48 protein-coding genes and 2 pseudogenes (2 of these 50 only partly in view) are annotated in these 57,671 nt (G+C 53.6%); 15 read left to right on the forward strand and 35 right to left on the reverse strand.

Annotation, left to right across the window (positions count from 1 at the left end):
- The 10 genes from ACE3MN_RS14780 to ACE3MN_RS14825 form a co-directional block, all read left to right on the forward strand.
- Positions 1–316 carry the 3' end of a MerR family transcriptional regulator gene (locus tag ACE3MN_RS14780; protein ID WP_375364085.1) on the forward strand. 413 nt of this gene lie to the left of the window's left edge, so 316 of the gene's 729 nt are visible here — the last part of the coding sequence; the start codon falls outside the window, past its left edge; its stop codon occupies positions 314–316.
- Positions 317–580: 264 nt separating this feature from the next.
- Positions 581–1,015, forward strand: a complete 435-nt coding sequence (locus tag ACE3MN_RS14785) for a nuclear transport factor 2 family protein (RefSeq protein ID WP_024358379.1) — start codon at positions 581–583, stop codon at positions 1,013–1,015.
- Positions 1,012–1,731 (forward strand): SDR family NAD(P)-dependent oxidoreductase, encoded by a 720-nt coding sequence (locus ACE3MN_RS14790; RefSeq protein ID WP_064342559.1) that lies wholly within the window; start codon positions 1,012–1,014, stop codon positions 1,729–1,731. Before ACE3MN_RS14785 ends, ACE3MN_RS14790 begins: the two co-directional genes overlap by 4 nt.
- Positions 1,728–2,987, forward strand: coding sequence for an NAD(P)/FAD-dependent oxidoreductase (locus ACE3MN_RS14795; protein ID WP_064410607.1), 1,260 nt, complete (start codon positions 1,728–1,730; stop codon positions 2,985–2,987). The genes ACE3MN_RS14790 and ACE3MN_RS14795 overlap by 4 nt, the downstream gene beginning before the upstream one ends.
- A 1-nt stretch (position 2,988) precedes the next feature.
- On the forward strand, positions 2,989–3,711 hold the full coding sequence (locus tag ACE3MN_RS14800) for a DUF1365 domain-containing protein (protein ID WP_024358382.1): 723 nt from the start codon (positions 2,989–2,991) through the stop codon (positions 3,709–3,711).
- Positions 3,708–4,928: an SAM-dependent methyltransferase gene (locus ACE3MN_RS14805; RefSeq protein ID WP_024358383.1), complete on the forward strand. Its 1,221-nt coding sequence runs from the start codon at positions 3,708–3,710 to the stop codon at positions 4,926–4,928. The genes ACE3MN_RS14800 and ACE3MN_RS14805 overlap by 4 nt, the downstream gene beginning before the upstream one ends.
- The gene (locus tag ACE3MN_RS14810) at positions 4,925–5,410 is read left to right on the forward strand and encodes a DUF2878 domain-containing protein (protein WP_024358384.1); all 486 of its coding nucleotides are present in this window, start codon (positions 4,925–4,927) and stop codon (positions 5,408–5,410) included. The genes ACE3MN_RS14805 and ACE3MN_RS14810 overlap by 4 nt, the downstream gene beginning before the upstream one ends.
- A complete protein-coding gene (locus ACE3MN_RS14815; protein ID WP_049131433.1) occupies positions 5,407–5,931 on the forward strand; it encodes a hypothetical protein in 525 nt (174 codons plus the stop codon). The genes ACE3MN_RS14810 and ACE3MN_RS14815 overlap by 4 nt, the downstream gene beginning before the upstream one ends.
- On the forward strand, positions 5,928–6,461 hold the full coding sequence (locus ACE3MN_RS14820; RefSeq protein WP_004139263.1) for a DUF3833 domain-containing protein: 534 nt from the start codon (positions 5,928–5,930) through the stop codon (positions 6,459–6,461). The genes ACE3MN_RS14815 and ACE3MN_RS14820 overlap by 4 nt, the downstream gene beginning before the upstream one ends.
- A 14-nt stretch (positions 6,462–6,475) precedes the next feature.
- Positions 6,476–7,435, forward strand: a complete 960-nt coding sequence (locus ACE3MN_RS14825) for a YbgA family protein (RefSeq protein ID WP_049131434.1) — start codon at positions 6,476–6,478, stop codon at positions 7,433–7,435.
- A gap of 65 nt (positions 7,436–7,500) precedes the next feature.
- On the opposite strand, the gene ACE3MN_RS14830 is transcribed toward ACE3MN_RS14825, so the two are convergent.
- Both ACE3MN_RS14830 and ACE3MN_RS14835 read right to left on the reverse strand, forming a co-directional pair.
- The gene (locus tag ACE3MN_RS14830) at positions 7,501–8,883 is read right to left on the reverse strand and encodes a carbohydrate porin (RefSeq protein WP_031446334.1); all 1,383 of its coding nucleotides are present in this window, start codon (positions 8,881–8,883) and stop codon (positions 7,501–7,503) included.
- Between the two features lie 256 nt (positions 8,884–9,139).
- Positions 9,140–9,334 carry a hypothetical protein gene (locus tag ACE3MN_RS14835; RefSeq protein ID WP_142385544.1) on the reverse strand — a complete coding sequence of 65 codons (195 nt, stop codon included), beginning with the start codon at positions 9,332–9,334 and terminating at the stop codon, positions 9,140–9,142.
- A 439-nt stretch (positions 9,335–9,773) separates the two neighbouring features.
- Here ACE3MN_RS14835 and ACE3MN_RS14840 point away from each other — a divergent pair, with 439 nt between their 5' ends.
- Both ACE3MN_RS14840 and ACE3MN_RS14845 read left to right on the forward strand, forming a co-directional pair.
- On the forward strand, positions 9,774–11,213 hold the full coding sequence (locus ACE3MN_RS14840) for an MFS transporter (RefSeq protein ID WP_162685345.1): 1,440 nt from the start codon (positions 9,774–9,776) through the stop codon (positions 11,211–11,213).
- 57 nt (positions 11,214–11,270) lie between these two features.
- Positions 11,271–12,950: a glycoside hydrolase family 43 protein gene (locus ACE3MN_RS14845; RefSeq protein WP_102650176.1), complete on the forward strand. Its 1,680-nt coding sequence runs from the start codon at positions 11,271–11,273 to the stop codon at positions 12,948–12,950.
- A 156-nt stretch (positions 12,951–13,106) separates the two neighbouring features.
- On the opposite strand, the gene ACE3MN_RS14850 is transcribed toward ACE3MN_RS14845, so the two are convergent.
- The 30 genes and pseudogenes from ACE3MN_RS14850 to ACE3MN_RS14995 form a co-directional block, all read right to left on the reverse strand.
- Positions 13,107–14,447 carry a VasL domain-containing protein gene (locus ACE3MN_RS14850; RefSeq protein WP_064342551.1) on the reverse strand — a complete coding sequence of 447 codons (1,341 nt, stop codon included), beginning with the start codon at positions 14,445–14,447 and terminating at the stop codon, positions 13,107–13,109.
- A gap of 23 nt (positions 14,448–14,470) precedes the next feature.
- On the reverse strand, positions 14,471–14,920 hold the full coding sequence (tssE, locus tag ACE3MN_RS14855; protein ID WP_102650175.1) for a type VI secretion system baseplate subunit TssE: 450 nt from the start codon (positions 14,918–14,920) through the stop codon (positions 14,471–14,473).
- Between the two features lie 480 nt (positions 14,921–15,400).
- A complete protein-coding gene (locus ACE3MN_RS14860) occupies positions 15,401–15,760 on the reverse strand; it encodes a hypothetical protein (RefSeq protein ID WP_102650174.1) in 360 nt (119 codons plus the stop codon).
- Between the two features lie 180 nt (positions 15,761–15,940).
- Positions 15,941–16,240 carry a hypothetical protein gene (locus ACE3MN_RS14865; protein ID WP_257999608.1) on the reverse strand — a complete coding sequence of 100 codons (300 nt, stop codon included), beginning with the start codon at positions 16,238–16,240 and terminating at the stop codon, positions 15,941–15,943.
- Between the two features lie 76 nt (positions 16,241–16,316).
- Positions 16,317–17,284 (reverse strand): annotated as a pseudogene (locus ACE3MN_RS14870) (DUF6402 family protein).
- 19 nt (positions 17,285–17,303) lie between these two features.
- A pseudogene (locus ACE3MN_RS14875) lies at positions 17,304–18,191 on the reverse strand (DUF2345 domain-containing protein); the annotation flags it as partial.
- Positions 18,192–18,298: 107 nt separating this feature from the next.
- On the reverse strand, positions 18,299–19,504 hold the full coding sequence (locus ACE3MN_RS14880) for a T6SS immunity protein Tli4 family protein (RefSeq protein ID WP_064411777.1): 1,206 nt from the start codon (positions 19,502–19,504) through the stop codon (positions 18,299–18,301).
- Positions 19,501–21,936, reverse strand: a complete 2,436-nt coding sequence (locus ACE3MN_RS14885) for a phospholipase D-like domain-containing protein (RefSeq protein WP_289468477.1) — start codon at positions 21,934–21,936, stop codon at positions 19,501–19,503. The genes ACE3MN_RS14880 and ACE3MN_RS14885 overlap by 4 nt, the downstream gene beginning before the upstream one ends.
- A gap of 1 nt (position 21,937) precedes the next feature.
- Positions 21,938–24,670 (reverse strand): type VI secretion system Vgr family protein, encoded by a 2,733-nt coding sequence (locus ACE3MN_RS14890; RefSeq protein ID WP_102650171.1) that lies wholly within the window; start codon positions 24,668–24,670, stop codon positions 21,938–21,940.
- A gap of 4 nt (positions 24,671–24,674) precedes the next feature.
- Complete coding sequence (gene tssJ, locus ACE3MN_RS14895; RefSeq protein ID WP_049130571.1) at positions 24,675–25,199, reverse strand: type VI secretion system lipoprotein TssJ; 525 nt, start codon at positions 25,197–25,199, stop codon at positions 24,675–24,677.
- A gap of 35 nt (positions 25,200–25,234) precedes the next feature.
- Complete coding sequence (tssG, locus tag ACE3MN_RS14900; RefSeq protein WP_098067293.1) at positions 25,235–26,317, reverse strand: type VI secretion system baseplate subunit TssG; 1,083 nt, start codon at positions 26,315–26,317, stop codon at positions 25,235–25,237.
- A complete protein-coding gene (tssF, locus tag ACE3MN_RS14905) occupies positions 26,281–28,050 on the reverse strand; it encodes a type VI secretion system baseplate subunit TssF (protein WP_082236747.1) in 1,770 nt (589 codons plus the stop codon). Before tssF ends, tssG begins: the two co-directional genes overlap by 37 nt.
- Before the next feature lie 33 nt (positions 28,051–28,083).
- Complete coding sequence (tssA, locus tag ACE3MN_RS14910; RefSeq protein WP_098067291.1) at positions 28,084–29,691, reverse strand: type VI secretion system protein TssA; 1,608 nt, start codon at positions 29,689–29,691, stop codon at positions 28,084–28,086.
- A gap of 204 nt (positions 29,692–29,895) precedes the next feature.
- Positions 29,896–30,444, reverse strand: coding sequence for a hypothetical protein (locus ACE3MN_RS14915; protein ID WP_142385543.1), 549 nt, complete (start codon positions 30,442–30,444; stop codon positions 29,896–29,898).
- A gap of 198 nt (positions 30,445–30,642) precedes the next feature.
- On the reverse strand, positions 30,643–34,011 hold the full coding sequence (locus ACE3MN_RS14920) for an ImcF-related family protein (protein ID WP_102650169.1): 3,369 nt from the start codon (positions 34,009–34,011) through the stop codon (positions 30,643–30,645).
- Positions 34,004–35,212: a hypothetical protein gene (locus tag ACE3MN_RS14925; protein ID WP_102650168.1), complete on the reverse strand. Its 1,209-nt coding sequence runs from the start codon at positions 35,210–35,212 to the stop codon at positions 34,004–34,006. The genes ACE3MN_RS14920 and ACE3MN_RS14925 overlap by 8 nt, the downstream gene beginning before the upstream one ends.
- Positions 35,213–35,214: 2 nt before the next feature.
- A complete protein-coding gene (locus ACE3MN_RS14930) occupies positions 35,215–35,478 on the reverse strand; it encodes a PAAR domain-containing protein (protein ID WP_075210835.1) in 264 nt (87 codons plus the stop codon).
- Positions 35,479–35,537: 59 nt separating this feature from the next.
- A complete protein-coding gene (locus ACE3MN_RS14935; RefSeq protein WP_139157162.1) occupies positions 35,538–35,972 on the reverse strand; it encodes a hypothetical protein in 435 nt (144 codons plus the stop codon).
- Positions 35,973–35,974: 2 nt separating this feature from the next.
- Positions 35,975–38,713, reverse strand: a complete 2,739-nt coding sequence (locus ACE3MN_RS14940) for a hypothetical protein (protein WP_224357254.1) — start codon at positions 38,711–38,713, stop codon at positions 35,975–35,977.
- 12 nt (positions 38,714–38,725) lie between these two features.
- On the reverse strand, positions 38,726–39,208 hold the full coding sequence (locus ACE3MN_RS14945; RefSeq protein ID WP_102650167.1) for a DUF3828 domain-containing protein: 483 nt from the start codon (positions 39,206–39,208) through the stop codon (positions 38,726–38,728).
- Positions 39,209–39,238: 30 nt separating this feature from the next.
- A complete protein-coding gene (locus ACE3MN_RS14950; RefSeq protein ID WP_375364086.1) occupies positions 39,239–41,596 on the reverse strand; it encodes a type VI secretion system Vgr family protein in 2,358 nt (785 codons plus the stop codon).
- A 35-nt stretch (positions 41,597–41,631) separates the two neighbouring features.
- The gene (locus ACE3MN_RS14955; protein ID WP_160183604.1) at positions 41,632–42,453 is read right to left on the reverse strand and encodes a lysozyme inhibitor LprI family protein; all 822 of its coding nucleotides are present in this window, start codon (positions 42,451–42,453) and stop codon (positions 41,632–41,634) included.
- A 66-nt stretch (positions 42,454–42,519) separates the two neighbouring features.
- The gene (gene tssH, locus ACE3MN_RS14960) at positions 42,520–45,180 is read right to left on the reverse strand and encodes a type VI secretion system ATPase TssH (protein ID WP_102650165.1); all 2,661 of its coding nucleotides are present in this window, start codon (positions 45,178–45,180) and stop codon (positions 42,520–42,522) included.
- A 165-nt stretch (positions 45,181–45,345) separates the two neighbouring features.
- Positions 45,346–45,837 carry an Hcp family type VI secretion system effector gene (locus ACE3MN_RS14965; RefSeq protein ID WP_049130593.1) on the reverse strand — a complete coding sequence of 164 codons (492 nt, stop codon included), beginning with the start codon at positions 45,835–45,837 and terminating at the stop codon, positions 45,346–45,348.
- A 2-nt stretch (positions 45,838–45,839) separates the two neighbouring features.
- A complete protein-coding gene (locus ACE3MN_RS14970) occupies positions 45,840–47,519 on the reverse strand; it encodes an OmpA family protein (protein WP_049130594.1) in 1,680 nt (559 codons plus the stop codon).
- Positions 47,519–48,208, reverse strand: coding sequence for a type VI secretion system protein TssL, short form (gene tssL / locus ACE3MN_RS14975; protein ID WP_049130595.1), 690 nt, complete (start codon positions 48,206–48,208; stop codon positions 47,519–47,521). The genes ACE3MN_RS14970 and tssL overlap by 1 nt, the downstream gene beginning before the upstream one ends.
- The gene (tssK, locus tag ACE3MN_RS14980; RefSeq protein ID WP_049130596.1) at positions 48,205–49,554 is read right to left on the reverse strand and encodes a type VI secretion system baseplate subunit TssK; all 1,350 of its coding nucleotides are present in this window, start codon (positions 49,552–49,554) and stop codon (positions 48,205–48,207) included. The genes tssL and tssK overlap by 4 nt, the downstream gene beginning before the upstream one ends.
- Positions 49,555–49,571: 17 nt before the next feature.
- The gene (gene tssC / locus ACE3MN_RS14985; protein ID WP_049130609.1) at positions 49,572–51,107 is read right to left on the reverse strand and encodes a type VI secretion system contractile sheath large subunit; all 1,536 of its coding nucleotides are present in this window, start codon (positions 51,105–51,107) and stop codon (positions 49,572–49,574) included.
- A 40-nt stretch (positions 51,108–51,147) separates the two neighbouring features.
- Positions 51,148–51,639, reverse strand: coding sequence for a type VI secretion system contractile sheath small subunit (tssB, locus tag ACE3MN_RS14990; protein ID WP_049130610.1), 492 nt, complete (start codon positions 51,637–51,639; stop codon positions 51,148–51,150).
- A gap of 576 nt (positions 51,640–52,215) precedes the next feature.
- The gene (locus tag ACE3MN_RS14995; RefSeq protein ID WP_158414303.1) at positions 52,216–52,365 is read right to left on the reverse strand and encodes a hypothetical protein; all 150 of its coding nucleotides are present in this window, start codon (positions 52,363–52,365) and stop codon (positions 52,216–52,218) included.
- Between the two features lie 91 nt (positions 52,366–52,456).
- On the opposite strand from ACE3MN_RS14995, the gene ACE3MN_RS15000 reads away from it, so the two are divergent.
- Positions 52,457–53,020, forward strand: a complete 564-nt coding sequence (locus ACE3MN_RS15000) for a DJ-1/PfpI family protein (protein WP_064362856.1) — start codon at positions 52,457–52,459, stop codon at positions 53,018–53,020.
- A gap of 92 nt (positions 53,021–53,112) precedes the next feature.
- On the opposite strand, the gene ACE3MN_RS15005 is transcribed toward ACE3MN_RS15000, so the two are convergent.
- Complete coding sequence (locus tag ACE3MN_RS15005; protein WP_024360667.1) at positions 53,113–54,729, reverse strand: ABC transporter substrate-binding protein; 1,617 nt, start codon at positions 54,727–54,729, stop codon at positions 53,113–53,115.
- Between the two features lie 188 nt (positions 54,730–54,917).
- Between ACE3MN_RS15005 and mpaA the strand changes: the two genes are divergently transcribed.
- Positions 54,918–55,631: a murein tripeptide amidase MpaA gene (gene mpaA, locus ACE3MN_RS15010; protein WP_004139281.1), complete on the forward strand. Its 714-nt coding sequence runs from the start codon at positions 54,918–54,920 to the stop codon at positions 55,629–55,631.
- Here the strand turns inward: mpaA and ycjG are convergent.
- Positions 55,622–56,587, reverse strand: coding sequence for an L-Ala-D/L-Glu epimerase (gene ycjG / locus ACE3MN_RS15015; RefSeq protein ID WP_004139282.1), 966 nt, complete (start codon positions 56,585–56,587; stop codon positions 55,622–55,624). The genes mpaA and ycjG overlap by 10 nt on opposite strands.
- 101 nt (positions 56,588–56,688) lie before the next feature.
- Here ycjG and tpx point away from each other — a divergent pair, with 101 nt between their 5' ends.
- Positions 56,689–57,195, forward strand: a complete 507-nt coding sequence (gene tpx, locus ACE3MN_RS15020) for a thiol peroxidase (RefSeq protein WP_375364087.1) — start codon at positions 56,689–56,691, stop codon at positions 57,193–57,195.
- 44 nt (positions 57,196–57,239) lie between these two features.
- Here the strand turns inward: tpx and ACE3MN_RS15025 are convergent, their stop codons facing one another.
- Positions 57,240–57,671: the 3' portion of an AbrB family transcriptional regulator gene (locus ACE3MN_RS15025; RefSeq protein ID WP_180971304.1), read on the reverse strand. The gene runs 624 nt beyond the window's last position; 432 of the gene's 1,056 nt are visible here — the last part of the coding sequence; its start codon lies off the right edge, out of view — the gene reads right to left on this strand; its stop codon occupies positions 57,240–57,242.

Here is a 57,671-nt window from a genome sequence, read left to right on the forward strand (position 1 = left end):
CGAAATCCTCGACGGTATCATCATCGCCTACACCTCCTTCTGCCTCGAAGGGGACAAAAAGGCGCCCGGCGATAACTATTTGATCACCGGCTGGCACCTAACAGACGCCTGCGAAATCTGGCTTGAAGCGCTCAAACGCACCGGACAGGGCCACCGCATCGACGTCCTTCCGGCGCCCCCCGCAACCCTGGCGCCGGAGATCCTGCCGGAGCGCAAATGGCTGCTGGTGACGACCGGTAAACTCTCTCCTGCTCGCCAGAAGCAGGTCGAACGCTGGCAGCAGCAGGTGGTCTCTCTGGAGATTGTCGCGCTGTAATTTAGTGCACCGCGGCTAACACGTCCTTCGTCATATCCCCCGTAAACCGATCCTCTGTACGTAAAATGCGCCCCCCTGTCCGCGTAAGGCGCGGCGGACATACCCTTTCGCCTCTCGCTAAAGCCTCAAAACCTGCGCTGCAAAGATAAAAATAACCATCTGATTTTTAATAAAAATAAAAAATATTCCAACCAAAACTTGGACAAATATTATTAATTGTGTAAGTTTTAAATACGCTATGTTGATTCACTCGGGATGTGAGCCATGAGTCCTTCGCCCTCCGTTCTCAGTCGTTTTACTGAGTACTACGCCATGCTGGATACCCAGCCGCCCTCGGCGCTGGCCGCGCTCTATCATGCGAATGCCGTACTGATCGATCCGTTTGGCCAGCATCGGGGGCTGTCCGCGATCCAGGGGTATTTTTCCCATCTGTTAGCCAACGTGGCGCGGTGCCGTTTCGACATCGATACGCCGGTCTGCAACGCTCAGCGGTTTGCCGTCGCCTGGACCATGCACTGGTCGCATCCGCGCCTGGACGGCGGGAAGGCGTTAGAACTTGCGGGCTGCTCGATGGTTACGGTTGAAGAGGAGCGGATTATTCACCAGCGCGACTACTACGACGCCGGGGAGATGCTGTACGAACATCTTCCCCTGCTGGGCTGGGCGGTACGCGGCGTCAAGCGGAGGGTGCGGACATGATGACGGTGCTTATCACCGGCGCCAGCTCCGGGATTGGCGCCGGACTCGCCAAATCCTTCGCCGCGGACGGCCACCCCGTCATCGCCTGCGGTCGCGATCCGTCGCGTCTGGCAGCGCTACAGCGGCACAGCCCCAACATCAGCCTCCGCTCATTTGATATGACGGACAGGGAGGCCTGTCGCCAGGCGCTCGCGGAGTGCCGGGCCGATCTGATCATTCTCTGCGCCGGGACCTGCGAATACCTCGACCACGGAACGGTAGATGCCGCGCTGGTGGAACGAACGATCGCCACCAACTTTCTCGGGCCGGTGAACTGCCTGGAGGCGCTTCAGCCGCAGCTGTCTGTCGGCAATCGCGTGGTGCTGGTAAGTTCAATGGCGCACTGGCTGCCCTTTCCTCGCGCCGAGGCGTATGGCGCCTCCAAAGCGGCGTTAACCTGGTTTGCCAACAGCCTGCGCCTGGACTGGGAGCCGAAAGGCATTGCCATCACGGTGGTCTCGCCGGGATTCGTCGATACCCCGCTGACGCGCAAAAACGATTTTTCCATGCCCGGCCAGGTGAGCGTGGAGCACGCGGTAAAGGCGATTCGCCGCGGTCTGGCGAAAGGTAAAAATCATATCGTCTTCCCGACAGGCTTTGGCATGCTCCTGCGCCTGCTGGCAGGGCTTCCCGAAGGTCTGCAACGCCTACTGTTGCGCAGGATGGTACGCTCATGAATATCGCGATTATTGGCAGCGGCATTGCCGGTCTGACCTGCGCCTGGCGCCTTGCCGGACAACACCAGGTCACCCTGTTCGAAGCGGCATCCACGCCGGGGGGACACACCGCCACGGTGGATATCGCCACGCCGCAGGGCACATGGGCCATCGATACCGGGTTCATCGTTTACAACGATCGCACCTATCCGCGCTTTATGGAGCTGCTCAGCGAGCTGGGACTCAGCGGTCAAAAAACGCAAATGAGCTTCTCGGTACACAACCCGCAGAGCGGGCTGGAGTATAACGGCCACAGCCTGAGCTCGCTTTTCGCCCAGCGGCGCAACCTGGTAAAGCCGGCCTTCTGGGGATTGCTGACGGAGATCGTCCGCTTTAATCGTCAGGCGAAACAGGCTCTGGCGGGGGCGTTCGACCCGGGCGCCACGCTACAGACCTTCCTTGAGCGGCACCGCTTTAGCCCCTTTTTCGCTCGCCATTACATTCTGCCGATGGGCGCCGCTATCTGGTCTTCATCGCTGCAGGAGATGCGCCGCTTCCCGCTGGCGCTGTTTCTGCGCTTTTTTGAAAACCACGGCCTGCTCGATATCCGCCAGCGTCCGCAATGGTACGTGGTGCCCGGCGGCTCGCGCGAATACGTGCGCGCCCTGCTGGCTCAGCGTGGCGATCGCCTGCGCCTTCGCCTCAATGCGCCGGTGCAAAACGTTATCCGTCGCCAGGAGGGCGTCACGCTCCAGCTGGCATCGGGGGAGCAGCATTTCGATCAGGCGATCTTCGCCTGCCACTCGGCCCAGGCGCTGGCCATGCTGGCGGACCCGACCTCCGCCGAACGCGAGATTCTGGGAGATATCGGCTGGCAGCAAAATGAAGTGGTCCTGCATAGCGATCCCCGCTGGCTGCCGACGCGCAAGCGCGCCTGGGCCAGCTGGAACTATCGCCTGAGCGAGCAGGATCAGGCCAGCGCCTGCGTCACCTATAACATGAATATTCTTCAGGGCCTGCCCGCCGACGCCCCACTGTTCTGCGTCACCCTCAATCCGCCAACGCCGGTGGACCCGCGCTTCGTCTGGAAGCGCATGGTCTATGAACATCCGCTGTTTAATCCGCAAAGCTGGTCCGCCCAGATGCGCCGCGAGGAGATTAACGGCCGCCAGCGGAGCTGGTTCTGCGGCGCGTACTGGTATAACGGTTTTCATGAAGATGGCGTGCGCAGCGCCCTCGATGTGGTCAACGGCATCGCGGCGGCGGAGAACTTCTGAAATGAACAGCTGCCTCTATGAGGGCGTATTACGCCACCGCCGTCTCCAGCCGAAGGCGCACCACTTTCGCTATCGCATCTTTATGGCCTGGCTCGACCTGGACGAACTGGATGCGCTCGCGGCCGTCGGCATCCGCCGCAATCGGTTTGCCGCCGCCGCCTTTTACGATGCGGATTATCCGCTGGGCACGCCGTTAAAACAGCAGGTTCTGAACCGCCTGGAAAGCCTGACCGGCTGCCGCCCGGAGGGCCGCGTCATGCTGCTGACCCAGCTGCGCTACCTGGGCTTTCATTTTAATCCGGTCAACTTTTACTACTGCTATGACGGCGCCGGCGCCCTGCGCTGGGTGCTGGCCGAAGTACGCAACACGCCGTGGAATGAGCGTCATTACTACGCGGTAGACGGTCAACGGGCGCGCCCGCTGGCGAAAGCGTTTCACGTCTCCCCGTTTAACCCGATGGACATGGTCTACTGCTGGCGCTTTAACAGCCCGGGTAAAACGCTGCACATGCATATTGAGAACCATCAGACCGCCAAAATCTTCGACGCCACGCTGGCCCTGAGCCGCGTGCCTTTGACGCGCGCCAGCCTGCGCGGGCTGCTGCTGCGCATTCCGTTGATGACGCTGAAAACCGTCCTCGCGATCTACTGGCAGGCGCTGCGGCTGTGGCTCAAGCGCGTGCCGCTGTATAACCATCCTGTCAGCAGGAGTGAACGCTCATGACCGATCCCGTCTTTGCGCTTGAACCCGATATTCCGCGCAATGTGCGTATCGCGCGCTGGTTGCTCTTTCGTCTGTTGAGCGGCATTCGCGAAGGTTCGCTCACCGTGCGCGAAGGGGCGCAGACCTTTCATTTTGGCGACCCCGCCGCCGCGCTGCGCGCCGAGGCGCGGGTGCTTTCCGCGGACGTCTACTGGCGCTTATTGACCGGCGGCAGCCTCGCTGCCGCGGAGGCGTGGATGGACGGCGACTGGGAGAGCCAGCAGTTGACGCAGCTGCTGCAGATCCTGGCGCGTAATGGCCAGGTGCTGGGACGACTGGAGCGCGGCTTCCGCCTGCTCGGCAAACCCGTGGCGCGGCTACGCCACTGGACGCGCCGCAACTCGCGCGCGCAGGCGCGGGAGAACATTGCCGCCCATTACGATTTGGGTAACGACTTTTACGCCCACTTTCTTGACGACGAACTGCTCTACTCCAGCGCGCTGTTTACCGACGACGGCCAGGATCTGACCCAGGCTCAGCGGGCCAAAATGGCGCGCCTGTGCGATCGCCTGGCGCTTACGCCCGGCGATCGTCTGCTGGAGATTGGCACCGGCTGGGGAGCGATGGCCGAATACGCCGCCCGCCACTACGGCTGCCGGGTCACCACCACCACCCTGTCACAGGAACAGTTCCAGTGGGCCAAAGCGCGAATTGCCCGCGCCGGGCTGGAGGATCGCGTCGAGGTGCTGCTCTGCGATTACCGCGATCTCACCGGCCAGTATGACAAGCTGCTGTCGGTGGAGATGATTGAAGCCGTGGGACAGCGCTATCTGCCGGCTTTCTTTCGCACCTGCCAGGCGCGCCTGCGTCCGGGGGGAAGAATGGCGATCCAGGCCATCACCATCCAGGATCAGCGCTATCGCGATTACAGCAAAAGCGTCGATTTTATTCAGCGCTACATCTTCCCCGGCGGCTTTCTGCCCAGCATCACCGTAATGAACGAACTGATGACGCGGCATACCGATTTTGTGGTGCGCGATCTGTTTGATATGGGACCGGACTACGCCCGCACCCTGGCCCACTGGCGCCAGCGTTTTACCCACGCCTGGCAGGACATTGAGAAGCTCGGCTTTGATGACCGCTTCCGCCGCATGTGGCTCTACTACTTCGGCTACTGCGAAGCCGGGTTTAACGCCCGCACCATCAGCGTTGTACAGCTCACCGCGGAGCGGGTATGAATCGCCCGGCGTCGCTCCTGCTGACGGCCATCGCGTTCGACCTCTACTGGACGCTGGTGGTGCTGTTTCGCGAGCGCGGTCTGTTCATCTGGCTGGCGCTGGCAATCCTCTGCTGGCTACGGCTACCGCCAGAATACCGTGCGTCTGCGCTGCTGCTGGCCGCCGCGGGCTGCGGGCTGGATACGATCTGGGCGCTATCGGGGCTGGTCGATTTTAACGGCGATACCCTGCTGCCCCTGTGGATGGCCGCGCTGTGGCTGATGTTCGCCGTCGTCTGGATCCGCCTGATCTGTGCCGCGACGTTGCCAGGATGGCTGCTGGCCCTGGCGGCGGCCTTTGGCGGCCCGACGGCATACCTGCTCGGCGCCTATCTGGGAGCGATGACTTTGCTGGCGCCGACGGCGGCTGTCTTCGGCGCGATGGCCTGCGGCTGGCTGGCAATGATGCTCGTGTTCCATATGGTGATGGGGAGGCGGCAATGAGAACGGCTTTATTACTGCTGTGGCTGGCGGCATTCTCTCCAGTTGCTCACGCAGCCGACTGGCTGGAGTGGCCCCGCGTTGGCGAAGCGACCCTCAGTTGGGGGCCCTTCACCGTCTATACCTCGCAGCTACGCACGCCGGACGGCCGGTATGACGGCCCGCATCAGGATCGGGCGCTGATTATCACCTATCAGCGCAGCATCGATCGCGACGAGCTGGTCGAGGCTACCCGCGACCAGTGGCGGGCGCAGGGCATTCTGCAACAGGAGCCGCAAAGCGAGGCCTGGCTGCGCATGCTGCGAGGACTCTGGCCGGACGTCGCATCGGGCACGCAGCTGGCGTTCGTGGTGAGCGGCGGCGAGGGCCAGTTCTGGTATCGCGCCAGCGCCGCGCAGCCCACGTTTACTGCGCTGGGGCCGCGCCAGTCGGCAGCGTTCAGTACGCGCTTTCTCGCTATCTGGCTCGATCCCGGCACCACCTATCCCGAACTGCGTCAGCAGTTGATCGGAGGTACACCATGAAACGCATTCTGACCCTTGGCCTCGCGCTGCTGATGCTGGCGCTGGCGGGCTGCAGCGCTGAAGTCGCCGACTATCGGCAGCAGCAGCCGGCACTGGACATTTTCCGCTACTTTCAGGGCAAAACGGAAGCTTGGGGGATGGTTCAGGATCGCAACGGCAAGCAGCTGCGCCGCTTCCACGTGGCGATTGACGGCGACGTGGTTGGCGACACGTTGACGCTTCACGAGCGCTTTGTCTATGACGATGGCGAAAAGCAGCAGCGGGTATGGCGCATTCGCCGTATCGGCGCCGACCGTTATGAAGGCACCGCGGGCGACATCGCCGGGGTGGCGACCGGCCAGGCGGCGGGCAACGCTTTTCACTGGCGCTACAGCATGAACGTGACGGCCAGCGGTAGCACCTGGCTGCTGCACTTCGACGACTGGATGTTCCTGCAGGACGATGCGCATCTGTTCAACAAAACCGAGATGAAGAAATTCGGCATTACCGTCGCCACGGTGACCCTTTTCTTCACCCGAGCGGTACATTAAAAGAGGACAACGCCATGAACACGCAACCTGTCATTGGGATCAGCGGATGTTTAACCGGTTCAGCCGTGCGATTCGACGGCGGGCACAAGCGAATGGGCTTTGTAATGGATGAGCTCGCGCAGTGGGTGGCGTTTAAACCCATCTGCCCGGAGATGGCTATCGGCCTGCCCGTTCCGCGCCCGGCGCTGCGGCTGGTGCAGACGACCGAGGGGGAGCTTCGCATGCGCTTTAGCCATGCCCCGCACGACGACGTGACGGAGAAGATGGCCGATTTCGCCAACGCCCATCTCTCCACGCTGGGCGAACTGTCGGGATTTATCGTCTGCGCCAAATCGCCCAGCTGCGGCATGGAGCGCGTTCGGCTGTACGATGAAAAGGGCAACCGCGGGCGTAAAGAAGGCACAGGATTGTTTACCGCCGCGCTGATGGAGAAATACCCCTGGCTACCGGTTGAGGAGGATGGTCGCCTGCACGATCCTGCGCTGCGTGAAAACTTCGTCGAGCGGGTCTTCGCCCTGCACGAGCTGAATAGCCTGCGCAAAAATGGCCTCACGCGTCGTGCGCTGCTGGATTTTCATAGTCGCTATAAACTTCAGCTGCTGGCCCATCATCAGCCGGGGTATCGCGAGATTGGTCCGTTCGTTGCGTCGCTCCACGAGTGGCAGGATCTGGAGGCTTTCTTTGCGGTGTACCGCGAAAAACTGATGGCGATCCTCAAGCAGCCCGCCTCGCGTAAAAACCACACCAACGTGCTGATGCATATTCAGGGCTACTTTCGTAACCAGCTAAACAGCCGCCAGCGCGGCGAGCTGCGGGAGGTGATCCTTAACTATCGCTCCGGGCTGCTGCCCATCCTTGCGCCGATAACGCTGCTTAAGCACTATCTGGCCGAATATCCGGATCGTTACCTACAGGCGCAGAACTACTTTGACCCCTACCCGCAGGACCTGGCCCTGCGCCTGACGGTGCATTGAGAGGGCTGAGCGAGCGGACAGGCTGGCGCGCGCCAGCCTGTTTCCCCTGGTGAATCCGTCAGCTTTTAGAACCACGCTTCAAACATGCCGCCGACATTCAGCGAATCCAGCTGTTCATCTTTGGTGCCGTTGACCTTCGCGGTGCGCTTGTTATCCACCTGGCCGCCGGTCACGTAGAAGCGCAGCATCGGGCGGAACTCCGGCCCCATTCCGATGGCGATGTTCTGCGACAGCGTCAGCTTCCAGCCGTGGTTATCGCCGCCCTGGTCGTAGTCGACGCGCTGGTAGCCCGCTTCCAGCCAGGTGGAGTGAACGTCGTTCCAGAAGTACATCGGGCGGACGATGGCGCCGTAGTTTTTACGGTTGTCGGTGTTGTCCTTGCCGTTGTCATAGTCGTGGAAGGCCAGCAGATATTCGATCTGCGCCTGCCGGGTAAATTTATGCAGACCTTCAAAGCTGGCGTAGATAGCGGTCAGGTCATCGGTTTTGTTGTAGACGCTGTTATCCGAGTTATCGGAGTAGCGCAGGATCACTTTATTGACGCCGCTGTCGTTGGTGTGGCTCAGCACCAGCCCGCCCTGCCAGGCGTCGAGACGTTCGTCGCTGTCCACCGCTTTCGAATCGAAGCCGTAGTTGGCGTATACCTCAACGTCGATCGGCCCGGCCTTGATGTTGTGGGTTTTGGTGGTCAGGGCGTAGTGGCCGTTATCGCCGGTACCGGAGCCGCCGGTACAGGTGATGCGCGACGGGTTGGCCTCATCGGCCATCACTTCCGGGCTACAGGACTCCACCTGCGACACCCCCGCCACGTCAAACTGCACGCCGCCGATATCAAAGTTTTTCACCCCGGCGCCCTGGCCATCGTGGTTCATCCAGAAGTAGTCGTTGATCCCCTGCTGCGGACGCTGATGGAAGTCGCGGCCGGCCCAGATATAAGCGTTGGGGTTAGATTCCAGCACGTTGGTGACGCCGACGTAGGCTTTTTTCAGGTTAACTTCATCGCTCCAGTGGTCAAACATGACGTTGATATCCCAGATCGCGCCTTTACTGCTTTTGAAGGCTTTGGTTATCTGGAATTCACCGCCGTTGCCTTCGTTGCCTAAACGACCGATCGCCGAGGCGCCGTTATAGGAGCCATCCACGCCGACAAACTTCTGATCGCCGGTCTGGAACTGCGCGCCGTAGCGGGCGTAGCCGCTGAACTTGAGGCCGAAGGGGATCGCCATATCCGGCGAGGCCGCGGTGGTCTGCGGGTTGGTAATGACATCCACTTTTTTATCGGCGGCAGCGTCGATTTTCGCCTGGCGCTCGGCGAGGGCTTTATCGACGGCCTTCGCCACAATGGCGTCGATCTGTTCCTGCGTGAACTCTTGGGCTATTGCAGAGGTAAACGGGAAAAAGGCGGCGATAACCGCCACGGGTAATGGAAGTTTTTTTATCATTGTCAAAATTATCTCAATATAGGTTAATTTTATTCAGATAATAACAATCCCATTCTGGGTAGACAGAATATCTCGCTATCATAAGAACATTATTTTAATTTTATACATCTACAGAGGCTTTACGCTATTAGGGTTATCCGACCTCCTCGCGCGTTGTTTAATAATGAGCCGCCCCCGGATAAATTATCATTTTGGATAATTTACGGGCCAGCAGCGGTGGTATTGATTGCGCCGGGCATGCGCCATAATTAGCGTCGTTGTTTCAGCAACTGGCGACGCCCTCCGTACTCACGGCACCACCTTTTGCCTCCAGGCGGCGGACAGCATTGATGGCGCCAGCGACCTGCGCTATTGCCGTGAAAAACAGGAACGGCGCGGCGTTGGCCGCCCCCCCCCCGGCACCGTCGAGTGGATGAGTAAAACCGCTGGCTGCGCCCCGCTCAGCATAAGATTGCATGATGAACCCCATAATTTATGAAGCCAAAATTTAACAACTGTGACACATCCTCTATTCTCCCGGCCGGTTGCTCAATTACGTTATTTCACTCAGCGATTAAGAAAATGCTCAAATGTGAGCCATCTCGCAAATATTAGCGTCATTTACTCAACTCCTGGAGAACCATGTAAAGTACATTTTTTCGGGTGATGAAGAGAGAAAAAATAAAATAAAAAATGATTTTTTCGCGCCCTGAATCTATCGGGATATAGCTGCTAAATCGTTAGTCAACAAGAGAGACAAGATAGTCTTGATGGGTATTTGCTTCGATGATCACAGAAGTAAAAAAACATAATAAATTAATTTAAAAACGTAATGGATTCTTCGAGATCATTTATGTCAGAAATTGTTACACATCCACACAACACACCGGAGTCTGCTCAGAATGAGTAAAAACATAATGCAAAGCCGCCATGACGAATATCATAAATTAACGCGCGGGGAACGTATTGGTTATGGAATGGGCGACTTCGCTCAAAACCTGGTTTTTGGCACAATAGGCGGCTTTCTGGCTCTTCACATGCTGACGGTAAATACCATCAGCACGGCAACGGCTGGGTTTATATTTCTTTTTGTCCGAATCATCAATGTCTTTTGGGATCCGATGGTCGGCACGTATGTTGACAAAAGAACGTCAAAAGCAGGTAAATACCGTCCCTGGCTGATAAGAGCCGGCGTGCCGCTGGTGATCCTTTCCGCGTTACTTTTTGCTCCCATTCCTGGCGTCCGAGGTTCAGTCCCTTTTGCTTTTATCGTCTATTTGGCTCTGGATTTAGTTTATTCGGTGGTGAATATTCCTTATGGTTCTCTTAACGCGTCCTTGACCCGGGATCCGGAATCGATTGATAAACTCACCAGTACCCGCATGATGCTGGCCAATAGCGCGAACCTTCTTGTCTATACCCTGTTCCCGATGTTTGTACAAATGGCCTCGCCAAAAGATCGTAGCCTTAAGGACACCGGTTTTTTTGGCATTGAGCTCAATCTGGGAAACTATACCGATCCATCAGCGAACTACGCCTGGTTCGGCGTTTACTCCGTTTATATGCTAATCGGCGCTGCGGCGCTTTTCATCTGCTATAAATTCACCAAAGAACGCGTTGTTGCGACGGCAGAACAGACTGCCAACGTCAAAACGACCGATCTGTTCCTTGAACTTAAACATAATCGTCCGCTGGTTATTCTCGGGCTGTTTTTCATGCTGGCGTTTACCTTCATGTTTTTCATGAACACGGTTAACGGCTTTTTCAATCAGTACGTTGTGGGTCATTCAGAGTGGATGGGGGCCGTCGGCCTTGTCGCCTCGATTCCGGGCATTGCCTTCCCTATTTTCTGGCCCAAACTCAAGAAAATTTTTGGTAAAAAAGGATTCTTCCACATTTTTCTGGCCATGTTTATTGTCGGTGAATTACTGACTTACGTCTGGTCACGGGAGGGTATGCATGATGCGCTTTGGCTTGCTTACATCGCGACCTTCATTAAACAGTGGGGCTTAACCTCGGCGACCGGCTTTATGTGGGCGCTGGTTCCCGAAGTCATCGCGTACGGCGAATTAAAATCTGGCAAACGGAATGCGGCGATCATTAACGCGATTATGGGGCTGTTTTTCAAGATTGGTTTTACTATCGGCGGCGCTATCCCGCTGTGGCTGCTGGCCGTCTATGGATTCAATGAAACCGGCGCCCAGCAAAGCGCCAGCGCTATCGACGGGATCATTATGACCGCGGTGTGGATCCCTATCGCGTTAGCCATTATATCGATGATCATCATTCAGGTTTATCCCATCTCTGACAAAAACGTTAACGATATCAACCGTCAGCTTGATGAGATACGCGTGTAGCTAAAAATTATAAATCCAGCCATTAAGTCACTTTTCATTTTAAAAAGGTGTAATGATATGTCTCTTATTCAAAACCCTATTTTACGTGGGTTTAATGCCGACCCCAGTATTATCCGCGTGAAGGATACCTACTATATCGCCAACTCGACGTTCGAGTGGTTCCCGGGCGTTCGTTTACATGAGTCAAAAGACCTGGAGCACTGGAATCTTCTCCCTTCGCCATTGTCAGCAACCACCCTGCTGAATATGAAAGGCAATCCTTCATCAGGCGGGATTTGGGCACCGGCGCTCTCTTATGCGGATGGTCAATTTTGGTTGGTGTATACCGACGTCAAAGTCACCGAAGGCGCCTTTAAAGACATGACCAACTATCTGACCACCGCAACCGATATTCGCGGCCCATGGACGGATCCCATCAAGCTCAACGGCGTAGGTTTTGATGCTTCACTTTTCCATGACGATGATGGGCGTAAATATATCGTGCAGCAAACCTGGGATCATCGTGAGTATCGCCATCCCTTTGACGGCATCACCTTAACCGAACTGGATACCAGGACCCTAAAATTAAGACCAGAAACCGCGCGTACTATTTACCGCGGCACTGCCGTTGCGCTCGTTGAGGGCCCGCATCTGTATAAACTGAACGGCTATTATTATCTTTTTGCCGCCCAGGGCGGCACCGTATTTACGCACCAGGAAGTGGTTGCGCGTTCTAAAACCTTAGACGCCAACAGCTTTGAAACCGAGCCTGGTGAGGTCTTCTTAACCAACGTCGATACGCCAGACAGCTATATCCAAAAGCAAGGACACGGTGCCTTAGTTTCTACCCCAAGTGGGGAGTGGTACTACGCCTCGCTCTGCGCGCGTCCGTGGAATCGCCCGGGTGAGTCGGTCTACGATCCTCGCGGTTGGTCAACGCTGGGCAGAGAAACGGCTATTCAAAAGGTGTATTGGGATGAAGATGGCTGGCCGCGTATTGAAGGAGGCCATGGCGGGAAAACGTTTGTTGAGGGTCCAAAAGATGCCATTTATACCGAAAGCCCGGAAAACCATAGCCAGCACGACGACTTTACAACGGCGACGCTCGATCGCAACTGGAATACCCTGCGGGTGCCGTTCACAGAAAAAATGGGTACCACAGGCGATGGCAAGCTAACGTTAATTGGCCAGGGCTCTTTAGCGAATACCCACGACCTGTCGCTGATTGCCCGCCGCTGGCAGGCCTTCTATTTTGACGCGAAAGTTAAAGTCAAATTTAATCCATTTAACTACCAGCAAATGGCAGGATTAACAAACTACTATAACGATCGTCACTGGAGCTTTGTGTTCATTACCTGGAATGAAATTAACGGCAAGGTCATTGAATTAGGTGAGAATAACCGCGGGAAATATACATCATATTTAAAAGATGACGCTATCAAGGTCCCGGACCATGTTGAAGAAGTCTGGTTCCGCACGAAGGTCAGGAAAGAAACGTATAGCTATGAATATAGCTTTGATGGGGTTGAATTCACTGAAATCCCCGTCAGGTTAGATGCCGCGATCCTTTCGGATGATTATGTTCTGCAAAGCTACGGCGGGTTCTTTACCGGGGCGTTTGTTGGCCTTGCGGCAGTCGACTACTCCGGTTATGACGCCAGCGCTGAGTTTTATCATTTCGATTACCAGGAGCTGGGCGATACGTTAATCGCCAGTGACGCTTACAGCTGGGAAGCCAGTGAGTTACGTGGTTATTAGATAGCCCTGACCAGAGATGTGAAATGAGGAACTGGCGCGACAGGCCGCGCCGGTTCCGGGTATTGCGGGGGTGTTCTGGCCGCAGAATGGATATCCCGGATACCTTTTCGTCGATTATCTGTGGAAAAGAATATCACGGTGGATGCGATCCCAGGGTTATTCCGCCGTTTTTTGTTTCAACGCGGCGTAGCGGGCAATCAGTTGCTGCAGGTGCTGTTCCGTCTGGCTCTGCTGCGCCGAAGTCCCTGGCTGATTGTGCGGCTGTTCTGACAGCTGCCGCAGCTGCTCTTCCGCCGGAACGGCCCGGCTGAACGACTGCGTTATGGCAAACACCGCCGACTTCAGCTCACTCACCGTGATATACCCCCCCTTCTGCTCATCCAGCGCGTTAAGCCGGTTCGTCAACTGCTGTAGCTGCGTCATTCCCTGGTGCCAGCCGTTGAGATTCTCCGCGGGAAGCGCGGCGGCGCTGACCTGCTGTTGCCATTGTCGCGCCAGCGGTTTCGCCTGTTCCGGCCATAATGTCAGCGCCTGCTGCGCCAGATGGTCGCCATAATCCAGCGCCCAGTCCGGTTTTAGCTGTAAAAGCTGCGCCAGCCGCTGCTGCGTTTGTTTTATACCCGTCTCCGGCGTAGGGGTGTGTTGTCGCAGCGACCGTAGCTGCTCGGCAGAAAGCGCCGCGGGTAATGGGGTAAGCATGGCGGTAAACTGCCGCAGCGCCGTTTCGGACGGACGCATTGCCAGCCATCCTCCCGCCGCGGCTCCGGCCAGCGCTAGCATGGTCAGCATCCCGGCGGCAAAGGGTTTCCAGGGCTTCGCGGACGGCGGGAATGCCGTTACCGCGTCAGCTTCCGGCCGCGGTGCCGGCTCGGCGACATAGACCCATTTCATCTGCACGGTCGGTTCAGGGAGGCTGGCGCAGGAAGGTTCAGGCATAGCGGCGCCCGTTTGCAGCGCGGTCTCCTCTTTATTTTCGCTGTCTTCCAGCCGCACCGCCGTGTTGTGCATCAGGGTATACAGGGCGTCAAGCTGGCTGACATGTTTGAGTTCCAGGCGCTGCAGTACATCATCCAGCGCCGCCAGGTGCGCTTCGGCCTGGTAAAGCTGTCTCAGGTCTATAGAGGTCAGCGGCAGAGTACGCATCGCCAGCTGCAGCCGTTTACTGAGCGAACTGAGTATTTTCATTCGCACCGCCGTCTGCTGCGGCCACACATTGCCCCACTGCCGGGAGACCAGAGCGACCAGGATCGTCAGCCCCTCATTCAGCCCGTTTAGCCCGGCCTGATGGGTTCGGGCAAGCGTATACCAGGCGGCAGTCTGCAGTTCCACGCCGTTGTGCTCAAACAGCGACAGGCAGAGTGTTTCCGCGTGCTGCCAGTTGACGTCCGGGCGCGCCGGATGGGTCAGTTTATTCATTTCATCGCGAAGGCGCGCGTAATCCGCAAGCGTGCGCGGGTCGCCGCCGGTTTTGAGGTGGCATTCAGGAGGAGTAGTCATGATGGTTTCAGCCAGAATAAAAACTAGAGGGAGGAACGGACTTCCAGGTACTGCTGCTGTTTCAGGTGGCGGATAAGCACCCTGCCCTCAGGCATAAATTCGGTGCCGTAGCGCACCAGCCCGATACCTTTCAGTTCCGCGTCAATGGCATAGCGCAGTTCGCCGGGAATATCCTGTTCGAGCAGAATCACGTCAATCTTCTGCAACCGTGGTTCATATTTGAGCAGTACAGCTGACAGGGTTCCCATCAGCTCATGGGCTGTACCCGGCATACCCTGGAGGATTTTGGTCATATCCGGCAAACCATAATCTGGTAGATGGGATACGGTACCGGCCCGGGCGTTCAAAATACGTTGGATGTTATCCAGTACTGATAGAATGACCTGATCTTCCTCATTTACAACGTCAAGAGAAAGGTCAACAGTGAAATTTCCGGTGAGAATTTCGTATAAAGATGGGGATTTTCTATCCATATTAAACTCTAGAGTTCGTACGCGAAGAATGGAAATATTTTTTATGAGTGATACGTACAAATAACTTATTATAACCCCCCCATAAGACCTACACGTAATGGATGTAAAGAAAACCACTCATAAAATAGATATGATATTGTAAGTGCAAAGATAGTTAAATTCACCCTTAATGGTGAAAGCAAAGTCAAGAGTAAAGTTGGGGCCGCGATAAACATAAAGAAGAACGATATGAATATCATTCCGACAGTTCGATGGGAAGAAACAATGAATGTCTGTTCATATACCCGTGATGCTAAAGAATACCCCCCATCATAACTATAATTGAAGATATAAATGCCAGTATGATTATGCTGTTCTTTCCAGATGCCATATTTCTTTAACTCCTTTTACTTGGTGTAAAGTATGTCATGTACCAGTCGTAACCCAAATGATGCACTACCAGGATGATGGTACATCCAAGGAAGGATATTATTAGTTTTGCTATGATTTTTTATTTTTTTTGCATTCAGGTAAAGTCCAGCCTGAAAACCCGCTGTCAGATGGGTAAAGAAAATCGATGCCTGACCATTCAGGTGCAACTAAATCAGAGAACTGATATTCCCAAAAATGCCAAGCTGAACTTTTTATTTTTTTTCCCGTTTTATCATAGACGACGAAAAATGATTGATTTGAAAAAAGACGTAATACCCGTCCTACGCCGCCAAAAGGCTTGTAGTTAGGAATGTAAGTGATGGCATAGCAAGTGTTGTTTTCATTCCACATTTTTTCACCAGGTGTGGCTTTTATATAAGCCAGTATCTTTATAGAAAAAGGATGAAAGATAATGATATGAAACTCCAAAGTGCCATTTTCAGGAGCAATTTAATGGTTCTATGCACGTTTATTCGTCCTCGTTACATACTACCGCTTAATACCTTTATCACTTTTCCATATACGGGAATGCTTGTTTATTATTTTTTAACCTGACCTACTGAATTGCCAAAATATTTTAACTATACAGGAATTTGTGAGGAAATTATCTTAGCCACACTCTGGAATTTTCCATCCTGCCCATCCTTCGCTTGTTGGATAAACTGCATTTTGCCCGTGCCATTCTGGTGCAACCGAGTCTGAGAACTGAGTTTGCCAAAAGTACCATGCTGAGCTTTTAATTTTATTCCCATTAGCATCATATACGACAAAAAATGATTGGTTTGAAAATAACCGCAACTCTCTCCCGATACCACCATATGGTCGATAGTCAGGAATATAAGTAATCAGTTCGCATTTATTATCACGATTCCATATAGAATCTTTCTTTAATGCATTTTGATAAGACATGATCTTAATCGCCATTAACAAAACGAAAAAGAAGAGAACTGATATCAACATGAAGCAGAATATTTTTTTTATAAATCTATGCATTAACATTTTCCTCTTTCCAGTAAATATATTCCTCCATATCTATCTTATTCAAATGAATAATAATGTTTGCAGGGATTTTTTTTACCGTCGAGTATACGAAAAAATCTTCAGTTTTATTTTCGCTTTTATATTTTTCCCTGTATCTCACAAAAGATGAGTTAGTAACTCTAAAGTATCTACAGCCGTCTTCATCAAGATATTCCTTTTCCAATAATTCACTCATCACCCCAGGTTTGATGACACCCTTCTCCCCCCAATAACCTAACAGTTGATCATCACCATCATTCATAAACTCGTATGTATCCCTAACGTACAATCCAAGTTCTTTAATTTCTAATCTCATGAAACCATCAGTATCTCTGGTGACAGTAAGATCTGTAAATGCAATTTTGATTATAAAAGAACCAAGGGCACCATACACATCATCTAGGGTGTCTGTTGCTTTTTCCCACAATGTACTACCAATTTTAATAAAGTTAAACTGACTTATTTTATCAAGCTCTATTGCTGACAGGTTGCCATAATTTAAATAACATTCCTTTATTTCGTTGTTAACAAAAAGACCTGATTCATCCAGCCTGTTAATTATGTAACAAAGGCCATTAGACAACTGCTGTGATATTTGTTTTTTCTCCCCAAGTAGTCATTATACTCAATAACATTCGAAACTTGCCTCACGAAATTATCGTAAATCGGTTTAATTCGTAACGAAGAAGTTAACAACCAATCAAAATCCAAATCTTCAATGACATGGCGTTTGTCCACAGTATTCATATCAACTTTATTTAGCTTCTCTTTGGATGTCATTTCGTAAAATGGGTCATTGAACCATTTTCGCATGAAACGTGCTGACACCGTCCAATCTTTTTTCTCCATCACATCTGGGATGTCAGTTATTTTGAAGATTTTGACCGGGACCGTTTGTTTGTTTTCATTTTCGCTTGTTAACTTTGATCTAATCTTTACATTGGAAACAAAATCACCCTATAAATAATGAATTTTGTTCAAGAATATTTAATTCTACTTCAGCCTCATCAGGATGACTAACAAAACCTGTTAGGCCCTTCTCGCATGAAACGCCTTTAACGACAGAACCTGTAGGTGAGGTCAATTCATATCTAATATTTGATATTGGTTCTTGAGTTCTATCATCAACAAGAATAAAACTCCTTCGAAAAACATCACCAGGCCCTGGTAAAAATGGGATTTCTGGAGTCTGAGAATTACTTCCCGCAGCCATAGTCCGCTTCACTTTGCGTATATACGACGCCGTCGTACCATACTCGACCTTTCCGGCCTCAAGTCGCAGATAGCTTCCGCCGCCGATCAGCGTGATACGCTTCTTCCCGGCAAAGGAGATGTCACTCGCTGAGCTCAGCGTCAGCTTCTTCTCAGCAAACAACCGCAGACTGGCGTTCTGCGCCTGGACATCGATTGGCCCTTCCCCGGATTTCAGGCTCAACTGACCGGTGCGGGCAAAGAGTCCCAGTTTCTCACCGGTGAGCAGTGTCGCATTGCCCATCACTCCAACACTGAAGCCTTCTCCGGCGTTTACCGCCAGGTTCCGGCTGGCTGCCAGCTGCATATCTTCCCCGCTGGTCAGGACCATGCCTTCCGGCGCCGAGAAAAGCACCGCTTCTGTGCGGGGTTTGTCCGGGTCGAGGTCGTCACGGGTCAGTACCAGGCGCCAGCGGTTGTCCTTCTGATCCGGCCGGTTAAACAGCCCCACCACCGCCACGAACTGAGCGTCTTCATCCATGGGCATATTGAGTGTCACGCTGCCTTTGGGCATCACCAGCAGCGATTTTGACGCCAGTACGTCGTCTTTAAGTACCGTATCGGCATTACGCAGCAGCGTCTGGTAATCGGCGGCATCAGCCGCTTTACGATCCCTGAGCTGATAAACCCACGTCATAAGAGTAGTACTGGGTGAAAATAAAGGAATAGAAAATTGCGGAGCTAATAATCAATGGATTACCTTCTCTTAATCGAACTGATAATATGTTCAGCCATTTTTTCTATTTCGTCCTTATCCATTGGCGGCTGATTTTTAAGCTGACGGCTGTCCTGCATAACATAGAGCAGTAAATCTGGTTCCAGGTTTCTGGCTTTATGATTGCCCTGCACATAAGCCGCATAGCCATAGTTAATATAATTCATCCGGTTACTCACATGACCTTTATAGTCATATACTGGAACATTTTTGTATGTGCCTTTAACAAAAGTTCCGGTCCCGTCACGACCATCCATCTTAATTGAGCGCCACTTTGGTTTTATCAGCTCTTTTGAAGTTGCTCCCGCTTGGAAATCCCAGCTCCACAGCCAGGCCATGTAATCCTTCTCATTCAGGTCGTCTTCTTCTCCTGCCTGCGGATTCATCATCCCCAGGTCCTGGAAAAATATGGTCACATCTGGGTGATTTTTCAGACGGTAAGTGACGGCCATATTGCGTTTTTCATGTCCGGAATCCCCGGCGATAAAACCATAGGGTAAACAGAACCCCTGTTTTGCCGGAACTTCGTAGAGTTTGCGTGGCTGAAAACGTTTAAGCAATGAAAGCATCTCAGGTCTGCTTTTGTTCAGTTGCTCATCAAGTGATTGTACTTTATCTGCCTTTTTAAAAATAAACAGTCTGTTGCCATTGTTTACAAATAAAGAATAACCACCCGAATCAGTGGCTGAAAAAGCATTGTCGTAGTTATCGATACTGTACGCAAGTGATCTTTCAGCAATATCTTTTGGTAATACTGGAAGTTTCATTGATAATTTGTGGTTCCTTTTATCCCAGTAGTCCTGTATTCGATTGTCAGTACGCTCTTTAAATTCCTTTTCATATTTCAGCAAATCGATAGTCGATTTGTTTTCAGAGGAAACTACAACGTCATAATCTGCATAATGGAATACTGAGAATTGTGCCTGAACTGTGTCACCATTACTCTGATATCGATTTTCACTGAAAGATATTTTTGGAAACAAATAACGCGACACCAACGTGTTTTTTTGCCGCGCTGGATTTGCGAGTGGGTCAATGATTAAATTCACGGGATATAAAGCCACCTCCAAGCCATCAGGCAACAGCAACTGATAATAACCAATGCACTCACCCTTCCATTCCTGTGCAATAATACAATCAGAATAAACAAGGCAACCAAGTATAACAAGTGGTGGTAGTCCCTTCATGCCTGATTTACCTCATTATTATCACCGGCACTGTTATCCGCTAACAGCTGTGTATCGTCAGCAGATACAGCATTGCTGGCAATGAGCCGCATATTATATCGAATCATGTTATTCTCTCCTTCGGTCCAGTATATAGGCAGAGCAGTGAAATAACCTTTAATTGCATGCAGGGAACCGTCGTTCTGAAATTTATAATTTCGCCAAAAAATCTCTGAGAAGGGCATGCTACTTCTTACAAAACTTTTAATCTTGTCACCCGTGTTCATTACAGGCCATATTGAGGCGGGTATTTCATTAGTTTTTGTGCTTTCGGTATCAGAAACAGAAGGTGTTATTTCAGCAGGATAGGGATTGCTGTCAATATAATTTTTCGGAATAAAATCAAACACTATTTCATAGGTCTCAGCATTTTTTTTCGCCAACATCTGAATCTTCTCCCAGCCTTTTTTCAGTGCCGGTTTATCCAGCACATCTGCACACTCTCCCGCTGCGCTGCCCAGCCATTTACGCCATGCACTTTGTCTCAATTCGCGCGCAAAGTTTCGGGTCGGTGCAGCAACGCCCGTCCCATCCAGGTCCGTATAACAATGGGCTGTATCGGATATCAGTACCGCCAGCTCGGAGTCCCGGTCACCTTGCAGACTCCGGTCATTGATATTCGCACTTCCCACCAGAACATAGCGGTCATCGACAATCATCAGTTTACTGTGGACATATATCTGCTCTGTTACCGCCCTGCCGTTTAGTTCAACGTGGTCGCGCAGATTCAGCAGCGTCACATACTCATTGCATGCTTCCAGTGGAATGGTTTTATACTTATCGCCGCACTGCTCTTCCAGTTCAGTGATTTTCTTCCACCACTCCCTTCGCGGGACCGTCTGTAGTTCAAGTTGTTGTTTTACCCATAAGCTACGGCGAATACGGTTAAGCAGGCTCTGCGAACCAAAGACCAACGACTGTCGGGTTAAATGAATTTGCGCCACAATGGCCGGATCATCAAGCCGCCCCTCAGGATACACCGGCAGTACAATATACACATGGAACGCCTGCTGCATATGACTAAAGACTGCCCGTTTAATCCGGTCTCCTAGCCATTCCGCCACCGGATTTTGCGGTGTTTCATCATCAGGCAAGAGCCGGGTTGCCCAAGTATCCAAGGAAGGACTAATGCTTTTGGCCACCGGACTTAACTTACTCTCAGGGTCAATAGACGACGCCCCAAACGCCGAGACAAAGAACTGATTCTCAATATAAATATAGTGCTCCGCCTTGCTGATAAGCAGGTGGATACTGCGCAGGATATCATCCTGTTTGAGCCTGGCCTTTGGTGCGCTGTCCGGCATACGTTTATGTTCATCTTTACGCATGTCGAGTGAGGCACTGCGCAGCACCTGCACCTGGCAGCTGCCTTTTTTCTGTGGCGATGCTGCCGGAACCTCCAGTTCAGGAACAGAGGTTTTCAGCGAATGATCCGGATAGGGGTGACTATAACTGTTCCAGCGAAACACAAAGTTGCGCACCAGGTCATAGACCGCTGGCCCGTCAATTTGCATTTGGTAGTCCTGCCAGGGCATCCGGGGCTGGACCGTCGGGTCCAGACAGGTACTGTCCTTTGACGTAGCGGATGACTGCCAGAGCTTATGGGCGAGCACGTTATCAATAATGTGCTGTACACTGTCAGCCTGCCGACGTTCGGCTTTGTGCCGTTCATCCTGCTGGTTATCCCTCTGGAAACTCCCTGTCGGGATGACATATTCCTCCATGGGGTTATAACTGTTTTGCCGGGAAACAGGCGGGATACACGAATTGTACATATTCATGCCCTGTCGTCCGTCTGCATTTGCCTGCAAACCATAATGGTCATCATAGCGTCCATAGGCCAGGTCAATTCCGCCGACAAATGCCAGTTTTTCATCGACAATCACACATTTCTGATGATGCGAAAACATCATTCCGGATTTAGAGCCCGCACGCTGAACATAAAAAGCCTGCCTTCCGAGATGGGTATTCATCGCAGCAAATACCCGCTCTGTTGCCGCCGAATAGGTTTCTACCTGTGAGGGGTTATTCCACGGCATAATGTACACCTGCAGCTCTGGTGAAACCTTTACGGCTTCGAGTAATGCATCCACCAGGCGAACCCCTTCCGCTAATTGGGCATCCCAGTTAACCTGCCAGCCTGTGATGTAAATGCATTTTTGGGCCTGTTTAAAGGCAGTCAGTAACGCAGTAAAATAGGCTTTTCCCCCCAGGAAAGCCTGCACCGCATTACCTTCGGTATACTCGGCAAAGTTTTCTGATTGACGCTCCAGGCCACTGGTGTAATGTACCCAATGGTTGTGAGTTAACGTGGCTGTATAGCTCTTGTCGCTTTTGTCATCGAAATACACACTCCCCCGATTCATGCCATCATCAAGTTTTTGCACTGCCATCTTATTTTTCCTCCCTGAGTGAATCGAGTATTGCCCCGTTAATCTGTTGTTCATCCTGTATACATTGTTTCAACTTTTCTCCAGGTTGAATGTTGTCAGAGACCGAATTGAACATGCGATGGAATCCCATTGCATCCTGTGCGCAGAAGTCCTTTGCATCACTGCCTGTATCGGCAGGTATCATATTGAAATACAACCTGTGCGCGCGGTCACCAGCAACCATCCATAAACGGGACGAATACTGTGATGCCAGTTTTATCAGTTGCGCCTGTTGTGTTTCTGACTGGAGTACATTGCCAGCATCGTCCGTTTGTCCGTTCATAAGGACTTCATCGGTAGTAATGGCCTGCATGTAAGAGTCTGCCTCGACGATTTGCCACTGACGTACTGATTGTGCGAGTCCGTTTACTCCTGGCGCATCAGACAAACGGAGCACCGGCTTAAGGTTCTGACTGATCGGTTGAGAGGTGAATAAATCAACCAGTGGCATCACAGGCAGATTTAACGGCATACTCGCCGCCCCCGCCGCCATAGTCCTTTTCACCTTCCGTATATACGTCGCTGTCGTACCATACTCGACCTTTCCGGCCTCAAGTCGCAGATAGCTTCCGCCGCCGATCAGCGTGATACGTTTTTTTCCGGCAAAGGAGATGTCACTCGCTGAGCTCAGCGTCAGCTTCTTCTCAGCAAACAACCGCATGCTGGCGTTCTGCGCCTGGACATCTATTGGCCCTTCTCCGGATTTCAGGCTGACTTGCCCCGTCCGGGCAAACAGTCCCAGCTTCTCTCCGGCCAGAGCGGTCATATTGCCCATCACGCCAGCACTGAAGTCTTCTCCGGAGTTAACCGCCAGGTTCCGGCCAGCGGCCAGCTGCATATCTTCACCACTGGTCATGGCCATGCCTTCCGGGGCCGAGAAAAGCACCGCTTCATTGAGCGGTTTCAGCCGCTGCTCAAACATCTGTATCTGGCTGTCGACATCCGCCTTCAGCGCCTGCGCCTGTTCTGCGGCCATTTCCAGCTGTTGCAGTTGCTGATTAAGCCTGTCGATTTCCCTCAGCGCGGTATCCATATTCAGAGCATCACCCTGGGCTTTCGCCTGAGCATCCGCAGCGACAAAGAGTCCCTTCCCTGCTCTCAGGGTTCCCCACTCATCGGTGCGCAACTCTGTGCCCGTACCGCGACGTTGCCCCTGGCTGTCCACAAGGTGCCCGGTTTTGAGCTGTGTTTTCCCGTACTCCGTGGCGAGCTTGATGTGCTCCTCACCGCGCCTGTCTTCCATCCGCAGTTTGTTGTTCGCCGGAGTCCGCAGGATATTGCGGGTGTGATTGTCCCGGTTAACAAGGTCGGAATGTTCGGAGTCGTGCAGGGCATACGCTATATACGGCAGATCAATATCGCCGTTGCTGTACGCAATCGCCACTTCGGTGCCGTCGATGAGCGGCGTATGCCAGCCCAGTGTTTCACCGGCATAAGGTTTCGCCATTCGCAGCCACAGGTAACCGTAACCGGGTTCCGTCCCCTCCCGGTCGAAGTCCAGCTTCACCCGATAGCGCCCCTGCTCGTCCAGGTGTGCGTAGGTATCATTTTTTTCGCGACTTTCGATCCGGGCCGGAAGCGTACCGTGAATTTCCGGACGCGGCATTTCCGCCGGGCGGAAACAGTAACGTTCGGTGTAAGGCAGGCCCCACACCGACACATGCAGGCGGGAATCCCGGGCCCCCCGGAAGGTCACCAGGGTGAGGATCACGCCTTCTTTCAGGGCGGCAATAACATCGCCCTGCGGCTCCAGCACCTGCCCGGGCGTGAGATGGGCGGCGTTGCTGAACAGGTGAATACGGGCCGACCTGTTGAGCTCCCGCTCGTGGTGAAGTCGGGCCCAGAACGCGCCAGATTCGGTTTCCGGCTCCGGGTTTGCGTCATCACCCGCTTCACGATACGGTGCCGCGTAGCGGTAATGCTCCCCGGTGGTGACCGCATCATTATGCACGCTGACCGTCGCATCCATCGGCGTGCTGGCAGTCCGGTAGTTGTAATCACGCGTGACGACGGTGCCGGTGGCGATGTTGTGCCAGGTTCGGACATCCCAGACTGATTCTGCCGCGCCGTCATACAGACCCGATGGCTCGCTGTAGGGCAGTCGCACATCAAACTGATAGTTCAGCTGGCTGTCGGTCAGGATGTAGGTATCCAGACCACGCACGTCGTCCATCTCCGTGCGCCAGTAAATCCCCACCTCCGACAGAATCCGCTGGATGAACTGCAGGTCCGTTTCCCGCCACTGGGTAATCAGCTCCCGTGCCGGATAGGTGCGTTCCAGGCGAAACTCAAAGTCCGGGCCTTCAAGTCCGTGTTTGCGCAGCACCTGCTCAACCACCTCAGGAACGGACTGGTTCTGATATACCGCGCACTGTCGGGTGTAACCCAGGAGCGCCAGGCGGGAACTGAGCGTAAGCCGGTAGTGGGACTGGTCGTTTGAGGTTGAAAGCCATTCCAGGCGGGTCACCATGCCGTGAACACTTTTACCGCTCCGCATCCGGAAAGAGGCATATTTCATCAGTACCTGTTCCGGGGGGATGTTCGCCTCCGGGGAAGTGAACTCGATATCCCATCTGAATGGCTCGCTCAGTGCTTCCCTGCCACGAAAGCGCAGAACATCCGGCTTCACCGAACTGTCATTAATATCCAGAAAGTAACGGGTCTGTCCGTCAAAAAGCGCTGACCTGTTATCCATCACGTCACTCCTTTACCGGCACGAGGCCGAGCCAGCCATCACCCAGTTCAATTGTGCGGGGTTTGTCCGGGTCGAGGTCGTCACGGGTCAGTACCAGGCGCCAGCGGTTGTCCTTCTGATCCGGCCGGTTAAACAGACCCACCACCGCCACGAACTGAGCATTTTCATCCATAGGCATATTGAGCGTCACGCTGCCGTTGGGCATCACCAGCAGCTCTTTTGACGCCAGTACGTCGTCCTTCAGTACCGTATCGGCATTGCGCAGCAGCGTCTGATAATCGGCGGCATCAACCGCTTTACGATCCCTGAGCTGATAAACCCGCACCATTGTCGCCAGCGGCGTCTGTGCGCCATCGGCGTTAATGGCCGTGCGCGGGATAAAATCCAGATGCAGTGTTTTAATTTTCTTGTAGAAGAGGGATTTCGTGATGCTGACCGTACCGTCCGTGACGGTCTGCGTCAGACCGCAGCCTGCGAGCAGACCACAGGCAATAAGCGTCAGCGCCCACCAGCGGGTTACTGTTGCCATTCAAAAGTTCCTTTAGTGAAAGTGGGAGTACGTGATTAGTCGAAGCGGTAATGCCCGTCTTCAGCGGGCGGTAGCGCAGAACATTGCAGCCCTTCATAGCAGCCCAGACTGACGGTCAGACTCTCCCGGCTATTGCTGAGTTTGCCCGCTTTCAGACCCAACAAACCGGTACGGCCCAGTTGGATACGCCTGCCTTTGCCAAGGCGGGGCTCAGGCAACAACCGCACGGGTACGGTGAGGCGCAGTCGGGCGTCGCTACGGTAGCCGAGATAGACGCGCAGCAGGACCAGCAAATCAGTATGGAGGACGCCACCGGGTAACCAGCCTTCCGCCTCGTGCGGATCCTCAGTATCCAGGCTCACCAGTACCCGGCTGCATGCTTCCTTTGCCGTTTTGCCGAGCGTGGCCCGCTGCGAAAGACGGATGCGGTTTTCGGCCCCCAACCCACTGCGATTATTGATATGGACCTTAACCGGATCGGGTTCGGTGATAAATGCCCGGGTGTACGGTGCCAGCAGGCTCACCAGCGCCCGAATGCCTTCCGCATTGCGCGTGGGCAAACGCATGGTGCCCAGCAGGGCCAGGAAACGGGAAACGGGGGTTGCCACATGTTCCGCCGTGCCCGGTATACCGAGGCCCACCAGCCCCAGCAGACACTGTGATGTGGCATCCTGGCCACCGGCCTCGAAGGTCGCCGGCCAGGCGTATTTTCGCCAGATCCGGTAATACTGCGTGGTGATCCGGTGGCTGAAAATGTCCAGGAATGAGGTGACCGCCTCATGTCCTTCGCGGCGCTGCGCAATGTCATCCAGGTAGGATGTCGGCAGAGGGGAGTCCACGCCATACACCCCGAGAAATGTCGTGCGGACCGTTGGGGGTAATGTCGGATGGTCTTCGTCGGTCTCCACCGCTTTCAGGGTACTGACCGGGAAACCCATACCAGGCCAGGGTCTAAATCGTACCGGATCGTCGCCCGGATGGCTGGTGGTGCCCATTTTCGGCGCGTCCGGATTTTCCTGTTCCAGCAGCTGGCAGAAACGATAAAAATTGGCCCGCCAGATATCTTTGTTAAGGGCCAGCGTCAGCCTGGTACGTGCTGGCTGTGATTCTCGCGCCATCTCAGTCGTTTCCCTGTCGGTTGCAGCACCAGCGTGAGCTGGTTAAAGAGGTGAATATCGGCATAGAGCGCGAAGAACCGGTGCAGCATCTCCCCGAAGAGATTCACATCGCCCTCGCCTGCAAAATTATCCATATTCAGCGTGACCTCAATGTCCACGCCCCGGAGCATAAAGCCCTTCTCAAAACGGCGGATCAGGGTGTGCTTCACGGCGACGATTGCTTCAAGCCGACGGCGGTTCATTTCATCGTCGGTCCAGTCATAGAGCGCCAGCGTTCCCCGCAGAACCTCCGGATTGTCCATCATGCTGAGGAAGTTTGATCCGAGGTGACTCATCACCCGCCAGTGAAAACGATCGTTTGCAGGGGGATATAGCGGCATCGTCGGTGCTGTGACGTTCAGTACCCTGACGGGCACCTTGCCGGTTTTGACCACCCTGTCCAGGAGCGTACTTTCCAGCGCCTTACGCGGAAGCTGCCCGTTGGTACCGGTTATTCGCATCGAAATGGATTCTGGCTTTTCGGACAGCTGCTCCAGCTCGAACGAGCGCCCCCCGAGAATTATCCAGGTGTCATACAGGCCAGAGGGGCCGCGTTTCACGCGGGTATGGAAATAGCGTTCAGGGGCATCGTGGCGCATCATACCGCCCCGGTGCCTGAAGCTGGTGAACGGTACATAGGGGTGTTTGCCATTCTTCACCGCCCCATGGATGTTATCGACGCTGTAAATCTCGGTGTGACCATCCTGAAGACGCAGCGGCCTGAGCAGGTATTCGTTATCCAGCGGGTCAAGCGTCAGCGGATCGGCTTCCAGGGTAAAGAGATTGATGACCGGGGCACAGTGCAGCCGGAAGTTTTCTGTCTCAAAAGGCAGATCGGATGACCAGGCTTCACTGAGCACAATGTCGACTTCAAACCAGGTGCTGGCCGTAGTGAGCCCGATGGCGTCGAGACCGCGCAGCTCAACAAACATAAATTTCGAACGGAAGCTGAAATATTCCAGCAGCAGTTGATAACCGCTGAAGGCAGTATCGGCTTTCTTCCACAGGCCATCATTGTCATCAAAGCCCATGGGTTTGCACCAGCCGTCAAACTGATGACGTTCAGTGTGCGTCCCGGCATGACGCGCATACATGGCGTGGACACGACGGGTCATTGCCAGATGCAGCGCTGAGCTAACCGGACTTTCTGCGTTAAGAAAAATGGCGACTTTGTCGATCCCGGCTTTACTCCAGTCCACTTTTTCAGGGCATTCAAAGCGCAGGCGAATAGCAGAGCGGCCATCGTTTTCTGTGTGCAGGCGGGCGTCGGCAAGGTGCAGCGGTTGTAGCGGCACATCGCGGGTGGTCCGATACTGGCAGGCTGTTTTATGCGGCCCGACAGGGCGTGACAAAACGGAGAAACCTTCCGCCAGCATTTCGGCCTGACGCAGACTGCGCCAGTCAGGCGAGAACTCGACGATGGCCAGCGACGGGATAGTCCGCATATAGTGCGGCCAGAGCAAGCTAACCAGCCCTTCGGTCAGTTCCGGCAGGTCATCATCCAGCTTTTCACGCAAACGGCCCATCAGGAAGGCAAAGCCTTCAAACAGGCGTTCTACATAAGGATCGCGGGCGCCGGGTTTATCCAGATTAAGCATCGCTGCCCGATCCGGATGGGCTCGGGCAAACTCTTTACCCGCCTCACGCAGATAGCGCATCTCTGCTTCGTAATAGCGCAGGGTTAAATCATCCATGCACGGCATTCCTGAAAATTGTTAATGAGAAAATCAGCCACAGAGCACCATGGCACGGGCCGGGTCAATGGCGATCAGACCCGCCAATAGCGTATCCATCTCAGGCATCAGACGGGCTTTATCAGATTCGCTGCGACCGGCTTTCATGCGCAGCAGCTTCAGGCGTCGGGCCTGGACTTCAAACAACAGAGCGGGCTCCCAGTCTCCCAGCGTCAGCAGTGGCGCACGGGCAGTGAGTTCACCAAGCAGATGAAGCGCCATATCGTTTCGGCCATACTGCTCGGCCACCCGGGCCATCAGCAGGCGTATCAGCCAGCGATGGCGGGGGGTATCCATCCCCGGTCGGGACTGGAGCCAGGCAAGCGCCGCTTCGGGCCCTTCCGTGTCTCCCTTCTCCATAGCTTCGGGCTCAAGGAGCAGCACATCATCAGCCTGACCATTAACAACGGTAGCGGGTTCATCGCCGTACATCAGGCCTTCTTCATTTACTTTTTCAGTAATCCAGGCGGTGGTGACTTCGTCGGCAAAGGGGGTGCCGTCATTCCATGCCAGCCCTTCAAGGCCCGGGAGGCGTTTAAGCAGCAGCCGCAGATCGAACAGGACGGAGTCAGCCCAGGTATCCCAGGGCTGACCGGCATGGCTGAGCCCCTGCCAGAGGTACCACTGAAGATCGAGCCAGAAATGATTGACCCCTTCGCAATACATCTGGCTGGCCTGCTCAACCAGTTCGGTCCAGTTTTTCTGAAGATATAGCCGTTTAAGTTGAGCACGATACTCGGGTTTCGGCGCTACCAGGCGGGTACGACCACTACTGTCGAGTGGGGGGTTCTGATCGACCGTATCCCACCGCACGGTCTTTATCAGCCGGTGAGAAGCCAGCCAGCCCTGCGGTTGTTCGCTCAGCCAGCGGGAAAGTAACTTTGCCTGGTCGAGTAGATCGCGGCCCGATTTCACTGCTGACAGTTGTGGTGAATCTGAATGGGTTGATTCACGCCCGAGCTCCTGGGCGCTGCTGTTCTGGGGAACCAGAGCCTCCATGCCGCCTGAATGTGCCAGGCGGTTTTCAAGAGCGGTACAAAGCCCTGCAAAAGACGGTTTTTCCGCTTCCGGCAAGTCAGCCACGGCGGATTCAAGCAGGTGTATGGCGCCAGCCGTCAGACCGGCATCATTGTGGTCCACCTCGGGCCATAACAGCAGTGCATCAATCACTTTTGCACTGTTCAGCCACCCCAGCGCAGCTTTACGGGCAACCGGACGCTGGGGATGACATGTCTGCCCGTAGCGGTTCAGCATCGCGACAAGAAGCAGTAGGCCTTCGGACAACCCTTTTTCACCGTCGCGGCTGAGTCGGGCCAGTACGTACCAGGTCACGACACGAATATCTTTGGCGCATTCGCAAAGACACTTCTGGGCCAGCTCGCACAACAGCGCTGAATCGGTACCTGAAAGTTTATTAATCTCTTCACGCATCAGCTGAAAATTATCATCGTATGCAGGATCGTCCCCCGCTTCCGTTTCAGGGTTGATGGGTTTTAACCAGTTATCCCAGAGTGTCAGGGCGTCATTTGCCCGGGAGATGAGGCGCTGCCTCTCTTCCAGGCTGGTGGCGCAGGCAGTTAACAGATCTTCCGGTGAACTCATTCTTTTTCCCGTTTGTTAGTTTCTTTCATAAACCTCACGACCGCTTCCAGACAATCGTCGTCCTAGCCATTGACGATTTGCGATGGCTTCCATTTCAGCAGCATACTTTTCTCCTCCCCCTGAGTGGGTTTGCCAGTGGGCTTTTCTGACATGGGGGCGAAGGCGCTGATGGGCGTGGAGGGGCTGTCCCCTGAGGTACTGGCTTCAGGCGCTCGCGGTGCCTGCCTGAGCGCGGAACCGGCCCGGTCGCCCGCAAAAATCTGCACCGGCTTGTCCGGGGGATGAGGCGTTGATGCTTTTCGACGCCTCTTGGCGCTGGTCTCCGAGCAAAGCCAGAACAGCGCGCCAGAATCCACAGATCCCCTCCTCCTGCTGACTGATAGCCGTGGAGACAGGATCGGTTAACGCGAGATATTCCATCCCCATCGGAATGTGCTCCCGGAAAAGCGGATCCTGAGCGAGCGTCAGGGCGAGCAGCGCATCCGTCTGGTTATCATGATCGGCAAGGGTGAAAAATGCGCCCATCAGCGCACCCTGGCCTTCAGCAAAGACCGTGTCAGCCGGAAAATCGAGCCAGAATCCCCAGAATGGCAGGCGGCGAAGCATTTCTCCTGACAGTGCGTCGGTCTGGCGGGTTTCTCCCAGGATCCGAAAGAGAGACTCATCGCAGTGGAGAAGTGTTTTACCGGTTCGCCAGGCCGCAAGCGTCATATAAACGATATGCGGCGAGAAATCTTTCATGAGCGCGGACAAAGGAATCCTTCCTCAGACGCTGGATTATGCTTCAGCCAATCACTGAGCCAGGCCCGACACTACCGAAGGTCATAAACTACCTGGGGGCTGGTGATTCGTCCTCCCGCCACTTATCCACCATGTTGAAAATACCCGGAGACCAGCCTTCCACCTGTTTTGCGAAAGCGAGTGCCGGATGAAGTTTCCCGCCCATCGTTTTTAGCGCTCTTCTGCGCCAGGTGCGACGTTGAAGATAGTGTCAGGCAGCGTGAATCCCTGAAGCTTCAGTAACGCAAGAGGGCCGTTGCCGAGTTCACTGCGCATCACAAACTTCAGAGGATTGCCGTCGGCGGTGATCCACACCAGCTGTGTACGGCTGGCATCGAGTGGTGTGATCAGGGCTGTGTCCAGCAGGCGAATGAAGCCCCAGTTCCCCTGGTTACTGGCGTAGAGTTGCATACCACTGCTTACACTACGCCAGCGGAGGCTGACGCCCGGGTAGTACGTATTCCCCGGCCAGGTAAAGCTCTGCCAGCTTTCCATCTGGTTAAAGAAATCCAGATTTTGCTCGTCAAGCGTCAACTGCATACGGGCTATATCACGGGAAGGACGCGCCATCAGTTCAAAGTGAATACCCGCATCGCCCTGAGCAAAAACGATATCCGCCAGTTCAGCCAGCAGATTAATTGCCCGCAGGAAATCCGGGCTCACCTCCATCCCCTGACTTGCTGAAGGATCGACCACCCAGCGATTCCCCTCCTGGTGAAGGATCCCGCCAAGATTAGTTTTCAGGAAGCTAGTGATTCGCCCCGAATCACTGCGCAGGAACTGAGCCAGTAACGGCAGGGAGGCATCGCTGCCGGTAGCTTTAAACGGATAGCGACCGGCAAACGCTTTGTTCCATTGATCGACAATAGTTGTCTGCCAGCGGTTATTAAGGCTTCCTGCAGCCGGAGCAAGTATCTGTCTCCAGGCCAGATCCAGCGGTTGCACAAACAATGACTGGCCGAACCCGTTCCACTCCTGACCCAGGCTTGCCGCCACCAGACTGCTATAGTCACGCGTATCCGTCAGATCGATAGCTTTACCCTGGAACACAGTCTGGGCCAGCATCTGCGACATAGCCTGCGGATCCGGGGCGCTAGTGACCTGCTGAAGCTTCAGCCTCACCTGGGTAACACGGGCCAGCCAGGATTGGAAACTGAGATTACCGTTGCTACCGGTCCCCTCTTTACCCTCCATCAGACCCATCAGCGGTCCAAACACGCCATCGAGCGGACCTTTAGGGCCCTGTGCCTGTTCAATAAACTGTCTGGCATTTTTTTTCTGACCGATCAGCTTTTTCGCTGAGTCCACTATCGAATCAGCCAGTGCCTCACTCTTCTGCCCCGTTTTCCCCTGCCAGGCCAGCGTGTTCATCAGTGCCACCAGCGGGGACTGGCGGACGTCGCCGATCAGGTTGAGCTGGGCAATAGCTTCTGAAAGTGAAGTTGCATCCTGCCACTGAATGCTGTTGACCATATTCAGCCAGGCATTGCCAAAATCGGTAAAGTAACGTTCGATCAGCCGGGCCTTCAGTGCTTCCGGGGAAATATCGCTCCCTGTCTGATGGATTTTATCCGTCAGTACCCAGTCGATTTCGTCACGGCGGGTTTTAACGACCTCGTTGATCGCATCCTGTACCTGCTCTTCCCAGGCCTGGCGCGTAAACATACCCGGGACGACTTCGTCCGTGCTGAATACCGTTGAGGCATCGGTATCGCCGGTCATATCGGCAAGCGTTAAATCAGGCCAGTTGCTGGCCACGCGCTTAAGCATGTCCTGGTACAACCCGGACTCAGCGTTACGCTGGCCTATCTGTTTAAGCAGGATCTGGCGGACCGTGCCGATTAATTCAGCGTCAGGCTTAATTTTCCATTCGGGGTGTGCAGGAAGATTCTGCGCATAAAAGCCCAGCAGCTTCGGGGCGAGGTCCTGCCAGGTACCATCCGGTACATTCTGACGTTTCGGCCAGGCGACCAGTACGTTTTTTGCCAGCCAACCTGCGTCCGCTTTATCCGGACGGGCCAGCATCAGATAACTTTTCAGCATGTCATAGGTGTGCTGTGTGCCCTGTGTTCGGGCATCACTGGCAGGAGGAAGTTGCACAAAGGCATTCAGCTGCTGCCTGAGATTCTCTGCGGTGGCATCCCTCATCAGCTGTGCGTTATTTGTAGCATACAGGGGCCAGAGTGCGGCCAGCGTGTCGCTGTCTTGATTAAGACCAAATCGTGTGTACCATGGAGCGCCGGTCGCCTCACGATGTTGCAGACGGGCAATGGCTTGCTGGAGTACGAGCTGGTTGTGCAGGCGTTCAGCCAGTGTTTTTGCAGTATCCGCTGCCTGCCTCGCCGTTTCCTGCGCCTGATAAATCTGGGTACGGTTAACGATCAGGGACAACAGTGTACCGGCCCCCCACAGGACAATCAGGGAAAGCAAAATTAACCGCAGCATCTTTAGCCAGCCGATACCCAGTTTCCTGCCGCTGACCGCATCACAGTCATCAATGACGGCTTTCCATGTCGGGGTGTCCAGACGTGTGTTCGGCACCGTTCCGGCAACAGCCAGTTCAGGGCTGAACATGACCCCCCGTAAACGAAAGGCCGCAGATCCCTGCATCAACCCGCTGAGCAAAACGGTCAGACTGCCTTTCAGTTCGTGCCGCAGGTGGGAGGATAACTGTAGCAGGCTGCCATGCGCCGGATTATTCAGTATCTGTGCTATACCGGCTTTTTGCAGGCGTTGCGTCAGTATGCTAAACGCCTCATCCGCCTCTTTTACGGTGCCTCCCGGTCCGAAAATAACCCCTGTTGCAGTGGTTTCCTCGTCCTGCTGAGCCCCCGTTGCCTTGTCAGTCAGCCACAACCAGACTGGGGCCTGCCAGCCCAGCAGATGGTCGGCTTTCTGGCGACAGCGCAAAAAGGCATCCCGTTCGATATCCGTCGGGAGGGCTGAGGTACTTATCACCTGAATGATGCTATCAACCGGATGACCAGGACGCAGGCGTTTCAGTTTTGACAGGAAGATCTCATCCGGAAGCGACTGGGCGTCGCCGCCATAAATCAGTACGTTGCCGTCGCCTTCCTGCCAGAGGTCATGACACAGGCCCGGGGCCGCGTTGTGGACGTCGTCCGGGTTGCCCATAACCAAAAGGAGACGCACTTTACGCTTCCAGCGGCGTCCATAGCGAAAGCGCAGGTGTTCGGACACGACGTCTTCGCTGAAAACGGGTTCATCATCGTCTTCTTCACTGGGAATTGGGTTCGTCAACGGAGCGGCAGTCTCAGCCTTTTTCTGCCCCCACTGGAAATACAACCCGGATTTACCCGCGTGGTCGAAAGCCTTCTCTATCAGCCAGCCGAGTAAAAACAACGCGGCAACCAGTATGGCGCAGAATGTGAGTATTCGTTGACCGTCATACGGTCCGAAGCCGGTGCCCGAGGCTACGTTTTCCGGAAAGGCATAAAACAGAAATGCCACGATGACTGTCAGAAAAAAGGCGACAGTCACAACGGAGCCGATGAGTGTTTTTACTTTTACCTTAGACATTCTTAGGCGATTCCTTGCGAACTTCTTCTTTGGTGATGACGGCGATCCAGATGTCGTCTTTATCAGCGGCGGGTTGTGCGGCGATAACCTGCGGGCCTCGTTGTTCAACGTCAGCATTGGCAAGCGTGATGACCAGCCATGGAGCCGCATGGCCCGTGTATCCCAGAACTGGATCGATACTGAAGTTGTCCTCTGAAAGGCTAAATTCCACCCCGCTCTGCTCGCAGGCATTATTCCAGCCGCTTCCAGCGGTCAATGTGGGACCGGAGATCCAGCTTCCTTTGAGTTCATCTGGCCTGGTCTTCGCCCAGAGCAGCGCCCGGGTGAGTGTCTTTGTGAGCGTTGATTCTGCTCCCCTTTCGGGGCGATGAAGGCGTAGTGCATCCGGCCAGGCGTGGGCTTTGCGGTTGCTCAATACCACCATCGAGATGGCATCAGCATCTTCTTCCCGGGGAGACGCGGGTAACGACAGAGTGATGGCAACCAGAATGCTCGGATTGTCCCATCGCTTGTCCAGCCAGGCATCGAGTGCGCTCAACCCTTTTCCGGACATCAGGCGAAAAATCCTGCCGGTCTTTAGTGAGAGAGCGGCCTTAAGCTGCTCTTCAATCAAGGGGTACAGGTCGTTATCACAATCCAGCACCAGCCAGCATGGCAACTCCGGCGGAAGCGGCTGAACGATCCCTTCTACACGCGTGGTCAGTTTAGTCACCGCTGCTGTCAGGGCCTTTGTTAAATCAGCCTGGTATTCTGTTAATGCCGCGTATCTGACCGGTTTGTCACATCCTCTTGGGCGGGAGAAGTCGATAGCGGGTGCTGCGACTTTCATTGCCTCAAGCAGGTCATCGGTTTTGTTTCCGGCCGGGGCCTGAATGTATGTACCGAGGATCCAGGCACAGCGCTGACCGCGAAGAATTTCACTGTCAATAAGCGCTTCTCGCTGTACATTTCGGGACTCGGCTCCCACCTGTTCGGCTTTGTAGGCAAACCGGCGTAAGCCGAAAATAAGCCCCCAGGTGCACAATGGAAGACCCAGCGCGGTGAACCAGAAGACAAATACGGTTCGCTCTGACGTCCAGCACCATAGCGTGAGCGCTATGCCCCCCAGCATGACAAACGCGAGGAATAGCAGCCAACGGCCGGTGCCGGGACGCGCTACCTTAGGAGCCTTTTCAGGAATGGCATCCAGCCAGACGGGCATAATCAGGCAACCTTTGCTGCGGCAAATGAACTGATCAATGTGCAACCACAGGCACATTTGTGACCGTGAAATGCCACCGGGATACCATGATCAAGATAATCAGGATTGCCTTCTATGATGGTTGTAGGGCCATGTCCCGGAACCGGGCATGACACTTTGTCGCCTTTACGGGCAACACCAATACCGCCGAATTTCATTGTTTCGGAAGCGGTCAACACCGAACCACCGTAGGTTGTTTTATCGCCTTTACGGATAATCTGGAGCATTAATAAAGATCTCTATCAGTTAATATTTGTCCGTGGATGAAAGTAATTGGCAGTCGAACCTATTTAGTGTCATACTCTTCTCCATTCCAGCGTAAAATATATTTAGGACCACAAAAAATATCTTTCAACCCTTTGTGCATATTTTTTGAAACCCCAATAGATGTACACATATATGCTGCATCTATTGATTTTCCATCGTGCATCGTGATTTGGAATGTCAAAGTAGGAGAATTGTCGAGATTTGACATACAATCCGATTGATTACAGGTACCTGGCGGCGTTGAACTCACAAAAGTATATTCGATGATATCTTTTTTACCGTCACCATTTAAGTCTGTTATCACGCGCCCTGTTTGCCCATCAACAAATCCAGAACTCTTAAGTTTATTTGCTGTGACTAACATATCTACATCATTACTTTGAGAGCAATGAGCATATGTTGTTGACGCCATTAAAATCAATGCAGTCAAAGAGTATTTTATTTGTTCTTTCATTATTACCCGGCCTCAGGAATACCTTGCTTATAATTTACGCGTATATTTTCCGCAATTTCATTTTTAGTGATTTTACCATCGTTGTTTCTGTCATGATAAAGATTTTTGCTATACAGATCACCATTGCTTTCTTGGTAAACAATATCATTGGGACCAAGTTTTATTGTTTTTGGACTGAATATAGAATAATAGACATCTTCAAGTGTCCACTTGTCAGTTGAAACACCAACATTGTTCGCCTGCATTTTGAAGTATTTTTCAACGTAATCCATTTGCTCAACGTGATCCATCTTTCTAAGTTTTGCAGTAGTTGTGCCCAACTCGTCTGCTGTGCTTTTCATGAATTGTATTAAACCGGTTGCTGAAGAGCCTGGATTTTTTATGTCGGTTCTAAAGGTTTTTCCTGTCTCAAGTGCTATACAAGCCATGATATAATTTGGGTCAATGCTTAGATTTCTTGATACACTCAATAGCTTCGTTCTAAATGCTTCTGCTTTAGTTATTCCAAATTTCTCTGTGAATTTTTTCATCCATATTATTTTATCTCGTTTAATAAACGCCCCTAAAAATACGATTGGATGCATATGCCAAAGCTCGGGGCCCAGTTTTTCAGTCGTAACATCCTGCATCCATGCCATTTTGTCGAGAAAATCTTCGCTGTACTTCTTCCATTCCGGTGCTTCTTTCTTCAGCGCATTCAGGAACGGTTGCCAGATAGCATCGTCTTTTTTGAAGTACCAGTCGCTGGGATGTTTTACGATAGTTTTCTGAATAACTTCACGATAGTCGGGGTTATGAAGTGCTCTCCAGTACTCCATTGGAGAATAACGGTCGCTTCCACTGTCAATTTTATCCAGCAGGCGCTGATAATTATGCTTAACCAGGGCATGACTGGTTCGCGTATCACCGGTCGCAGCCTCATAGAGCGAGTTGATAAGGCTGCGGAAGAATCCAACAGGCTGGTTTTTTCCATCCAGGTAATCAAAACTGGTAGGCTCTGAGGTTTCAGTTCTGAAGCCTAGCTTCGCCAGATCATACTGTGACAGAAGTTGAGGCTCCGCCTGGCCTTTGAGCACATAGGCATTTTCCGGCCGCAGCTGCCAGTATTCTTGCTTTGTTGAGTTATCAGTTTCAGTTGTGACCTTACTCAACGGTAGAATGCCTATCCGCGTTGTCGACGTCGAGCCCTTTGCGAAGGTGCCCTTCGCAACATCTTTTGTGAAAAGAGCAAGGCCAGGAGAATACTTCAACCAGAGCGGGTTTTTCTCCCCCACTTTTTCTGGGTTGGTCAGGAACTTCTCCAGATTATCATCCATGCTCGTGCATTCGATATGTACCTGGTATCGTGCCTCATAACCACCGTCTTTTGGTGCCTGATAGTAGCCCATGTGGCCAATCGGGTCACCGGCCTTAATAGCAAATGGAGAACTGAGACTTACTATCTTATCAAATACCATGACTTCCTTTGCGGGAGGAAGCAAATGCTGCCACCAGCCTGGACCGGCCCCCGGCGCTGGCTTAATATTGTTGTTATCCACAACAACCCAATAGCGCTGACCAAGTGTGAGGGTACTGCTGGTTTCTTCTGGTAATCCTTTTAGTGTCACAAGGCCATATTTTCGCTTGTTATTTCCTGTGGCGTTAAGATTACTGTCTGCTGGGTCCCACTCCACTCTTGCCCCTTTAGGCATGTGTCCGGAAATTTGTGGAGAAGTTTTATCTGAAATCAGTTTCGCCGTCAGCCCATCCATTTTAGAATATGCTCTTAGAGTATCCTGAATGACCCACTGATTTTCTGCTTCAGCTTCATAAGCTGAATACGGCGCAAGATGCATATACAGGGTGTAGAAATGCAGCCTGCTGGATTCTTTCTCCCCCGGTTGAATAAAGTGTTTAACCAGAACAAACGAACCGGAAAAGCTCAGTGGGCCGGACTCCCATGCAAGCATCAGATAATCCTTGCAGACACGATAAGCAACCACTTCGCCGTCAGCCATGCATCGCACAGCCTGCTCACCTTTAAAGGGAACCGGGAAATCTAATGCTTCAAGAGGAGACTTGCCACTAAGAGCACACCACGGGGTCGTTGCTTCCGTGATATGGATCCCGCCATGCCACATTCCACTCCGACCAATAGCGTACTGTCCGGTTGACTCCCCGCTGAGGTGCGAAAGGATATCTTCCTGACTACCAAACTCAGTTCCACGGTTGTTAGAGGGGATCGGCCATACGATATTTATTTTCCCCTTTGTAAAGGCTGTACTTTTATTTTCAGCTGTTGTTCCTGCATAGCGATAAAGTTTATATGCGACACTATTTTCCCTGTACGCTGGGCCTGGATAAAATCCACGGTCCTGTACAAAGTCAGACACCCATTTGGCTCCATCGAACATGGTCATATGGCCATCGGTGTGCTTTCCCACGGCCTGGATGATAGCTACATCACCGGCTTGTTGTCCTGAGATGGAATAAACGCCACCACTAATTACCGTTGTTACGCCTTCAACAGGTTTGAAATTATTCTCAACCAACCAAGGCCCGTAATCTTTTGCTGAGTTAATGCCTGAATTTTTTGCCGAAAGCCCACCAGAAACCAATGCCACTTTTACATAATGCGCACATCTGGACTTTCCGTATTTAAGCTTTTTATCTTTGCCGCTATCAAAGTTCTTTTTGTTAATAGCAGCAATGGCCGCAGCATTTGATTTTAATGTGCTCAGAGCAGTGGTTTGATTGAACATTGTCTCTCTCCTTTAGTTCTCGTTGCAATGACCTGTTTTTCTGGATATGAACTTCACCGAATTCATTAGCCATTTGTCATTCTTGAGAACAAGGCCGATATCATATTTTGATTCACTATCAGCATGTCCAAGCGTTAACTCAGCTGCAACCTTGTTACTGCTCACGGAAGATGTTTTAACCTCGATTTGATTAACCCAGTCAGGACATATTTCCTGAGCGTTGAGAAAATAATCAGCCCCAGTATCATTGTCACTGTTAAGTTGCTGAAGGTGTTGTGTCGTATAGCTATCAATTGCCTTCTGGCTTTTCTCTGCACCACTCCCCACATCAGGGTCGTTCCACGCGGTGAGATAGTCAGAGTAAAATTTTTTAACAACGAATTCTGGACTTTTCGCATCGAGTATCGGGCTGTTATTTTCTCCAAAACTGAAGTTTGAAAATATCGCGAAAACAAAAGTCAATAACAGCAATAAATTTTTGAGCGTTGATTTCATAGTCTAAGTTCCCTGTTCACTATTTTTGTATCAGTCATTGAATGACTTACTGCTGATCTTATTTTCCTGGGTAATGTCCGTCAGGCTGAAATTGGGTGTTTCGTTGGGGAGATTTGCGCCCGATCCTGGTACCAGATAGTCCGACGTTTTCATAATGAACTCACCTGATGAACCATGCTCAATACCGTTCTTACTCAGCCTCAGGTAAGATCCGCCACCGTTCAGCGTCAGCGTTTCCGGGGTGCTGATAATAATTTCGTCTTCACTACTGGTCACCGTCAGCTGCTTTTCAGAAAACAGGGCCATCGTGTTGTGCTGAGCCTGAATCTCGATGTCTCCCTGGTTGGCAACCAGCTTCGCCCCGTCTTTATGCACAAACAGACCGAGCGCTTTTTCAACGCTCACAGACAGATTTTTCATCACACCGATATCAAGATGCTGGCCTGCATTGATCATGGTATTGCGGGTACTGCTGAGCTGAAGATGTTCACCTGAGGTCAGTGCCACCCCCTGCGGCGCGCTACCCAGCAGGACCGAAGACTGGAGGTCCCTGATTTTGTCGGTCACAAAATTTATCTGGGTATTGATGTCAGAGACCAGGGATCCGGCGGCTTCAGCGGCGCTATTCAGGGCCTGCATCTGGCTGTTGGCCTGGTTAATCTGGTTAATCGCAGGCGCCATTTCCAGCACCGGGCCCTGAGCTTTGGACTGAGCATCCGCTGTCAGGAACAGTCCTTTTGCCGCACGTACAGCGCCATGCTCATCCGTTCGCAGTTCAAAACCGACCCCGCGCTTTTCACGCTGGCTGTTGACCAGGTGTCCCAGGTTCAGTTGCGTTTTGCCGTATTCGGTCGCGAGCTTGATATGCTCTTCCTGGCGCTTATCCTCCATACGCAGCTTATTGTTCGCCGGAGTGCGCCACACGTTCCGTGTATGATTGTCACTGGTGACAGGGTCCGGATGCTCTGAATCATGCAGGGCATAAGCGATGTAGGGGCGATCCGGGTCTCCGCCGTCGAATACAACGGCCACTTCCGTTCCGTCGATAAGCGGTGAGTGGAATCCGTACGTATCTCCGGCATAGGGTTTCGCCAGCCGCAGCCACACACAGGCATAGCCCTGTTCAGCACTGTTGCGGTCAAAATCCAGCTTCACCCGGTAACGCCCGTCCGGATCGAGCCAGGAATAGGTGTCGCCTTTCTGTGTGCTTTCCACCCGGGCAGGCAGCGAGCCGGATATCACCGGGCGATTGAGCAATGCCGGACGCCAGCAGACAGTTTCGCTGTAGGGGATACCCTCAAACGTCAGCGTAAAGCTACTTTTGCGTGAACCGCGAGTGCGCACCGTGGTGATGACGATGCCTTCCCTGACGGCATCGGGTAACGTGCCGTCCGTTTCCAGTACCTGACCCGGAGCCAGATGAGGGCTGGAGGAATGCCCGCTGACGCAATACTGCCCGTTCAGAATGCGTTCGTGACGCAGACGGGCGAAGTATGCCCCGGTCTCCGGGCTTTCAGCGTCACCTGCCGTCAGGAAGGGTTCAGCATAATGGTACGTTTCTCCGGTGGTGATCCCTTCCTTGCTGAAAATGCTCTCGGCACTGTCCTGAGGTTGTAGCGCTTCACGGTAGTTGTAGTCCCGGGTAGACACACTTCCGCTCACCACGTTATATGCGGTCTGAATACCCCAGATGCTCTCCTGCCCGCTGTCACTCATCCCGGCCGGGTTGCGTAATGGGAGCGTGACGCCAAATTCATACTGCTGCTGGCTGTCCTGGAAAATCACCACGTCCTGTTCAAGACGGCTGTCCATTTCATAGCGCCAGTAAATGCCAACCTCGGCCAGCAGGCGCTGGATAAACTCAAGGTCCGTTTCCCGCCACTGGGTGATGAGCTCCCGGGATGGATATTCCCGGGAGAGCCGGAACTCAAAATCGGGGCCTTCCAGACCGTGCTTACGCAGTACCTGTTCAACCACTTCCGTTACCGACTGGTTAAGGTAGATCCCGCTCCCTTTCGTATAGCCCAGAAGGGCAATACGGGGAACGATCGTCAGTGCGTAATGGATCTCATCATTCGAGGTGGACACGCGGCGAAAGGACTCCACCACGCCGAATACCGTCCTGACCGGCAGCGCCGGTGTTCCGTCAAACACTGGGATCTGGAAAGTGAATGACGCGGGCTTCAGCAGTAACGTGTCGCAGGCAATATCCGCAGAGGAGCAGGTGACCGCCACGTCATACCGCCAGGGCTGACTGAGGGATTCAACGGCGTTGTAACGCAATACATCCAGGAAATGGCTGCAGTCATGCACATCAACCCGGTAGCGCGATAGGCCCAGGGCTTCATCCATGGCCTTATGTACCAGACTGCTTAAACTTTCAATCATGGTTCCTCTCCCTGCAGCATACTACTGATCGTCAATTAATTACCGCCACCCAAAATAGTGATTCGCTCATTAGTCATTTTTGTCTGGCAGTTAAAGATATTTACCTTCGTAGCAATATCTGCGGTATTGCCCGTTGCATCACTAATTTTCCCGCATTTCACTGCTTTGTCTTTCACCCATGCCAACTGGGAGGATTTCATCGAAGCACGTATAGAATCAGGCATATTTTTCCACAGGATATTTAACTCGGTATCTGCTTCGTTATATTCATTTTGTGCAACCTTGATTTTTATGTCATTATTTTTGTCAATGAGTTCATTTTTGTTAACAGATGACAATGTAATAAAATACAGCTCAGAGGAAGCACTGTCTTTCATGAGATCTGTTACAGAAATATCTTTTTTATCATCTGAGAGTTTCAGGTTATAGCTATAATCCTTCCATATAACAGCGTTGTTATAAAAAGATTCTTGTCCCGACTGGAGACGAGCAATTTGCTCCGGGATAGCATGAATGACATCAATACTTTCCTGCGGTAATAATATACTTACCTTAGCTTTACACGATACTTCCGTAGGGCTGGTGTTACCGATCGTAGACGCCCCCTTAACATCAACTGTAATGCTGTTCATCTTTTCTGAATAGACATTAACCGGCTTATTTAAAAGTATCTTTGCATTTTGGATGGAATCATGCTGAAGCATTTCTGATGCCCCATCTCTTATGTACTGCTGTAGCGCTTTAACAGCATCATCTCGACCACATTTGAATTCATCAGATGAACTAAAGAATCCAGCATATGAATTGGCAGCGCAGGTAAATGTGATAAGAGCCGTAATATATTTCATAAACTTCATTGTTAGGGTTCCTTTTATTAGTTGTAGCGGCAACATACGTTGCAAAATGAATACGTTAGGATCGCTTTATGATCTTTCTATTCCAAACTCCAGTACGATTCCTTCTTCCTCATCCCAACTGAGCATCACGGAGTGTGGTTTTTGTTTTGCCGCCATATGGCTTAATAACTGCTGGCTCAGAACCGGCAGGATCTGCTGGTTAAGCAGGCTGTCCACGTTGCGGGCACCGGTATCCGGCAGCAAACACGCCTTCGTCAGCGTGTCGATGAGACTTTCTCCAGTGTGAGTGGAAATACCGTAGTGGCGTTGCAGACGCATGCTCACCTGTGCCAGCTTCATGCCGACGATGGTGCGCATGGCATCCATTGCCAGCGAGCGGTATATCACCGTCTGGAAGCGAGCCAGCAGCGCTGGCTGGAAATGATCGCGCAGGATCGGGCGTAACAACTCATGCAGATCGCTCTCAGTGGCTTCTGGTTGCTCTTCCAGTAACTGCATCAGCGGGTCACTTCCCAGGTTGGACGTCATCAGGATCACGGTATTGCGGAAATCAATTTCACGCCCTTCCCCGTCCCGCATAAAGCCCCGGTCAAAGACCTGATAAAACAGGTTCATCACATCCCGGTGAGCCTTCTCCACTTCATCGAGCAGCACTACGCTGTATGGCCGCTTACGGACTGCCTCGGTGAGAATGCCGCCCTGACCATATCCGACATAGCCCGGAGGTGAGCCTTTCAACTGCGAGACCGTGTGCGGCTCCTGGTATTCAGACAGGTTGATGGTAATGAGCGATTTCTCACCACCATACATAACGTCAGCAAGTGCCAGCGCTGTTTCGGTTTTGCCCACTCCGCTTGGCCCCACCAGTAAAAATACACCCTGCGGTCCGTTCTCCGGCGTCAGACCGGTTTTTGACGCTCGCAGTCGTTGGGCTATGGCATTCAGAGCTGAATGTTGGCCGACAACACGGGTTGCCAGCTGCTCTTCCAGCGTCAGTAATTCGGTTTGCTCATCCTTCATCAGGGACGAGAGGGGAACCCCTGTCCAGTCGGCGATAACGGTCGCAACGGTGCGGACATCAACATCCAGACCCAGTAATGGGCTGTTATTTTGTACCTGCGCCAGCTCCTGCTGGAAGGCGGAGATCTCCTTCTGGCGGCTGATATCTTCACGGCAGGCTTTCAGCGAGTCGGTGAGCTGCTTTTCGGTCTCATATTGTGACTGAAGGGCAGTTTTCTGCTGGTTGAGATCCAGAGTAAGGTGCTCGATCTGAGGCAGACGGCTGGCATCAACAGCGTTACCCAGGGAGATATCTTCCAGCAACTCCTGCTGCTCCATGGCCAGCGCAGTCAGCCGGGCCTGCAACCGGGTAAGCTGTTCTGGCTGCATGTCCAGACTCATCCGCACCCGGGCCGCAGCGGTATCCAGTAAGTCCACCGCTTTATCAGGCAACTGGCGCCCTGTCAGGTAGCGGCGAGATAGCGTCACCGCTGCCCGGACGGCCTCACCGGTAATGTGTACGCCATGATGTTCGGCATAGCGGGATTTAAGACCGCGCAGCATCAGGCAGGCCGTGTCATCATCGGGCTCATCAACCTTAACCATCTGGAAGCGGCGCTCCAGGGCAGCGTCACGTTCGAAATATTGCTTGTATTCACTCCAGGTAGTGGCCGCTATGGTACGCAATTCGCCACGCGCCAGCGCCGGTTTCAGCAGGTTAGCCGCATCTGCCCCGCCCGCCTGATTACCCGCCCCGATAATGGTGTGCGCTTCATCAATAAACAGCAGCACCGGCACCGGGGATTGCTGGACGGCGTCGATGATATTTTTCAGACGCTGTTCAAATTCACCCTTTACACCGGCGCCCGCCTGCAGCAAACCCAGATCCAGTGTCCTGACGATGACAGGCTTAAGACTTTCGGGCACATTCCCCTCGGCAATACGTAGCGCCAGGCCTTCAACCAGGGCCGTTTTGCCCACGCCTGGCTCACCCACCAGAATGGGGTTGTTCTTCCGGCGTCTTGAGAGAATGTCCACCATCTGGCGGATTTCGTTATCGCGGCCAAAGACCGGGTCAATCTTTCCTTCCCGGGCACGGGCGGTCACATCAACCGTAAAACGATTGAGAATGGACTCCACCTGTGAAACGGCAGGCTGCGCAATTCCACCCTCAGCATGCTTTTGGGCTTCATGTTGTAATGGCGGCGCCCGGCCAATAATGGAGGCATTGCCAGCCTGCTCGCTGAGCGCAACGTCATGCCGCTCATCCGACTGGGCTTCCAGTAAGGGGCGTAACCTCTCCAGCTGGCTGGTGGTCAGAGTCATCAAAGGCCAGAGGCCATCGCAGCGCGTCAGCTCTGACGTTTCAATCATGGCCGTAAGCAAATGTATGCTGCGGATCTGCTCATCTCCGACGAGCGTGGCGGCAAGCCATGCCTGTTTCAGCAGCGTCTGAAGGGACGCAGAGAGCTCTGGTCGGGTGCGAACTGAACGAGGCTGTACATCCAGCCAGCTCAGGAGTGACTGCCAGACGGCATCCATGTCCCATTCATAGCGGCGAGCGAGAACGGTCAGATCACCTTCTCCCTGCTCCAGCAACTTTAACAACCAGTGCTCTGGCGTAATTTCTGCATGTGCACGGGTCTGACATAAAGAAGCCGCCCCCTCCAGTGCTCTGGCGCAATAAGGGTTAAGTCGTCGTAGCAGGACTGCTGAATGATGTTCCATGTCGTTCCCTCTTGTTCAAGCACGCTACCGCCCCTGGCCGTCAACCGATGCCCATAAGGTTCATGCCGATAAATTGTGAGACTGCTCTGCAAAGCGTCCGTCTGACAGGCGCTGTGCGGAGCAAAACAAAAATGGCGGACAGAAAGGAGTCTGTCCGCCAGGGTCTTACGCCGTGGTACGTTCGTTCCAGGAATCGGAATGAATGATGTTGCCGTCTTTGTAGGTCCAGGTGATTTTTTCGTAGCGCAGCTCGATCTGCTCAAGGTGGTTATGCTTCTCGAAGGAGGCATCCTTGATGTCGTGCATTTTCGGTGCGACTTTCACCACCTTGACGTTTTCCAGTTTGGTGTTGAAATACTCAACTTCCTGACCGGCGTCGTTGATTTTGTACCACTTGAATTCAGCAGACTTCAGGGTCTGGCCGGTGGTCACCGCTTTGTACAGATACGGGCTGGAAGAGTCGATTTCTTTGGTAAACAGGAACGGCGTGTGAATACGGGTTCCAGTCAGTTTGCCAGTGTTGTTATCCGTCGGGATATACAGGGTGTGTTCCTGAGCAACAACTTCGATACTTCCTTCGCGATCTTTCACATCTACGGAACCTTTGATGTCAGCGCCGCCGTCGTCTTTCAGCCACAGATAAACTGGGATTGCCATGTTTACTTCTCCATTTCTTGAGTTGAAACGTCACGTACATCCTGTGACGCGTGCTTTGCGCCTGGCAGACGACAGGCGTCAGCCTGCGGTACCAGGCTGATCTCGACACGCCGGTTATGCGCGCGGCCATCAGGCGTATCGTTTGATGCAATCGGTCGGCTGTCACCGTAACCCTGCACGGCAAAGCAACTTTCCGGTACGTCTCCGGTATCACGCATCCAGTTACGGACGGCCTCCGCTCGTTGCAAAGACAGAGTCTGATTGAGTTGTATGCTGCCGGTATTGTCTGTGTGGCCGCTGACCACGATCAGCCAGCCTGGCTTGGCTTTGATCCCCACCAGTGCGTTGACGAGTATTTTGGTTGAGCCGTCTTTGAGTGCCGATTTGCCGGAATCAAACAGCGACATGCTGTCGAGTCGTACAATTTTCGCTACCGGTTTCGGTTTAGGGGCGGGGGGTGGTGTCCAGGTATCGATAGCCTGCTGCAAGGCCAGCCACAGGCGTTGCCCCGGGTAATAACCCAGGCTGTAACGTAAAGGCTCTCCCTGACGCTGCCAGCGTTCAAGCAGGAGCGCATCCTGTTTCAGCGCGGCCAGTGATTCCGCTTTAGGCCGGTAATGATCCATGGGAATGGCGTTCCAGCGCTGTAAATCGGCACTGACATGACGGATAAGGTAACGATTATTGAGCGCGGAGATGCCCAACGCCGTCAGAATGCACAGCCACATCAGCAGAACCAGACGACGGGTACGCTGGCCCCCCTGTACCATCGACGCAAACGGTGCCAGAAGGGGCAGAACCGCATCCGGGAAAAAAACTGTCGGGATTGAATGCCCGGGGTCTCGGGAAAACTGTAAACAGGTGCGGGAATAGAGCCAGTCGGACCAGACGGACTGAGTCTCAGGATTGACTACACCCAGGCGCATTGCAACGGAAAATGCGCGTACAGGTGGCGTAAACCGATCAGGTTTCTCCAGCTCATTTGTCAACGTATTACGGATAAAGGAGAATGCCTGACTAACCGCCGGCAGCGCCAGGATATTGTCTTCCGCCTGCTGCCAGTCAATGAACGCCTGCGGTGAATCATTAACCGGACACACAATCGACTTGTCACCCCGAACGATTATCCACGGCGTTTCAGGCCCGGAAAATTCGGCACTCAACACAACCGGCAGTGTGAAACCCGTCAGGGATTTAATCTGTTTACATTGCTGGCGGAGCGTTTTCAGCGCGGAACGAAGAACGGCCTCATCCTGATGATGGTCTGGCAGGCAGCGGTACATCACCGAGAGCTGACCGACCTGGCGCGGGAACTGCGTCTGTATGCTGCGGACAACGTCAGTTAACCGGCTGACGTCATCGGTCCGTAGCCACCATCCCTGCGCTGTTTTACGCAGAGGGCTTCCCTGAAACAGCGCATCCAGCATGTCACCACACACCAGTACAACGGGGACATGGGTGTCGAGTAATGGCAGTTCAGCAGCCGGGAGGGTCGCGTCGGATGCTTGCTCCTCACGCCGACAGCTTTTAAAAACATACCAGCCTGCCAGAAGGAGAATCAGCAGAGTGGTCAGGCCTTTAAAAACGTTACCTGTCGGGATGAAATACCACAGCAACCACAGCAACGTGGCAACGGCTGCTAAAGTGTGTAGGGCTACCGGAATGATGACTGATCTACGCATTAGCCATGCAGCTCCGGTATTTGTGCTGACAACAGAGCCTGAAGCCACAGATGGCCCCCCCACCAAATACCCCCGGTAAGAATGACGGCTAGCGCTATCCAGAACCAGACTGAGCGCATCAGGCTCCAGCGATGTTTCCCCGGCCGGTGAACAACCAGAGACAGGCCTGCATCAGGCGGAGAAACCCGCTCGGAAAGGGCTTTCACTACCTCATCCCGCTGCGACTGGCTGACCGCCTTCAGGCTGTATAATCCTTGAAAGCCCAGCGCTATCACACGGTGATAGCAGGTTAAAACTGCCGGGTTCGGTGAGGGCTGACGCAGAACCTCGGCAATGCAATCCCATAACGCTTCACCTGCCCGAAGTGAGCCAAAAAAACGGGCCTGAAGCGGAGCTTTACGCCAGGCCATTTGGCCTTCATCAACTTTCGGCTCCTCTCCTTCTTCGCTTTTTCCGGGCTTACGGCTCATCACCGTTTCGTCCAGCAAGGCACATTGCGCGTAGGAAATATGCTCCACGCTGGCGTCGTCATAACCGGCACGCTCCAGCGCTTCCCGCACACTTTCCACCTGTTTAACGCATTTGTTGTAAAGCGCAGGGCCATTAAGCGTGACGGCGCCTTTTTTAAGCATGGTGACGGTGAGCCAGGTCTCCGTCATCAGTTGGTCGATATCGATATCCTGTCTCATGAGCGCAATACCGCAAACAGTTCAAGTTCCAGAGCGCCAAGTAACTCAGGCACATAGAACATACATACCCCCTGCTCCTGCATTTCATGCGCAGCAGGGCTTTCCATATCAAGTGCGAAGTACTGGTTTTCCATGCGTACAGGCAACGCAGCCGGGACCCTGCTCACAGGGATCAAAGGGATCCCCTTGAGCGCCGCACCATAGATCTCGCTGACATCATCAGGAGATCCCGCCTGACAGAGCGCAGGGAATTTCTCGGCAACCTGCCAGGCCGAGATATCCGAGCGCACAGAGAGATAGAGGTCGGCCTCTTCACGCAGACGGATATCGTGAAGGTTGGCCTTCCAGGTCTGTCCATCCGGGCGGGACATTTCCAGAGCAATAACCCGGGATGGCAGACTGGCCTCCAGCAAACCCGTTATCAGATCAAACAGCGGAGGAAACGTATTACCCGGTTCCTCGTGGTCATAAGCCGGTATGGCGTCAAGATCATGGTCCAGGGAAAAGGTCAGCATACTGCCTGCCAGACGAGCGAGCTCCGCCCACACCTGTTCAGGTGGACGGCCAGGAAAACGTTCGTATTCCGTCAGCACCCTGGCGTGAGAATTCAGTGCATTCAGCAACCAGAAAAGAGAAACATCGGCGACGGCAAAATCGGCGAGCCTTTCGTTGCTTTCACGACGCATCGTCATCAGACGCTGGCGTCGAGATCGTAACTGGCGATTGAGCAACACCAGACGTTCGCGAAGGACCGGGTTTGCCCCAAATGACGCCACTGGAGGAATAAAAGACGGATCCTGTCGCCACGCATTTTGCCCATCCCGGATCAGCCTTGCTACCGGGCACACTTTCCATGAATCATTGCTTTCATGGGCAAACCGGATGGTGAAATTAAATCGGGCAACTGCCATGGATTCGTCTTCAGAGCCAAAGGCATCCTGTAACGTCACCCACTCTTCACGATAGCGAAGCGGCCGGTCTGAATTGACGCCTTCCTGTTCAACGTTGCTCACACCTGGCTGCATGTGAGGCAGGGCGATGACGACGGTTACCGCATCAAGACCTGCCAATTGGCTGGCATCTAACTCACGCGGCGCCGGAGGCAGATCGCTCCTTTGCGCATCAATAAGAGTTCCATCTTCCAGCCAGAGGCGTAACTGCGTAATCTGGATCAGCCCGGACGAAAGAAGACTGTCATTAAACTCAATCTTTTCCACACCCCAGGGGAATGGGGATGCCAGCGCTAATGCGCCGGCAGTGCGAAAAGACTCCCATTCAGCCTGCTGCTGGAACTGTTGAGGAGACAGTAAAGCCCCCTCATTCCACAGTGGACGATAAATTTTCATCCCTGATTTCCCTCGCCTTACGATTTGGCTTTCGGCATCTGAGAAACCAGCGACAGGTTGACGTCCATCCCTTCCACCTGGAAGTGCGGCACCGCGAACAGCTTCACGCGGAAGAAGCCCGGGTTGTCCTCAATGTCTTCCACCACCACCTTCGCGTCGCACAGCGGGTGAGAGGCCTGCAGCTCGTCGCCCGGGTCGGTCATTTCGGTGACCAACCCACGCACCCAGGTGTTGAGCTCCAGTTCCAGCAGACGACGATCCTTGGTGGTGCCGATGTTTTCACGCTGGATAAGCTTCAGGTAGTGCGCAATGCGCGACAGCAGGAAGATGTACGGTAGGCGCGCGTTGATCCGGCTGTTGGCGGTGGCGTCGGCGGTGTCGTACCGCGCCGGTTTCTGGGCGGAGTTCGCCGAGAAGAAGCAGGCGTAGTCGCGATTCTTGTAGAACGACAGCGGGATAAAACCGAGGCCGGCAAACTCAAACTCGCGGGTTTCCGGGATCATCACCTCGGATGGGATCTTCACCTGGTTGCCGGTACCCAGATCATAAAGATGGATCGGCAGATCTTTCACCGCCCCGCCCGCCTGCGGGCCGCGGATCTGCACGCACCAGCCGTTATTGATAAAGCTTTTCACCATGTTGGCGGCGAAGGAGAACGACGCGCTGGTCCACAGGTATTTCTCGTGATCCGGACCTTTCACCTGCTCGACGTAGTTAAAGCTGCGCACCGGCACGGTGTCCGGACCATACGGCAGGCGGCCCAGCACGCGCGGCATTACCAGGCCGATATAGCGCGCATCGTCAGTATCGCGGAAGGATTTCCACTTGATGTACTCGGCGCGGTCGAAGTAGTTGCCGATATCCTTGATCGCGGCGACCTCTTCCATGGAATCTTTCAGGAAGAAAGCCGGGCCGACGGCGCCGATAAACGGCATATGCGCCGCGGCTGAGACGTTAGATATGTTACGCAGCAGCGCCATGTCCTGCGGGCTAGCGTCGAACTCGTAAGCGGAGATCACCGATCCAATGGGCTCGCCGCCAGGGGTGTCGTACTCCGCGGTGTAGGTATGCCAGTAGAGGCCGCTCTGGATCAGCTCCGGCGCGTCTTCGAAGTCCTGGCGTAGATCGTCTTTCGATACGTCCAGAATTTCGGTTTTCACGTTCTGACTATAGTCGGTGCTGTCCACCAGTTGCTTCAAGCCGCGCCACAGGGACTCCACTTTCTGGAACGCTTCGTGGTGCATGATCGCATCCAGCTGGCAGCTAATCTGGTAATCCAGCTCCGCGATATGGTGATCGATCAGGGTCTTATCGAGCTTCTCCACCGGCTGGCCGGCCTTGCGGATGCAGTCCATAAACACCTGCATCGCCGCCGTCAGACGCTCGCCCGCCGGGGCGTCAGACAGTGCGGCATCGTCCAGAAAGTCGTTAATATCCCCCAGGCGGGATGCCGGGGTCAGGTTGATTTTTTCAAACAGGGAGGCGTACACGCCCTCTTTTTCCAGTACAGCAGTCTGCCCCTGCGCGGAGGCGGTTTCAGTATTTACAGACATCAGCATATTCCCGGTTAATCCATTAAATAACACACGCCGTTTATTTCGGGGCCAGTGCGCTCATTTCATCGCGTAATTCCTGAGACAGCGCCGGGTCTTTCAAAATCTTTTCGAGCTCTTTTCGGAAAGTGGCGTTATCAAGAAGGTTGGATTTGAGGTCGCGCAATAAATTACGCATCGCCAGCATGGCGCGAAGCTGCGGGATTTGACGGGCAACCTGCTCAGGCTCGAAGTCTTTCATATCGGCGAAGTTCAGCTTAATGCTTTCCTCCGTGCCTTCTCCGGCCAGGGTATTCTGCACGGTCAGGTTTATTTCTGGATTGAATTCCGCAAGGACGCTGTTGAAGTTATTTTTATTGATGTTGATTTTTTCTCTTTCAGATAATGGCCGGTCCTCTTTACCATTACTGAAATCACCGAGGGTGAGAAGCTTTAGCGGTAACTCGACTTTCTTCTGTACCCCCCCTGTATGCAGAGCCAGCTTTAAATTAATGCGTGCCTTTGGCACTTCATTCTGGAAACTATCAGCCATAGCGGTCCCTTCCCTTGAGGAATATTTGTTAAAATAACGACGTTTGATGACAAAACCATAGTAGAGCAAAGCATCAGAAAATATCAACCTGTCAGTTCTAAAGTTCAATACAAGACTTTCCTTAAGCATTTTAATCCAAATATAAAAAATCAAAAGCATCAGACAAATAAAGCCAATATGAAATACCAACCATTTACTTACAATAAGGGCAGGATTTACGCCTGCCTAATGAATAAATAATGAATTTACATCTCAACAAACCTATTTAGTTGATAAGAATCAATATAGAACGGTAATAATGATTATTTCCAGTATTGAGAAGATGGCTGATAACAGAAAGAAAAATAGAATTATTTTTACCGTTCACAAACTGTTCATGAGTCCTGAGCCGAAATTAATATAACCATAGCAAATGACAGACAGGATTAGTATAAAAGTTACAAATAATTTTTCTCAGATGTCCTCTTTTGATTATTAAACCTGACGGGACCTTAATGATCAGTAAGTGCAATGAAATATTGGCATTTCATTCAGCCGGTATATTTAAATACGGCAGACAATAATGCTCATCGCCCATTAGTCCCTTCCCGCCGCCTGATTACTGGCGCCAGGTAACGTGAGTTTACTGGCTAAACGCCCAAGTAGCAGAGGTTGCCAGCGCCCTTCGAAAGCAGCGCGCCCACTTCCCGCCAGCCAGGTCGCAAAGGATTGCAGCTGCGGATTCATTGTTTTGTTGTCCTGAGCCGAGTTGCGGTTCGCATTCCCTCTCCCGCCAGGCTATATCTTAGACACATTAATTCATACAGGAGTGAATATGATGGGCAAAAAGATTCTGATGCTGGTGGGCGATTACGCCGAAGATTACGAGACCATGGTGCCGTTCCAGGCACTACAAATGATTGGACATCAGGTTGATGCTGTCTGTCCTGACAAATCCAAAGGCGACTACATTATAACCGCCATCCATGACTTTGACGGCGCCCAGACCTACAGCGAGAAACCCGGCCATCGCTTTGTTCTCAACGCCGATTTCACAAGCGTGAAAGAGGCGGATTATGACGCGCTGTTGATCCCCGGCGGGCGGGCGCCAGAATATCTGCGCCTGAATGCGGAAGTCCTTAAACTGGTGCAAGCGTTTGACGCGGCGCGTAAACCGATTGCCGCCGTTTGCCATGGCCCTCAGCTATTGGCCGCGGCAGGCATATTAAAAGGCCGCACCTGCAGCGCCTATCCGGCCTGTGCACCGGAAGTGCGGCTCAGCGGCGGACATTTTGCCGACATTGGTATCGATCAGGCGCATATTGACGGCAATCTGGTTACCGCCCCCGCCTGGCCCGCCCATCCGCAATGGCTGGCGAAATTTGCCGAATTGCTGCGGTAGAAAAACAACCGGATAACAGCCTCCATGAAGACCGTCTGAAGGAGGCGCTGGCGCTAAAATCGCGCCAGCTCCGGGCTAAATACCAGGACCCATCAGTGCTTCACGATATACATTGTGCGGCTATAGGCCACGTCCTCCGGATTGGCTATCGGATACCCTTTCAGCCACGGTTTAATCAGACGCCCGTTGGTGTACTGATATATCGGCGCGATGGGCGCTTTCGCCATAATGATTTTTTCCGCCGCGTTGTAATCGTCATTGCGCGCTTTTTCCGACGTTTCCAGCGCCGCCTGGGTCAGAATTTTGTCGTAGGCCGGATCGTTGAAACGGGAGATATTGCCGCTATGGGTTGAGGTCAGCAGCGACAGAAACGTCGACGGCTCGTTGTAATCCCCCACCCACGAGGCGCGGATCACATCGAAATTGCCGGTATTGCGGCTATCGATATAGGTTTTCCACTCCTGGTTTTGTAGCTTCACGTCGACGCCCAGATTTTTCTTCCACATTGACGCCACCGCGATCGCGATCTTCTGGTGGTTCTCCGAGGTATTGTACAGCAGCGTCAGCTTCAGCGGACGGTTTGGACCGTAGCCCGCCGCCTGCAGCAGCGCTTTCGCCTGGGCATTCAGTTCGGCCTGGCTCATGCTTTCGATTTGCGTCGGCTGCGGAGTAAAGCCTGCGGTCACGTCCGGAGTAAAGCGCCAGGCCGGTTTCTCGCCGGTACCCAGAATTTTCTCCGCCATCAGACGACGATCGATAGTCATGCTGAGCGCCAGGCGGACGCGCTCATCGGCGGTTGGCCCTTTCTGAGTGTTAAAGGCGTAATAATAAGTTCCCAGCTGCGGCGGAGTATAAACCTGCCCCGGAATATCCTTCAGCAGCTTCTGATACAGATTTTTCGGGAACGACTCGGTGATATCGATATCGCCGGCCAGATAACGTTTGGTGGCCGCTGACTCCTGGTTAATGGGCGTAAATGTGACCTGCTGGATCACCGTTTTGCCGTTATCCCAGTAGTGCGTATTGGGGACCACCACCAGCTTTTCATTCACTACGCGATCTTTTAAGACATACGCGCCGTTGCCAACCAGGCTTCCCGGACGCGTCCAGTTGTCGCCGCTCTCCACGTTAGCCTTCTGCACCGGATAGAAAGCAAAGCTGGCCGTCAGATTACTGAACCACGGCAGCGGTTTATCCAGCTGCACGCGCAAGGTACGCGCGTCCACGGCGGTGACGCCGAGGGTGTCCGGCGCGGCTTTACCATCAATAATATTTTGCGCATTGGCGATTCCGGCCAGCGCAGCAAACCAGGCAAACGGGGACGTGGTTTTAGGATCAACCAGCCGCCGCCAGCTATGAACAAAATCCTCTGCCGTTACCGGCGTGCCGTCGGACCAGCGGGCGTTATCGCGCAGGGTAAATGTCCAGACGCGATTATCATTGCTCTGCCAGCGAGTCGCCACGCCCGGGATCAGGTTGCCTTTCTCGTCCTGATTGACTAAACCTTCAAAAAGATCGCGGATAACCTGAATTTCAGGCAGACCGACGGCTTTCGCGGGATCTAAGGAGGCGGGCTCGTCTTTAATGTGCCGCACCAGCACCTGGTTTTCGGCTAAAACGGTGCCCGGCGGGACATCAGCTGCCCAGGCAAGAGAAGAGACGCTGGCTAACCACAGCGCGCCGCATGTCAATGTGACAGGATACTTCATAAGATCCCCTTTAAAATAAAAAACCAGAGCTGGCAGTGCGATAATTATTTGTTTCATCACCTGAAATTGCAAACGGCTTGTGAAAGAAAGTTGACGTCTATGCTGATTTCACCATCGCTGGAAACTATTTGATTCCGGGACGGTTTTACACAACACTGCTGAAAAATAATCGGATAACAGGATGCCCTATGCCCGTTTCTCGTCCTCGCCCCCAGCGCGGTGATTTTCCGCCAGGAACACAACGCTACGGCCAGTCTCACCTTGGCGCGCCGCTGCTGTGGTTCCCGGCGCCGCTGGCCGATAGCCGCAGCGGCCTGATTCTTGCCGGAACCCACGGCGATGAAGGTTCATCCATAGTCACGCTTTCCTGCGCGCTACGTACGCTCAAACCCGAGCTGCGCCGCCATCACGTGGTGCTGGCGGTCAACCCGGACGGCTGCCAGTTGGGGCTGCGCGCCAACGCGCGCGGCATCGACCTGAACCGGAATTTTCCGGCGGCGAACTGGAAAGAAGGCGAAACGGTTTATCGCTGGAACAGCGCGGCGGAGCAGCGCGATGTAGTCCTGCTCACCGGCGAAAAACCCGGTTCAGAACCGGAAACCCAGGCGCTGTGCCAGCTGATCCACCAGATCCACCCCGCGTGGGTGGTCTCGTTTCACGATCCGCTGGCCTGTATTGAAGATCCCGGCCACAGCGAACTGGGCCAGTGGCTAGCCGATGCGTTTAGCCTGCCGCTGGTGGGCAGCGTCGGCTATGAAACGCCCGGCTCCTTTGGCAGCTGGTGCGCGGATATCGGCCTGCCCTGCATTACCGCCGAATTCCCGCCGATATCCGCCGACGAAGCGACGGATAAATACCTGGCGGCCATGACGGACCTGCTGCACTGGCGCTCTCAAAGATGAAGCACGCCGGTGCTGAAATGCAGCGCCGGCTCGACGTCCACCGCCAGCCAGGTCGGGCCATCGAGGTCGGCGAAGCGGGCAAGCGGCGCCAGCGGCAGCGCCGCGCTGATGGCTCTTGAGGTACACAGCATGCAGCCCAGCATCCGCGCAAATCCCAGGCGCTCCGCCTCCTGCGCCAACAGCAGCGCTTCGGTCAGGCCGCCAGTCTTATCAAGCTTGATATTGACCATCTCATAGCGGCCGCGCAGCGCCGCCAGGCTGTCGCGAGTATGGCAACTCTCATCGGCGCAAATGGGCAGCGGGTGGATAAAATTCTCCAGCGCCTCATCGGCCCCAGCCGGGAGCGGCTGTTCCAGCATCGCCACGCCGATATCCGCCAGCAGCTGGCAGCGCTCGGCCAGGCCATCGCCGCGCCAGGCTTCGTTAGCATCCACGATGAGCGTGGCCTGCGGAACCGCCTCGCGAATGGCAATCAACCGCTCGCTGATCAGATGGTCGTCGAGCTTCACTTTCAGCAACGTGGCCCCTTTCTCCCACAGCGCCGCCGCGCTGGCCGCCATCTGCTCCGGCGTGCCGATAACCACCGTCTGCGCCGTGACCATCCGCACCGGCAGGGCCACGCCTAAAAGCTGCGCGATGCTCTTACCCGCGCTGCGCGCCTGCCAGTCCCAGAGCGCGCAGTCCACGGCATTACGCGCGGCTCCTGGCGGCAGCAGGCGCTGGATCTCCTCACGGGAGACGCCGCGCTCAATCTGTTCGCCAATCGCCATAATCTGCGCCATCACCGAAGCAATACTCTCCCCGTAACGAGGATAGGGCGTACACTCACCTGTGCCCTTGACGCCATTCTCTTCAATTTCCACCACCACGACTTTTGCCTCGCTGCGGCTGCCGCGGGCGATCACAAACGGGGTATGTAGCGGCCAGGCTTCTTCATAGACTCGCAGATTTCGCATTCCCTGAACCTCGCAGGTAAGTATTAAAAGGATTTGCCGTGCCGATGACGGATGTCATACACTAGCCGCGACGTTAACTATATGTAAACAGGAAGATAACCATGTCACAAACCGTGCATTTCCAGGGCAACCCCGTTTCTGTTCAAGGCACCATTCCGCAGGCAGGCGCTAAAGCGCAGCCGTTTACGCTGGTGGCCAAAGATCTCTCTGACGTCGCGCTGAGCCAGTTCGCAGGCTCCCGTAAAGTGCTGAACATTTTCCCAAGCATCGATACCGGCGTTTGCGCGGCATCGGTACGTAAATTTAACCAGCTGACGTCTGAACTGAACAACACCGTGGTGCTGTGCATTTCCGCTGACCTGCCGTTCGCGCAGTCTCGCTTCTGCGGCGCGGAAGGTCTGAACAACGTTGTCACTCTGTCTACCCTGCGCGGCGCGCAGTTCCTGGCCGACTACGGCGTCGCTATCTCCGCGGGCCCGCTGGCCGGCCTGGCGGCGCGCGCTGTGGTCGTGATTGATGAAAACGACCAGGTTGTTTACAGCCAACTGGTGAATGAAATCACCGAAGAGCCGGACTACGACGCCGCCCTGGCCGCGCTGAAAGCGTAATAACGCCGCCAGGCCACGTAAGCCCTCGTTAACCGGGGGCTTTTTTATTCCCGCGCCGCATAGCGGGAGATAAAGCGCGCAATCGCCGGCCCGGTCAGTAAGATGGTGAACAGGCGCAGCGTCTGCATCGCCATAATAAACGACATATCCGCCCGCGTACCGGCGGCGATAATCGCCACCGTGTCCAGCCCGCCCGGACTGGTCGCCAGGTAGGCGGTCATAAAGTCCAGCGGCAAAACCTGCGTCAGCCCAAAAGCCATCAGCGCGCACAGCAGGATCAGGCCAATAATCGATGCGAGGATCTGCGGCAGGGTTTTGAGCGCCAGCAGGAAAATCTGTTTATTAAACTTTAGACCAACGCTCCAGCCAACGGCGGCATAAGCCAGCGCCAGCAGCCACTCGGGAAGTTCAAGCTGCAGCCAACCTTCCCCCTGCGCCAGCGCCCCGATCAGCATTGGAAAGAGCATCGCGCCGGA

This window comes from Klebsiella grimontii (assembly GCF_042137965.1).
GTDB classification, from domain to species: Bacteria; Pseudomonadota; Gammaproteobacteria; order Enterobacterales; family Enterobacteriaceae; genus Klebsiella; species Klebsiella grimontii.

Coding starts and splice junctions, on each gene's coding strand:
- ACE3MN_RS14785 (WP_024358379.1), top strand. CDS start 581: ATGAGTCCTTCGCCCTCCGTTCTCAGTCGTTTTACTGAGTACTACGCC.
- ACE3MN_RS14790 (WP_064342559.1), top strand. CDS start 1,012: ATGATGACGGTGCTTATCACCGGCGCCAGCTCCGGGATTGGCGCCGGA.
- ACE3MN_RS14795 (WP_064410607.1), top strand. CDS start 1,728: ATGAATATCGCGATTATTGGCAGCGGCATTGCCGGTCTGACCTGCGCC.
- ACE3MN_RS14800 (WP_024358382.1), top strand. CDS start 2,989: ATGAACAGCTGCCTCTATGAGGGCGTATTACGCCACCGCCGTCTCCAG.
- ACE3MN_RS14805 (WP_024358383.1), top strand. CDS start 3,708: ATGACCGATCCCGTCTTTGCGCTTGAACCCGATATTCCGCGCAATGTG.
- ACE3MN_RS14810 (WP_024358384.1), top strand. CDS start 4,925: ATGAATCGCCCGGCGTCGCTCCTGCTGACGGCCATCGCGTTCGACCTC.
- ACE3MN_RS14815 (WP_049131433.1), top strand. CDS start 5,407: ATGAGAACGGCTTTATTACTGCTGTGGCTGGCGGCATTCTCTCCAGTT.
- ACE3MN_RS14820 (WP_004139263.1), top strand. CDS start 5,928: ATGAAACGCATTCTGACCCTTGGCCTCGCGCTGCTGATGCTGGCGCTG.
- ACE3MN_RS14825 (WP_049131434.1), top strand. CDS start 6,476: ATGAACACGCAACCTGTCATTGGGATCAGCGGATGTTTAACCGGTTCA.
- ACE3MN_RS14835 (WP_142385544.1), bottom strand. CDS start 9,334: ATGCAATCTTATGCTGAGCGGGGCGCAGCCAGCGGTTTTACTCATCCA.
- ACE3MN_RS14840 (WP_162685345.1), top strand. CDS start 9,774: ATGCAAAGCCGCCATGACGAATATCATAAATTAACGCGCGGGGAACGT.
- ACE3MN_RS14845 (WP_102650176.1), top strand. CDS start 11,271: ATGTCTCTTATTCAAAACCCTATTTTACGTGGGTTTAATGCCGACCCC.
- ACE3MN_RS14850 (WP_064342551.1), bottom strand. CDS start 14,447: ATGACTACTCCTCCTGAATGCCACCTCAAAACCGGCGGCGACCCGCGC.
- tssE (WP_102650175.1), bottom strand. CDS start 14,920: ATGGATAGAAAATCCCCATCTTTATACGAAATTCTCACCGGAAATTTC.
- ACE3MN_RS14865 (WP_257999608.1), bottom strand. CDS start 16,240: ATGTCTTATCAAAATGCATTAAAGAAAGATTCTATATGGAATCGTGAT.
- ACE3MN_RS14880 (WP_064411777.1), bottom strand. CDS start 19,504: ATGAAGGGACTACCACCACTTGTTATACTTGGTTGCCTTGTTTATTCT.
- ACE3MN_RS14885 (WP_289468477.1), bottom strand. CDS start 21,936: ATGGCAGTGCAAAAACTTGATGATGGCATGAATCGGGGGAGTGTGTAT.
- ACE3MN_RS14890 (WP_102650171.1), bottom strand. CDS start 24,670: ATGGATAACAGGTCAGCGCTTTTTGACGGACAGACCCGTTACTTTCTG.
- tssJ (WP_049130571.1), bottom strand. CDS start 25,199: ATGGCAACAGTAACCCGCTGGTGGGCGCTGACGCTTATTGCCTGTGGT.
- tssG (WP_098067293.1), bottom strand. CDS start 26,317: ATGGCGCGAGAATCACAGCCAGCACGTACCAGGCTGACGCTGGCCCTT.
- tssF (WP_082236747.1), bottom strand. CDS start 28,050: ATGGATGATTTAACCCTGCGCTATTACGAAGCAGAGATGCGCTATCTG.
- tssA (WP_098067291.1), bottom strand. CDS start 29,691: ATGAGTTCACCGGAAGATCTGTTAACTGCCTGCGCCACCAGCCTGGAA.
- ACE3MN_RS14920 (WP_102650169.1), bottom strand. CDS start 34,011: ATGTCTAAGGTAAAAGTAAAAACACTCATCGGCTCCGTTGTGACTGTC.
- ACE3MN_RS14925 (WP_102650168.1), bottom strand. CDS start 35,212: ATGCCCGTCTGGCTGGATGCCATTCCTGAAAAGGCTCCTAAGGTAGCG.
- ACE3MN_RS14930 (WP_075210835.1), bottom strand. CDS start 35,478: ATGCTCCAGATTATCCGTAAAGGCGATAAAACAACCTACGGTGGTTCG.
- ACE3MN_RS14935 (WP_139157162.1), bottom strand. CDS start 35,972: ATGAAAGAACAAATAAAATACTCTTTGACTGCATTGATTTTAATGGCG.
- ACE3MN_RS14940 (WP_224357254.1), bottom strand. CDS start 38,713: ATGTTCAATCAAACCACTGCTCTGAGCACATTAAAATCAAATGCTGCG.
- ACE3MN_RS14945 (WP_102650167.1), bottom strand. CDS start 39,208: ATGAAATCAACGCTCAAAAATTTATTGCTGTTATTGACTTTTGTTTTC.
- ACE3MN_RS14950 (WP_375364086.1), bottom strand. CDS start 41,596: ATGATTGAAAGTTTAAGCAGTCTGGTACATAAGGCCATGGATGAAGCC.
- ACE3MN_RS14955 (WP_160183604.1), bottom strand. CDS start 42,453: ATGAAGTTTATGAAATATATTACGGCTCTTATCACATTTACCTGCGCT.
- tssH (WP_102650165.1), bottom strand. CDS start 45,180: ATGGAACATCATTCAGCAGTCCTGCTACGACGACTTAACCCTTATTGC.
- ACE3MN_RS14965 (WP_049130593.1), bottom strand. CDS start 45,837: ATGGCAATCCCAGTTTATCTGTGGCTGAAAGACGACGGCGGCGCTGAC.
- ACE3MN_RS14970 (WP_049130594.1), bottom strand. CDS start 47,519: ATGCGTAGATCAGTCATCATTCCGGTAGCCCTACACACTTTAGCAGCC.
- tssL (WP_049130595.1), bottom strand. CDS start 48,208: ATGAGACAGGATATCGATATCGACCAACTGATGACGGAGACCTGGCTC.
- tssK (WP_049130596.1), bottom strand. CDS start 49,554: ATGAAAATTTATCGTCCACTGTGGAATGAGGGGGCTTTACTGTCTCCT.
- tssC (WP_049130609.1), bottom strand. CDS start 51,107: ATGTCTGTAAATACTGAAACCGCCTCCGCGCAGGGGCAGACTGCTGTA.
- tssB (WP_049130610.1), bottom strand. CDS start 51,639: ATGGCTGATAGTTTCCAGAATGAAGTGCCAAAGGCACGCATTAATTTA.
- ACE3MN_RS14995 (WP_158414303.1), bottom strand. CDS start 52,365: ATGAATCCGCAGCTGCAATCCTTTGCGACCTGGCTGGCGGGAAGTGGG.
- ACE3MN_RS15000 (WP_064362856.1), top strand. CDS start 52,457: ATGGGCAAAAAGATTCTGATGCTGGTGGGCGATTACGCCGAAGATTAC.
- ACE3MN_RS15005 (WP_024360667.1), bottom strand. CDS start 54,729: ATGAAGTATCCTGTCACATTGACATGCGGCGCGCTGTGGTTAGCCAGC.
- mpaA (WP_004139281.1), top strand. CDS start 54,918: ATGCCCGTTTCTCGTCCTCGCCCCCAGCGCGGTGATTTTCCGCCAGGA.
- ycjG (WP_004139282.1), bottom strand. CDS start 56,587: ATGCGAAATCTGCGAGTCTATGAAGAAGCCTGGCCGCTACATACCCCG.
- tpx (WP_375364087.1), top strand. CDS start 56,689: ATGTCACAAACCGTGCATTTCCAGGGCAACCCCGTTTCTGTTCAAGGC.